At 70.3% G+C, this 57671-nt stretch carries 50 protein-coding genes and 1 pseudogene (2 of these 51 running past the window's edge); 33 read left to right on the plus strand and 18 right to left on the minus strand.

Going from position 1 to position 57671, the window contains the following annotated elements:
• From AB5J53_RS42255 to AB5J53_RS42285, 7 genes are all read left to right on the plus strand, one after another.
• Nucleotides 1-95, plus strand: partial view of a SchA/CurD-like domain-containing protein gene (locus tag AB5J53_RS42255; protein ID WP_369250874.1) — the 3' portion only. The gene continues 1030 nt to the left of window position 1, outside the view; 95 of the gene's 1125 nt are visible here — the last part of the coding sequence; its start codon lies off the left edge, out of view; it ends in the stop codon at nucleotides 93-95.
• A gap of 71 nt (nucleotides 96-166) precedes the next feature.
• Entirely contained in the window at nucleotides 167-649 is a 483-nt protein-coding gene (locus AB5J53_RS42260) for a cupin domain-containing protein (protein WP_369250875.1), read from the plus strand.
• Nucleotides 646-1914: a beta-ketoacyl synthase gene (locus AB5J53_RS42265; RefSeq protein ID WP_369250876.1), complete on the plus strand. Its 1269-nt coding sequence runs from the start codon at nucleotides 646-648 to the stop codon at nucleotides 1912-1914. Before AB5J53_RS42260 ends, AB5J53_RS42265 begins: the two co-directional genes overlap by 4 nt.
• A complete protein-coding gene (locus AB5J53_RS42270; RefSeq protein ID WP_369250877.1) occupies nucleotides 1911-3158 on the plus strand; it encodes a ketosynthase chain-length factor in 1248 nt (415 codons plus the stop codon). Before AB5J53_RS42265 ends, AB5J53_RS42270 begins: the two co-directional genes overlap by 4 nt.
• A gap of 23 nt (nucleotides 3159-3181) precedes the next feature.
• On the plus strand, nucleotides 3182-3439 hold the full coding sequence (locus tag AB5J53_RS42275; protein WP_369250878.1) for a phosphopantetheine-binding protein: 258 nt from the start codon (nucleotides 3182-3184) through the stop codon (nucleotides 3437-3439).
• 1 nt (nucleotide 3440) lies between these two features.
• Entirely contained in the window at nucleotides 3441-3920 is a 480-nt protein-coding gene (locus AB5J53_RS42280; protein WP_369250879.1) for an SRPBCC family protein, read from the plus strand.
• 24 nt (nucleotides 3921-3944) lie between these two features.
• On the plus strand, nucleotides 3945-4277 hold the full coding sequence (locus AB5J53_RS42285) for a TcmI family type II polyketide cyclase (protein WP_369250880.1): 333 nt from the start codon (nucleotides 3945-3947) through the stop codon (nucleotides 4275-4277).
• A gap of 93 nt (nucleotides 4278-4370) precedes the next feature.
• Here the strand turns inward: AB5J53_RS42285 and AB5J53_RS42290 are convergent, their stop codons facing one another.
• On the minus strand, nucleotides 4371-5399 hold the full coding sequence (locus tag AB5J53_RS42290; protein WP_369250881.1) for a methyltransferase: 1029 nt from the start codon (nucleotides 5397-5399) through the stop codon (nucleotides 4371-4373).
• A 54-nt stretch (nucleotides 5400-5453) separates the two neighbouring features.
• A complete protein-coding gene (locus AB5J53_RS42295; protein ID WP_369250882.1) occupies nucleotides 5454-6515 on the minus strand; it encodes a nitrous oxide reductase family maturation protein NosD in 1062 nt (353 codons plus the stop codon).
• 195 nt (nucleotides 6516-6710) lie between these two features.
• Here AB5J53_RS42295 and AB5J53_RS42300 point away from each other — a divergent pair, with 195 nt between their 5' ends.
• Nucleotides 6711-6914 carry a cold-shock protein gene (locus tag AB5J53_RS42300; RefSeq protein ID WP_369250883.1) on the plus strand — a complete coding sequence of 68 codons (204 nt, stop codon included), beginning with the start codon at nucleotides 6711-6713 and terminating at the stop codon, nucleotides 6912-6914.
• A 235-nt stretch (nucleotides 6915-7149) separates the two neighbouring features.
• On the opposite strand, the gene AB5J53_RS42305 is transcribed toward AB5J53_RS42300, so the two are convergent.
• Nucleotides 7150-9369 (minus strand): NADP-dependent isocitrate dehydrogenase, encoded by a 2220-nt coding sequence (locus AB5J53_RS42305; RefSeq protein ID WP_369250884.1) that lies wholly within the window; start codon nucleotides 9367-9369, stop codon nucleotides 7150-7152.
• Nucleotides 9370-9648: 279 nt separating this feature from the next.
• On the opposite strand from AB5J53_RS42305, the gene AB5J53_RS42310 reads away from it, so the two are divergent.
• Nucleotides 9649-11199 (plus strand): M1 family metallopeptidase, encoded by a 1551-nt coding sequence (locus AB5J53_RS42310; protein WP_369250885.1) that lies wholly within the window; start codon nucleotides 9649-9651, stop codon nucleotides 11197-11199.
• A 59-nt stretch (nucleotides 11200-11258) separates the two neighbouring features.
• Here AB5J53_RS42310 and AB5J53_RS42315 read toward each other — a convergent pair whose 3' ends face one another.
• A complete protein-coding gene (locus AB5J53_RS42315) occupies nucleotides 11259-12344 on the minus strand; it encodes a mechanosensitive ion channel family protein (protein WP_369250886.1) in 1086 nt (361 codons plus the stop codon).
• 266 nt (nucleotides 12345-12610) lie between these two features.
• Here AB5J53_RS42315 and AB5J53_RS42320 point away from each other — a divergent pair.
• From AB5J53_RS42320 to AB5J53_RS42330, 3 genes and pseudogenes are all read left to right on the plus strand, one after another.
• Nucleotides 12611-14049, plus strand: a pseudogene (locus AB5J53_RS42320) (FGGY family carbohydrate kinase).
• Nucleotides 14046-15434, plus strand: a complete 1389-nt coding sequence (locus AB5J53_RS42325) for an FAD-dependent oxidoreductase (RefSeq protein WP_369250887.1) — start codon at nucleotides 14046-14048, stop codon at nucleotides 15432-15434. The pseudogene AB5J53_RS42320 and the gene AB5J53_RS42325 overlap by 4 nt, the downstream one beginning before the upstream one ends.
• Nucleotides 15431-16630 carry an NAD(P)/FAD-dependent oxidoreductase gene (locus AB5J53_RS42330; protein WP_369250888.1) on the plus strand — a complete coding sequence of 400 codons (1200 nt, stop codon included), beginning with the start codon at nucleotides 15431-15433 and terminating at the stop codon, nucleotides 16628-16630. The genes AB5J53_RS42325 and AB5J53_RS42330 overlap by 4 nt, the downstream gene beginning before the upstream one ends.
• Here AB5J53_RS42330 and AB5J53_RS42335 read toward each other — a convergent pair.
• Nucleotides 16617-17381: a crotonase/enoyl-CoA hydratase family protein gene (locus AB5J53_RS42335; protein WP_369250889.1), complete on the minus strand. Its 765-nt coding sequence runs from the start codon at nucleotides 17379-17381 to the stop codon at nucleotides 16617-16619. The genes AB5J53_RS42330 and AB5J53_RS42335 overlap by 14 nt on opposite strands.
• A gap of 225 nt (nucleotides 17382-17606) precedes the next feature.
• Complete coding sequence (locus AB5J53_RS42340; RefSeq protein WP_369252817.1) at nucleotides 17607-18512, minus strand: YbhN family protein; 906 nt, start codon at nucleotides 18510-18512, stop codon at nucleotides 17607-17609.
• A gap of 246 nt (nucleotides 18513-18758) precedes the next feature.
• Here AB5J53_RS42340 and AB5J53_RS42345 point away from each other — a divergent pair, with 246 nt between their 5' ends.
• The gene (locus tag AB5J53_RS42345; RefSeq protein ID WP_369252819.1) at nucleotides 18759-20681 is read left to right on the plus strand and encodes an ABC transporter ATP-binding protein; all 1923 of its coding nucleotides are present in this window, start codon (nucleotides 18759-18761) and stop codon (nucleotides 20679-20681) included.
• Nucleotides 20682-20754: 73 nt separating this feature from the next.
• On the opposite strand, the gene AB5J53_RS42350 is transcribed toward AB5J53_RS42345, so the two are convergent.
• Nucleotides 20755-22194: a hypothetical protein gene (locus AB5J53_RS42350; RefSeq protein WP_369250890.1), complete on the minus strand. Its 1440-nt coding sequence runs from the start codon at nucleotides 22192-22194 to the stop codon at nucleotides 20755-20757.
• A 100-nt stretch (nucleotides 22195-22294) separates the two neighbouring features.
• On the minus strand, nucleotides 22295-22762 hold the full coding sequence (locus AB5J53_RS42355) for a GtrA family protein (RefSeq protein ID WP_369250891.1): 468 nt from the start codon (nucleotides 22760-22762) through the stop codon (nucleotides 22295-22297).
• Between the two features lie 100 nt (nucleotides 22763-22862).
• Here AB5J53_RS42355 and AB5J53_RS42360 point away from each other — a divergent pair, with 100 nt between their 5' ends.
• Nucleotides 22863-23855 (plus strand): glycosyltransferase family 2 protein, encoded by a 993-nt coding sequence (locus tag AB5J53_RS42360; RefSeq protein WP_369250892.1) that lies wholly within the window; start codon nucleotides 22863-22865, stop codon nucleotides 23853-23855.
• A 242-nt stretch (nucleotides 23856-24097) separates the two neighbouring features.
• Here the strand turns inward: AB5J53_RS42360 and AB5J53_RS42365 are convergent, their stop codons facing one another.
• Both AB5J53_RS42365 and AB5J53_RS42370 read right to left on the minus strand, forming a co-directional pair.
• Nucleotides 24098-24412: a hypothetical protein gene (locus tag AB5J53_RS42365; RefSeq protein WP_369250893.1), complete on the minus strand. Its 315-nt coding sequence runs from the start codon at nucleotides 24410-24412 to the stop codon at nucleotides 24098-24100.
• 484 nt (nucleotides 24413-24896) lie between these two features.
• Nucleotides 24897-25454, minus strand: coding sequence for an antibiotic biosynthesis monooxygenase (locus AB5J53_RS42370; RefSeq protein WP_369250894.1), 558 nt, complete (start codon nucleotides 25452-25454; stop codon nucleotides 24897-24899).
• Nucleotides 25455-25525: 71 nt separating this feature from the next.
• Between AB5J53_RS42370 and AB5J53_RS42375 the strand changes: the two genes are divergently transcribed.
• From AB5J53_RS42375 to AB5J53_RS42385, 3 genes are read left to right on the plus strand one after another with little or no spacing between them, the layout of a single operon-like run.
• Nucleotides 25526-26050 (plus strand): (2Fe-2S)-binding protein, encoded by a 525-nt coding sequence (locus AB5J53_RS42375; protein WP_369250895.1) that lies wholly within the window; start codon nucleotides 25526-25528, stop codon nucleotides 26048-26050.
• Nucleotides 26051-26061: 11 nt separating this feature from the next.
• Entirely contained in the window at nucleotides 26062-27063 is a 1002-nt protein-coding gene (locus tag AB5J53_RS42380) for a xanthine dehydrogenase family protein subunit M (protein WP_369250896.1), read from the plus strand.
• Nucleotides 27060-29291 carry a xanthine dehydrogenase family protein molybdopterin-binding subunit gene (locus AB5J53_RS42385; RefSeq protein ID WP_369250897.1) on the plus strand — a complete coding sequence of 744 codons (2232 nt, stop codon included), beginning with the start codon at nucleotides 27060-27062 and terminating at the stop codon, nucleotides 29289-29291. The genes AB5J53_RS42380 and AB5J53_RS42385 overlap by 4 nt, the downstream gene beginning before the upstream one ends.
• A 36-nt stretch (nucleotides 29292-29327) precedes the next feature.
• On the opposite strand, the gene AB5J53_RS42390 is transcribed toward AB5J53_RS42385, so the two are convergent.
• Together AB5J53_RS42390 and AB5J53_RS42395 are read right to left on the minus strand one after the other, a co-directional pair.
• The gene (locus AB5J53_RS42390) at nucleotides 29328-30377 is read right to left on the minus strand and encodes a PP2C family protein-serine/threonine phosphatase (RefSeq protein WP_369250898.1); all 1050 of its coding nucleotides are present in this window, start codon (nucleotides 30375-30377) and stop codon (nucleotides 29328-29330) included.
• Nucleotides 30378-30481: 104 nt separating this feature from the next.
• Nucleotides 30482-31228 (minus strand): TetR/AcrR family transcriptional regulator, encoded by a 747-nt coding sequence (locus AB5J53_RS42395; RefSeq protein ID WP_369250899.1) that lies wholly within the window; start codon nucleotides 31226-31228, stop codon nucleotides 30482-30484.
• Nucleotides 31229-31572: 344 nt separating this feature from the next.
• Here AB5J53_RS42395 and panD point away from each other — a divergent pair, with 344 nt between their 5' ends.
• From panD to AB5J53_RS42415, 4 genes are all read left to right on the plus strand, one after another.
• Nucleotides 31573-31992 (plus strand): aspartate 1-decarboxylase, encoded by a 420-nt coding sequence (panD, locus tag AB5J53_RS42400; protein ID WP_369250900.1) that lies wholly within the window; start codon nucleotides 31573-31575, stop codon nucleotides 31990-31992.
• A 45-nt stretch (nucleotides 31993-32037) separates the two neighbouring features.
• Nucleotides 32038-32382, plus strand: coding sequence for a GNAT family N-acetyltransferase (locus AB5J53_RS42405; RefSeq protein WP_369250901.1), 345 nt, complete (start codon nucleotides 32038-32040; stop codon nucleotides 32380-32382).
• A 14-nt stretch (nucleotides 32383-32396) separates the two neighbouring features.
• Nucleotides 32397-33071 (plus strand): aspartate/glutamate racemase family protein, encoded by a 675-nt coding sequence (locus AB5J53_RS42410; protein ID WP_369250902.1) that lies wholly within the window; start codon nucleotides 32397-32399, stop codon nucleotides 33069-33071.
• A 106-nt stretch (nucleotides 33072-33177) separates the two neighbouring features.
• A complete protein-coding gene (locus AB5J53_RS42415; RefSeq protein WP_369250903.1) occupies nucleotides 33178-33381 on the plus strand; it encodes a hypothetical protein in 204 nt (67 codons plus the stop codon).
• Between the two features lie 125 nt (nucleotides 33382-33506).
• On the opposite strand, the gene gndA is transcribed toward AB5J53_RS42415, so the two are convergent.
• Nucleotides 33507-34946 carry an NADP-dependent phosphogluconate dehydrogenase gene (gndA, locus tag AB5J53_RS42420; RefSeq protein ID WP_369250904.1) on the minus strand — a complete coding sequence of 480 codons (1440 nt, stop codon included), beginning with the start codon at nucleotides 34944-34946 and terminating at the stop codon, nucleotides 33507-33509.
• Between the two features lie 272 nt (nucleotides 34947-35218).
• Between gndA and AB5J53_RS42425 the strand changes: the two genes are divergently transcribed.
• Nucleotides 35219-36358 (plus strand): transglycosylase family protein, encoded by a 1140-nt coding sequence (locus AB5J53_RS42425; protein WP_369250905.1) that lies wholly within the window; start codon nucleotides 35219-35221, stop codon nucleotides 36356-36358.
• On the opposite strand, the gene AB5J53_RS42430 is transcribed toward AB5J53_RS42425, so the two are convergent.
• Entirely contained in the window at nucleotides 36348-37622 is a 1275-nt protein-coding gene (locus tag AB5J53_RS42430) for a DMT family transporter (protein WP_369250906.1), read from the minus strand. The two genes, AB5J53_RS42425 and AB5J53_RS42430, sit on opposite strands and share 11 nt — an antisense overlap.
• A gap of 210 nt (nucleotides 37623-37832) precedes the next feature.
• Between AB5J53_RS42430 and AB5J53_RS42435 the strand changes: the two genes are divergently transcribed.
• The 8 genes from AB5J53_RS42435 (at nucleotide 37833) to AB5J53_RS42470 (ending at nucleotide 49781) form a co-directional block, all read left to right on the plus strand.
• On the plus strand, nucleotides 37833-38582 hold the full coding sequence (locus AB5J53_RS42435; protein ID WP_369250907.1) for a (2Fe-2S)-binding protein: 750 nt from the start codon (nucleotides 37833-37835) through the stop codon (nucleotides 38580-38582).
• A gap of 85 nt (nucleotides 38583-38667) precedes the next feature.
• Entirely contained in the window at nucleotides 38668-39819 is a 1152-nt protein-coding gene (gene glgA, locus AB5J53_RS42440; protein WP_369252821.1) for a glycogen synthase, read from the plus strand.
• Between the two features lie 81 nt (nucleotides 39820-39900).
• Complete coding sequence (gene glgC, locus AB5J53_RS42445) at nucleotides 39901-41121, plus strand: glucose-1-phosphate adenylyltransferase (protein ID WP_369250908.1); 1221 nt, start codon at nucleotides 39901-39903, stop codon at nucleotides 41119-41121.
• A gap of 175 nt (nucleotides 41122-41296) precedes the next feature.
• A complete protein-coding gene (locus AB5J53_RS42450) occupies nucleotides 41297-43897 on the plus strand; it encodes a PA14 domain-containing protein (RefSeq protein ID WP_369250909.1) in 2601 nt (866 codons plus the stop codon).
• Nucleotides 43898-43950: 53 nt separating this feature from the next.
• Nucleotides 43951-46281 carry a GH92 family glycosyl hydrolase gene (locus AB5J53_RS42455; protein ID WP_369250910.1) on the plus strand — a complete coding sequence of 777 codons (2331 nt, stop codon included), beginning with the start codon at nucleotides 43951-43953 and terminating at the stop codon, nucleotides 46279-46281.
• 208 nt (nucleotides 46282-46489) lie between these two features.
• Nucleotides 46490-47818 carry a wax ester/triacylglycerol synthase family O-acyltransferase gene (locus AB5J53_RS42460; RefSeq protein WP_369250911.1) on the plus strand — a complete coding sequence of 443 codons (1329 nt, stop codon included), beginning with the start codon at nucleotides 46490-46492 and terminating at the stop codon, nucleotides 47816-47818.
• Between the two features lie 134 nt (nucleotides 47819-47952).
• Entirely contained in the window at nucleotides 47953-49473 is a 1521-nt protein-coding gene (locus AB5J53_RS42465; protein ID WP_369250912.1) for an SDR family NAD(P)-dependent oxidoreductase, read from the plus strand.
• 74 nt (nucleotides 49474-49547) lie between these two features.
• On the plus strand, nucleotides 49548-49781 hold the full coding sequence (locus tag AB5J53_RS42470; RefSeq protein ID WP_369250913.1) for a hypothetical protein: 234 nt from the start codon (nucleotides 49548-49550) through the stop codon (nucleotides 49779-49781).
• Between the two features lie 439 nt (nucleotides 49782-50220).
• Here AB5J53_RS42470 and AB5J53_RS42475 read toward each other — a convergent pair whose 3' ends face one another.
• The 3 genes from AB5J53_RS42475 to AB5J53_RS42485 form a co-directional block, all read right to left on the minus strand.
• Nucleotides 50221-51027, minus strand: coding sequence for an SDR family oxidoreductase (locus tag AB5J53_RS42475; protein WP_369250914.1), 807 nt, complete (start codon nucleotides 51025-51027; stop codon nucleotides 50221-50223).
• A gap of 106 nt (nucleotides 51028-51133) precedes the next feature.
• Nucleotides 51134-51688 (minus strand): inositol oxygenase family protein, encoded by a 555-nt coding sequence (locus AB5J53_RS42480; protein WP_369250915.1) that lies wholly within the window; start codon nucleotides 51686-51688, stop codon nucleotides 51134-51136.
• A 96-nt stretch (nucleotides 51689-51784) separates the two neighbouring features.
• Nucleotides 51785-52942: a permease gene (locus AB5J53_RS42485; protein WP_369252823.1), complete on the minus strand. Its 1158-nt coding sequence runs from the start codon at nucleotides 52940-52942 to the stop codon at nucleotides 51785-51787.
• 421 nt (nucleotides 52943-53363) lie between these two features.
• Here AB5J53_RS42485 and AB5J53_RS42490 point away from each other — a divergent pair, with 421 nt between their 5' ends.
• Both AB5J53_RS42490 and AB5J53_RS42495 read left to right on the plus strand, forming a co-directional pair.
• Nucleotides 53364-53540, plus strand: a complete 177-nt coding sequence (locus AB5J53_RS42490) for a hypothetical protein (RefSeq protein WP_369250916.1) — start codon at nucleotides 53364-53366, stop codon at nucleotides 53538-53540.
• 80 nt (nucleotides 53541-53620) lie between these two features.
• On the plus strand, nucleotides 53621-54103 hold the full coding sequence (locus tag AB5J53_RS42495; protein ID WP_369250917.1) for an N-acetyltransferase family protein: 483 nt from the start codon (nucleotides 53621-53623) through the stop codon (nucleotides 54101-54103).
• Between the two features lies 1 nt (nucleotide 54104).
• Here AB5J53_RS42495 and AB5J53_RS42500 read toward each other — a convergent pair whose 3' ends face one another.
• Nucleotides 54105-55445 (minus strand): amidase, encoded by a 1341-nt coding sequence (locus AB5J53_RS42500; RefSeq protein ID WP_369250918.1) that lies wholly within the window; start codon nucleotides 55443-55445, stop codon nucleotides 54105-54107.
• Between the two features lie 301 nt (nucleotides 55446-55746).
• Between AB5J53_RS42500 and AB5J53_RS42505 the strand changes: the two genes are divergently transcribed.
• Nucleotides 55747-57671, plus strand: partial view of an alpha-L-fucosidase gene (locus AB5J53_RS42505; RefSeq protein WP_369250919.1) — the 5' portion only. Its footprint extends 445 nt past the window's final position; only the first 1925 of its 2370 coding nucleotides appear in the window; the start codon lies at nucleotides 55747-55749; its stop codon lies off the right edge, out of view.

Below are 57671 nucleotides of genomic sequence, written 5' to 3' on the forward strand. Positions count from 1 at the left end.
TCGAGGGCTCGCTGGAGACGGAACGCAACATCAACCGCCTCCTGTCGCACGCCGACATGATGCCCATCACCGACCGCAGCTCGGCGGATTCCTGACGGAACGGCCGCGGGCTCCTGCCCGCGGCCGCTCCCGCCGGACGTCACTGCCACACCCGGAGGTATCAACCATGATCAAGCAGCATCCACGCATCGTGGACCTGAGCGAGACGGAACCCAACCGCAGGCGCGGCGGTGACATCCGGGCCATGCTCACGCCCGCCACCGCCGGTTCCACCAGCGGCTTCATGGGCCTGGCCATCATCCAGCCCGGCGAGCGCATCGGCGAGCACTACCACCCGTACTCCGAGGAGTTCGTGTACGTCGTCACGGGCGCGCTCGAGGTCGACCTGGACGGCGACCCGCACGCGCTCAAGCCCGATCAGGGCCTCTTGATCCCGATCAACATGCGGCACCGTTTCCGCAACGTCGGTGACACGGAAGCCCGCATGGTCTTCCACCTGGGCCCGCTCGCCCCGCGTCCGAGCCTCGGCCACGTGGACACGGAGGGCACCGACAACACCGTACCCAGCTCCGAGTTCGCCACCGCGGGGCGGGATCTGTCCGCGCCGGACCACGGACAGCCGTCCGAGCGAAGTGGGGCCATAAAGTGACCCGGCGGGTGGCCGTCACCGGTATCGGTGTGGTCGCTCCGGGCGGCACCGGGGCGACGGCGTTCTGGGACCTGCTCTCCAATGGCCGCACCGCGACCCGCGGCATCACGCTGTTCGATCCCGCGGGCCTGCGCTCGCGGATAGCCGCCGAATGCGACTTCGACCCGCTCGCGCACGGTTTGGACCCGGAGCTGCGCGACCACGCCGACCGGTACATACAGTTCGCCGTGGTCGCCGCAGGGGAAGCCGTACGCGACTCCGGCCTCGACTCCGGCCAGGAAGACCCCTGGCGTGTCGCAGTGTCGCTGGGCAGCGCGGTCGGCGGCACCACCCGCCTGGAACACGACTACGTCCAGGTCAGTGAGCGAGGCAAGCGGTGGGACGTGGACCATCGCGCGGCCGACCCGAAACTGCACCTGGCGTTCTCGCCCAGCACGCTCGCCTCGGTGGTCGCCGAGCAGTTCGGCGCTCAAGGCCCGGTGCAGACCGTCTCCACCGGCTGCACCTCCGGACTCGACGCGGTCGGCTACGCCTTCCACACCATCGAAGAGGGCCGGGCCGACGTCTGCATAGCCGGCGCGTCGGACTCGCCGATATCGCCGATCACCATGGCGTGCTTCGACGCCATCAAGGCTACGTCGCCCAACAACGACGACCCCGAGCACGCCTCCCGGCCCTTCGACGCGCACCGCAACGGCTTCGTCATGGGCGAGGGCGCCGCGGTGCTGGTCCTGGAGGAGTACGAGCACGCCCGAGCCCGCGGCGCGCACGTGTACTGCGAGATAAGCGGCTACGCCACCTACGGCAACGCCTACCACATGACCGGTCTGACCGGTGAGGGGCTGGAGATGGCCCGGGCGATCGACACCACGCTCGACCAGGCCCGCCTCGACCCCACGCTGATCGACTACGTCAACGCGCATGGCTCGGGCACCAGGCAGAACGACCGGCACGAGACCGCCGCGGTCAAGCGGTCCCTGGGCGCGCACGCCTACGACACGCCCATGAGCTCCATCAAGTCCATGGTGGGGCACTCACTGGGCGCGATCGGGGCGATCGAGGTCGTCGCCTGCGTCCTCGCCCTGAAGCATCAGGTGGTGCCGCCGACGGCGAACTACGAGACTCCCGACCCCGAGTGCGACCTGGACTACGTGCCGCGCACCGCCCGCCCGCGGAAGCTGAAGAACGTGCTCTCCGTCGGCAGCGGATTCGGCGGCTTCCAGTCCGCGGTGCTCCTGACCGGGCCGGGTGGGAGGACACCATGAGCACTCAGCGCCCACGGCGGGCGGCCATCACCGGAATCGGTGTGATCGCGCCCAACGGCTTGCGCGTCGACGCGTACTGGAAGTCCGTCAAGGAAGGCCTCGTCGTCCTGGACCGGATCACCCGCGAGGGATGCGAGCACCTGCCGCTCCGCATCGCGGGCGAGGTCCGGGCCTTCGACGCCGCGGCCCTCATCGAGGAGCGATTCCTCGTCCAGACCGACCGGTTCAGCCACTTCGCCATGGCCGCGGCCGCCCTTTCCCTCGACGACGCCGGCCTCGGCAGCGGTGAACCCGCGGAGCCCTACGACATAGGCGTGGTCACCGCCGCCGGATCCGGCGGCGGCGAGTTCGGACAGCGGGAACTGCAGAAGCTGTGGGGACAGGGATCCCGGTTCGTCGGCCCGTACCAGTCCATCGCCTGGTTCTACGCCGCCAGCACCGGCCAGATCTCCATCCGGGGCGGCTTCAAGGGGCCGTGCGGAGTGGTCGCGAGCGACGAGGCGGGCGGTCTGGACTCCATCGCGCACGCGGCCCGGGTGGTACGGCGCGGAACCGGCGCCGTGGTCGTCGGAGCCGCGGAGGCGCCCCTGGCCCCGTACTCGATGGTCTGTCAGCTCGGCTACCCCGAGCTCAGCACCGTCGAGGACCCCGAGCGCGCCTACCGGCCCTTCACCGCGAAAGCCTGCGGCTTCGCTCCGGGGGAGGGCGGCGCGATGCTCGTCGTGGAGGACGAGACCCGCGCCCGCGACCGCGGAGCGGCCGTCCGGGCCACCGTGGCAGGCCATGCCGCCACGTTCACCGGCGCCTCCCGATGGGAGCGGTCCAGAGAGGGGCTCGCCCACGCGATCCGGGGCGCCCTCGCCGAGGCCGACTGCGCCCCGCAGGAGATCGACGTCGTGTTCGCCGACGCCTTGGGCGTACCGGAGGCGGACCGCGCCGAAGCGCTGGCCATCGCCGACGCGCTGGGGGCACACGGTACCCGCGTGCCCGTCACCGCACCCAAGACCGGAATGGGGCGGAGCTACTGCGCGGCACCCGTGCTGGACACCGCGGCCGCGGTGCTCGCCATGGAACACGGCCAAGTACCCCCCACTCCGAACGTGTTCGACATCTGCCACGACCTCGACCTGGTGATGTCTCGCGCTCGCCCCGCCGAACTGCACACGGCCCTGGTCCTCAGCAGGGGACTGATGGGCTCCAACGCGGCGCTGGTCGTGCGCCGCGGCGGCGACTCCGCCCGGTAGGACCGGGCGGGAAGGAGAACAACATGATCATCGAAGTGACCGTCGACGAACTGGCCACGCTGATGAAGAAGGCGGCCGGCGTCACCGTCGACCCCAAGGACCTCGCGCACTCGTCGGATTCGCCCTTCGGCACCCTCGGCCTCGACTCGCTCGGCCTGCTCGGCATCGTCGGCGAGCTGGAGAACCGGTACAGCAAGCCGCTGCCCCCCGACGCCGAGCGCTGCAAGACCCCCCGTGAATTCCTCGACCTCGTCAACACGACCCTCAAGGCTGGAGCCTGAAGTGGTAGGACACACCGAGAACAGCATCACCATCGACGCCCCGGTCGACCTCGTCTGGGACATCACCAACGACATCGAGAACTGGCCCCAGCTCTTCAGCGAATACGCGTCCCTGGAGGTGCTCTCCCGCGACGGCGACACGACGACCTTCCGTCTGACCATGCACCCGGACGAGAACGGCAAGGTCTGGAGCTGGGTCTCGGAACGGACCATGGACCGCGCCAAGCGGACCGTCCGGGCCCGCCGCGTCGAGACCGGCCCCTTCGCCCACATGAACATCCTGTGGGAGTACAAGGAGACGCCGGAGGGCACCCACATGCGCTGGGTGCAGGACTTCGCGATGAAGCCCGAGGCCCCGGTCGACGACGCCTGGATGACGGACAACATCAACCGCAACTCGCGCGTCCAGATGGCCCTCATCCGGGACCGGATCGAGCAGGCCGCCCGCGACCGCCAGAACGCCCCCGCCATGCCCCGCTGATCGCCGTTCCAGGAAGGACACCCGATGCACCACGCCCTGATCGTCGCCCGCATGGCGCCCGATTCGGCGCCGGCGATCGCCGACGTCTTCGCCGCATCCGACCGCGGTGAACTCCCGCACCTGATCGGCGTCAACCGGCGCAGCCTCTTCCAGTTCGGCGACGTGTACATGCACCTGATCGAAGCCGACCAGGACCCCGCGCCCGCCATCGCGAAGGTGGCCGGACACCCCGAGTTCCGGAGCATCAGCGAGCAACTGTCGGCGTACGTCAGCGCGTACGACCCGCAGACGTGGCGCAGCCCCAAGGACGCCATGGCGCACTGCTTCTACCGCTGGGAGCGGGACGCCGCTTCCTGAGCGGGCGCCCTGAGAGAAAAACCCGAGGCCGCCGGCTCCGCGACAGACGCGGAACCGGCGGCCTCGGGTTTTCTCCGGGGCGGCCGGAGAGGGTCAGCTCGGGATGGTGCACTCGAAGGCGTGCAGGTACGCGTTGACCGGGCGGATCTCGCCGATGACCAGCCCCGCGTCCGTCAGCCGCTCGACCATGCTCTTCTGGGTGTGCTTCGCACCGCCGACGTTGAGGAGCAGCAGCAGGTCCATGGCCGTCGTGAACTTCATCGACGGGGTGTCGTCCACGAGGTTCTCGATGACGACGACCCGGGCACCGGGCCGCGCCGCCTTCCGGACGTTCGCCAGCGCCCTGCGGGTGCTTTCGTCGTCCCACTCCAGGATGTTCTTGATGATGTACACATCCGCCTGGACCGGGATGTCCTCGCGGCAGTCCCCGGCCACGATGCGCACCCGCTCGGCCAGCGAACCCCCGCTTCGCAGACGCGGATCGGCGTTCTCCACCACACCCGGCAGGTCGAGCAGCGTGCCGTGCAGATTGGGGTGCTTCTCCAGCAGACTGGCCACGACCTGTCCCTGACCGCCCCCGATGTCCGCGACCGAGGACACGTCGCGCAGGTCGAGCAGGTTGGCGACGTCCCGCGCCGACTGCTCGCTGGATGTCGTCATGGCCCGGTTGAAGACGTACGCCGACTCGGGGGCCTCTTCGTTGAGATACTCGAAGAACTCCCTGTCGTACACGTCCTCGAAGACGTTCCGGCCGGAGCGCACCGCCTCGTCGAGCTTGGGCCAGACGTTCCACGTCCACGGCTCGGTGCACCACAGCGCGATGTACCGCAGGCTGTGCGGATCGTCCTCGCGCAGCAGCCGGGACATCTCCGTGTGCGCGAAGGTGCCGTCGGGGTGCTCCATGAAGACCCCCTGGCAGGACAGCGCGCGCAGCAGCCGACGCAATGTCCGCGGCTGGGCCTTCACCGCTGCCGCCAGGTCCTCCACGCTCATGGGCGTGTCTTCCAGGGCGTCGGCCACACCCAGGCGGGCAGCCGCGCGTACGGCGGCGGCGCAGGCCGCCCCGAAAACGAGCTCGCGCAGCCGCATGGGCGGCGGGGGAGCCGGATCAACGGTCGTCATCTATTGCCTCGCTTCTGCTGTCGTGCTGTAAGTGGGGGGTGGGGAGCGGACCGGTCAGCACATTCCGGCGGGCTCGGAGACCGCGCATGTGTTGCCGTGGAAGGTGTTGCCGCTGCCGGTGTCCCGGTTGGCGAGATCGGCTGAGCCGTTGCGCATCACGACGTTGTCGCGGATCTCGTTGCGCTGGTTGTGGGCGCCCACGAAGCTCTTGAACAGCACGATGCCGCCCGACAGCGGGGATGTGCCCACGTTGTCCTCGACCCGGTTGTTCGTCACCTGCGTGTCCTCGGCGCCGGTGAGGACGATCCCCGAGCCCTGCAGGAAGGGCAGCCGGGCGGTCTTCGGACAGTTCTTGTTGTTGGCGTGGATGTAGTTGTGGCGCACGCTCAGATCCCCGACGGCTGGCTTGTTCTCGTCGCCCACGACGAACACCGCGGTGCAGTTGCCGGTCGCTTCGTTGTGATCGACCGTCAGGTTCCGCAGCCGCCGCACCGTGACGCCGATCCGGTTGCCGACCAGACGGTTGTGACTGACCACCGTCCCCTTGGTGTCGCGGGCGCCCTCCTCGGTGTCGACCGTGTTGGACACCATCAGGCCCGCGTCGCCGTTGTTCTGGGCGGTGTTGTGGCGGAACACGCCGCGGAGGGACCTCTCCTGGGCGATGCCCCACTGACCGTTCTTCTCGGAGGTCACGTTCCGGACCGTCAGCCGATCGGTTCCCGACGCCCACAGGCCGTGCTTGGCGAAGCCTCTGAGGGTCAGTGAGCGTACGGTGACGCGGGCGACGGGGCTGCTGTCCGTCCCGGTCACGCAGATGCCGTTGCCGGCCTTGGCGCATGTGCTGTCGGCGGATGCGGGGCCGGGCACGATGACGGTGGATTGGGCGCCCGAGCCCCGCAGCGTCAGGTCCGACACGGTGATGCTGACGCTCTCGTGGTAGGTGCCGGGGGACAGGACGATGGTGTCCCCCGGTTTGGCGGCGTTCACAGCCTTCTGGATCGATTCGCCGGCGCTGACCCAGTGCACCCTCAAGCTGTCGGACGGCGGGGCGGCACCCAGCCCCGACGCCACGACAGCTGCGGTGCAAGCGAGGTAGGCCATCTGTCGTTTGGTCATAGGCCGAAGCTATGAGCGGGAGTTCCGGCTCGCCACCGCTGATCACCCAGGTGGGCAGCCCCTGTCACAGAGCCAGAGCCAGGGCGGTGACGCGGTGAGAAAACGGGGCGCCGAGTGGTATGCATCGCGTGAGCACCCCCGGGGCGGCCACAGGCCGAGTCGTCGGCACCGCTTCGGGTGAAAAGAGAGACGAACATGGCTACAGGCACCGTGAAGTGGTTCAACGCCGAGAAGGGATTCGGATTCATCGCTCAGGACGAGGGCGGCCCTGACGTATTCGCCCACTACTCCAACATCAGCGCATCGGGCTTCAGGGAGCTTCAGGAGGGCCAGAAGGTCGAGTTCGACGTGGTCCAGGGCCAGAGGGGGCTGCAGGCCGAGAACATCCGCCCGCTCTGACGGACCTGGTCCTCGGTCTGCAACAGACCGTGCGTGACAGTCGGTTCGTACGGGCGCAGGGCGCGCGTCGGACCCAAGGCCCGCACTCCCGATGGGTGCGACTCCCGTGTCATGCGGCTCACTCGGTCGGAGACATGTGGCCGAGCGATCACCCGTCATACGCAACCGCCCCGACCGGAGGATCCGGCCGGGGCGGCACAGTTGCGGACGTGGGTCCGCGGGGTGGTGCGGTGCGTCAGGCGAGGGTCGCCAGCGCCTCGTTCCAGGTCGTCGACGGGCGCATGACCGCCGCGGCCTTGGCCGGGTCGGGCTGGTAGTAGCCGCCGATGTCGGCCGGGGAGCCCTGGACCGCGATCAGCTCGTCCACGATCGTCTGCTCCTGCGTGGAGAGCGTCTCGGCGAGCGGGCCGAACGCCTTGGCGAGGTCGGCGTCGTCGCTCTGCCCCGCCAGCTCCTGCGCCCAGTACAGGGACAGGAAGAAGTGGCTGCCGCGGTTGTCGATGCCGCCGACGCGACGGGTCGGCGACTTGTCCTCGTTGAGGAAGGTCGCCGTCGCGCGGTCGAGGGTGTCGGCGAGCACCTGGGCGCGCGCGTTGCCCGTGGTCGTCGCGAGGTGCTCGAAGCTGGACGCCAGCGCGAGGAACTCGCCCAGGCTGTCCCAGCGGAGGTAGTTCTCCTTGACCAGCTGCTGCACGTGCTTCGGCGCGGAGCCGCCGGCGCCCGTCTCGAAGAGGCCGCCGCCCGCCATCAGCGGGACGACCGAGAGCATCTTGGCGCTGGTGCCCAGCTCCAGGATCGGGAACAGGTCGGTCAGGTAGTCACGCAGCACGTTGCCGGTGACGGAGATGGTGTCCTCGCCGCGGCGGATGCGCTCCACGGAGAGCTTGGTGGCCTCGACCGGGGAGAGGATGCGGATGTCCAGGCCCTCGGTGTCGTGCTCCGGCAGGTACTGCTTGACCTTCTCGATGAGCACGGCGTCGTGCGCGCGGTCCTCGTCCAGCCAGAACACCGCCGGGTTGCCGGTCGCGCGGGCGCGGGTGACGGCCAGCTTCACCCAGTCCTTGATCGGGGCGTCCTTGGTCTGGCAGGCGCGGAAGATGTCACCGGCGGAGACGACCTGCTCCAGGACGACGTTGCCGGCCTGGTCGACGAGGCGGACGGTACCGGTGGTCGGGATCTCGAAGGTCTTGTCGTGGCTGCCGTACTCCTCGGCCTTCTGCGCCATCAGACCGACGTTCGGGACCGAGCCCATGGTCGCCGGGTCGTAGGCGCCGTTGGCGCGGCAGTCGTCGATGACGACCTGGTAGACGCCGGAGTAACTGCTGTCCGGCAGGACGGCGAGGGTGTCGTGCTCCTGGCCGTCCGCGCCCCACATGTGGCCGGAGGTGCGGATCATGGCCGGCATCGAGGCGTCGACGATGACGTCGGACGGGACGTGCAGGTTGGTGATGCCCTTGTCGGAGTCGACCATCGCCAGCTCCGGGCCCTCGGCGAGCTCGGCGTCGAAGGAGGCCTTGATCTCGGCGCCCTCGGGCAGGGCCTCCAGGCCCTTGTAGATGCCGCCGAGACCGTCGTTCGGGGTGAGACCGGCGCCGGCGAGGATCTCGCCGTACTTCGCGAACGTCTTCGGGAAGAAGGCGCGCACCACGTGACCGAAGACGATCGGGTCGGAGACCTTCATCATCGTGGCCTTGAGGTGCACCGAGAACAGCACGTCCTCGGCCTTGGCGCGGGCGATCTGCGCGGTGAGGAACTCGCGCAGCGGGGCGACGTGCATGACGGACGCGTCGACGACCTCGCCCGCGAGGACGGGTACCGACTCGCGCAGCACGGTGGTGGAGCCGTCGTCGCCCGTCAGCTCGATACGCAGCGAGCCCGGCTCGGAGATCACCGCGGACTTCTCGGTGGAGCGGAAGTCGTCGACACCCATGGTGGCGACGTTCGTCTTCGACTCGGAGGACCACTTGCCCATGCGGTGCGGGTGGGCCTTGGCGTAGTTCTTGACCGACGCGGGGGCGCGGCGGTCGGAGTTGCCCTCGCGCAGCACCGGGTTCACGGCGCTGCCCTTGACCTTGTCGTAACGGGCGCGGACGTCGCGCTCCTCGTCCGACTTCGGGTCGTCCGGGTAGTCCGGAAGGGCGTAGCCCTGCGCCTGCAGCTCGGCGATCGCGGCCTTCAGCTGAGGGATCGACGCCGAGATGTTCGGCAGCTTGATGATGTTGGCCTCGGGCGTCTTCGCCAGCTCACCGAGCTCGTGAAGGGCGTCCGCGATGCGCTGGCCCTCCGAGAGGAACTCGGGGAAGAGGGCGATGATGCGCCCGGCCAGCGAGATGTCACGGGTCTCCACAGTGACACCCGCCTGCGAGGCGTACGCCTGGACCACCGGCAGGAACGAATACGTCGCCAGGGCCGGGGCCTCATCAGTGTGCGTGTAAATGATGGTCGAGTCAGTCACCGGGTGCTCCGCTCCACGTCTGCAACATTGCTCGACATCAAGATATCTCGTGAGCGCCCCCGACTCGACAGGGGTCCGCGCCGGGCCGGGCGGGCGGCACCCCTCGGACCGCTGCTGATCAGGGCGGCCGAGGCGCCAGTGAAAACAGGAACCCATGTGAAAGCAGGAAGTGGCGCGCCTCTGGCAACCGCGTTGCTCGCTCTTGCGTACCTCAAGTAGATCACCCACCTGATCCGACGGCAGGGCCGCCGGCCCCGGCCGTCCGAACGAAAGCGAACCATGAGATATCGCACCAGAGTGACGGCCCCCGCGGCCGCCCTGATCGGTACGGCCGCGGCGCTCACCGCGGCGCCCTCGGCGTACGGGCGGACCCGGGCTTTACGGGATGAGGGCACCCCGGGCGCGGAGACCCTCGGCGACCCGGTCTTCCCTGCCCTCGGCAACGACGGCTACCGCGTGACCGCGTACCACCTCGACTTCTCCTACGACGCGACGACCCGCCTGGTCGACGCCACCGCGACCCTGACGCTGTGCGCGACCCAGGACCTCTCCCGCTTCTCGCTCGACGCACTCGGCCTGGACATCCGTGCCGTGCGCGTCGGCGGACGCCCGGCCACCTTCGAACAGGTGGATGAAAAGCTGCGTGTCACGCCCGACCGGACCCTGCCGGAGCAGGCCCGGGTCAAGGTCTGTGTCGACTACACCGCCGACCCGGGCAAGGCGCTCGCCCACACCGCATGGGTCCCCACCCCCGACGGATTCGCGGTGTGCCCGCAGCCGAACTCCGCGCACACCGTCTTCCCGTGCAACGACCACCCCACGGACAAGGCGGCCTTCAGCTTCCGCATCACCGTCCCAGGCGGCCTGCGCGGTGTCGCGAGCGGCACCCTGGTCCGCACGGAGGGCCTGGACGGCGGCCGGACCGCGTACACCTACCGCTCCCGCTTCCCGATAGCCACCGAGCTGGTGCAGATCACGGTCGGCGACTACACGGTCAAGAACCGGCAGGGTCCGAACGGACTGGGGTTGCGCGACGTCGTCCCGACCGCGCGGGCCAGCGCCCTCGAACCGGCGCTCGCCCTGACCCCAGGGCTGCTGGAGTGGCTGGAGCAGCGGCTCGGCGCCTTCCCCTTCGAGACGTACGGCCTGCTGCCGTGCAACTCCGACGATCCGAACGCCTTCGACTTCACGGGCCTGGAGACGCAGACCCTGACGCTGTACAAGCCGAACTTCCTGCTCCAGGAGGAGAAGAAGATCGGCTCACACATGATGCACGAGCTGGTCCACTCCTGGTTCGGCAACAGTGTCAGCCCCGCCACCTGGGCCGACCTGTGGCTGAACGAGGGTCACGCGGACTTCTACGGACTGTTGTACCGCTACGAGCGGGGCTGGGCCGACTCGCTCGGCCTCACCAGCATGGAAGCCCGTATGAAGGACACCTACGCCAAGGGCGACCTGTGGCGGCAGTCCTCCGGCCCTGTCGCCGCGCCGAACGCCGCCAACCTCTTCGACAGCCAGAGGTACCTGGGTGGCGTCCTGGTCCTTTACGCGCTGCGCGAGGTCGTCGGCGAGGACGTCTTCAACCGCATCGAGCGCACCTTCCTGGAGCGCCATCGCAACTCCGCGGCGACCACCGCCGACTACATCGCGGTGGCCTCCGAGATCTCCGGCCAGGACCAGTCCGGCTTCCTGAAGGACTGGCTGTACGGCACGAAGACACCGCGCATGCCCAACCACCCCGACTGGACGGTCACCCCGGTGACCCCGAGCCTGGTCGCGCCCCGCCACCGCGAGCCCGGCCACTACCCCGATTCCACCGCCACCCTCTGACGGTGTAGGGCGCGGAGCCGGGCGGATCTGCTTCGCCCGGCTCCCTGCCGTGTCGTGCTCTACGTGCGTGACGTGGCGTCGCGCTGTTGGGGGATGCCCGGTTCCAGGAGCCCCGCGCCACCCTGCTGCAGCGCCACCGTCCGCGCGGGCGACGGAATCCGGATGCTCTCCTCCCGGTAGCGCTTGTGCAGGCGCTTGATGAACTCGTGCTTGATCCGGTACTGGTCGCTGAACTCGCCCACGCCGAGGATCACGGTGAAGCCGATGCGGGAGTCGCCGAAGGTGTGGAAGCGAACGGCGGGCTCGTGGTCCGGGACGGCGCCGGTGATCTCGGTCATCACCTCGGTGACGACCTCGTTGGTCACGCGCTCGACATGCTCAAGGTCGCTGTCGTAGCCGACGCCGACCTGGACGGTGAGCGTCATCTGCTGCTCGGGCCGGGTGAAGTTGGTCATGTTGGTGCCCGAGAGCTGGGCGTTGGGAATGATGACCAGGTTGTTGGAGAGCTGACGGACCGTGGTGTTGCGCCAGTTGATGTCGACGACATAGCCCTCCTCACCGCTGCTGAGACGGATGTAGTCGCCGGGCTGGATCGTCTTCGACGCGAGGATGTGCACGCCCGCGAAGAGGTTGGCGAGGGTGTCCTGAAGAGCGAGGGCCACCGCCAGACCGCCCACACCCAAGGCCGTGAGCAGCGGGGCTATCGAGATGCCCAGCGTCTGCAGCACGACGAGGAAGCCGATCGCCATCACCACGACGCGGGTGATGTTGACGAAGATGGTGGCCGACCCGGCGACCCCCGACCGGGACTGGGTCACCGACCGGACCAGGCCGGTGATGACCCGGGCCGCGGTGATGGTCGAGACCAGGATCAGCAGGACGGTCAGCGACCGGTTGACATTGCGCCCCACCGGCGCCGTCAGCGGCAGTACCGCGGCCGCCGCCGCGATCCCGCCCGCGATCGCCGCCCAGGGCACCAGCGCGCGCAGCGCGTCCACGATGACGTCGTCGCCGCTCCACCGGGTGCGCGACGCGTGCTTGCCCAGCCAGCGCAGCAGCATGCGCAGCAGGAACGCCGCCAGCAGGCCCGCGACGACGGCGATTCCGGCGACCATCAGGTCGTCCAGGGTGAGGGAGCGTTTCATTGGTGACCTCCTTCGTGACCGGGGAGAAGGCCCGAGGGCCGGATGTGCTGTGTCGTCACTTGCCACCTGCTCGAATCCGGGAATGCACGATCACGCCCGGACGGGTGTTCGTCGTCCTGGGGCGACCGCTCATCCTGCCGCATTCGTGTGCACGTCCGTCACCAGGCCTGCGCGGACCCGCCATTGAGACCGGTCCGCGAAGGCCGCCATTGACGGCCGGGTACGCCCTGAAGCAGGCTGGCACGCGGTGATCACAGGGGAGTGCCATGACGGGTTCGGTGCTCGCGATCGACCAGGGGACGTCCGGGACCAAGGCCCTGGTGATCTGTCCCGATCGGGGTGTGATCGGTTCCGCCCACGCTCCCGTACGCCCCCGCCATCTGCCGGGCGGACTGGTCGAGGTCGATCCGGTCGAGTTGTACGAGTCCGTCCTCGCCGCCGGGCGCCGTGCGCTCGCGGAGGCGGGGGAGCCCGTCGCGGCCGTCGGAGTCGCCAACCAGGGCGAGACGGTCCTCGCCTGGGACCGGTCGACGGGCGAGCCGCTGACCGACGCGCTCGTGTGGCAGGACCGGCGGGCGGAGAGCGTGTGCGCCGAACTCGCCCCGTACGCCGAGGAGTTGCGCCACCTCACCGGCCTGCCCCTTGACCCCTACTTCGCCGCACCCAAGATGGCCTGGATACGCCGCCATCTCACCCGGGACGGAGTCGTCACGACCTCCGACGCCTGGCTCGTGCACCGACTCACCGGCGCATACGTCACCGACACCGCCACGGCGGGGCGTACCCAACTTCTCGACCTGGAACGGGTGGAGTGGTCGCCCAGAGCGCTCGACGTCTTCGGGCTCTCAGGCGAGCGATTGCCGGAGGTCGTCGACCCGGACAGCCGCATCGGCAGCACCTCCGTCTTCGGGCCGGAGCTTCCCGTCACCGGTCTGCTCGTCGACCAGCAGGCCGCGCTCCTCGCCCAGCGGGTGACCGAGCCCGGAACGGCCAAGTGCACCTACGGAACAGGGGCGTTCCTCCTCGCGCAGACCGGAGCGACACCCCGGCGCGGGGACTCGGGTCTGGTGAGCTGTGTCGCCTGGCGGCTCGGCGGGCGGACCAGTTACTGCCTCGACGGCCAGGTGTACACGGCGGCGTCCGCCGTCCGCTGGCTCACCGACCTCGGCGTCATCTCCGGCGCGCGGACCTCGACCCGGTCGGCGGCGCCGTACCGGACAGCGGCGGTGTCACCTTCGTCCCGGCCCTCGCCGGGCTCGCCGCACCCTGGTGGCGAGGAGATCTGCGGGGCTCGCTCACCGGGCTCGGCCTCGACACCACGCCCGGGCATCTGGTGCGCGCCCTGTGCGAGGGCATCGCCGCCCAGGTCGTCGCACTCGCCGACGCGGCCGCCGCCGACCTCGGCGCACCGCTCACCGCGCTGCGCGTCGACGGCGGTCTGACACGCTCGGCGCTGCTCATGCAGACCCAGGCCGACCTCCTCCAACTCCCCGTCGAAGTCTCGGCGTTACCGGACGCCACCGCCCTCGGCGTAGGTGCCGTGGCCCGGCTGGGCCTCGACCCGGCGCTGAGAGTCGACGAGGCACTCCCCGACCGGAAACCCTCCGCCGTGTACGCGCCGCGCATCAGCCGCGACGAGGCCACCGAACGCCTCGCCGCCTTCCGCTCGGCCGTCGCCGCCCTGCTCGACCGGGCACCCGCATGACGGTCACGGCGCACGGCGCGCTGCCGGACCTGACGTACGACGTCGTGATCGTCGGTGCGGGTGTCGTCGGCTGCGCCATCGCCCGCGAACTCGCCCGCCACCGGCGGCTGCGCATCGCGCTCGTCGAGGCGCAGGACGACGTCGGGCAGGGCACGTCGAAGGCCAACACGGCCATCCTGCACACGGGTTTCGACGCCGTCCCCGGCTCGCTGGAAGCCCGTCTTGTGCGAGAGGGCTCTCGCCGACTCGCCCTGTATGCGGCCGAGTCGGGGATTCCCGTCGAACCCGTGGGTGCCCTGCTCGTCGCCTGGGACCGTGAACAGCTCGCCGTACTACCGGAGTTGGCGGCCAAGGCGGAGAAGAACGACTACCGGCAGGCTCGCGTCCTCGGACCCGACGAGGTGTACGCACGCGAACCGCACCTGGGGCCCGGAGCGCTCGGCGCGCTCCACATCCCCGGCGAGAGCATCATCTGCCCGTGGACCACGACGCTCGCGTACGCCACCCAGGCGGTACGCCATGGGGTCGACCTGCACCTCGACTGCCGTGTGGAGAGGGCCGACGACGGGGTGTTGCGCACGAGTCGTGGGACTCTCCGTACGCGCCACCTCGTCAATGCCGCGGGCCTGTACTCCGACGAACTCGACCGGCGGCTCGGCCACCACGACTTCACCGTCATCCCGCGTCGGGGCCAGCTCCTCGTCTTCGACAAGTTCGCCCGCGCACTGGTCCGGCACATCCTGCTGCCCGTCCCGACGGCGCTCGGCAAGGGCGTACTGGTGGCACCCACGGTGTACGGAAACGTGCTGCTCGGACCCACGGCCGAAGAGGTGGACGACAAGACGGCCACCGGATCGACCGAGGAAGGCCTCGCCCTGCTGCGCGACAGGGGGCGCCGGATCCTGCCCGAACTGCTCGACGAGGAGGTCACCGCTGTCTACGCCGGGCTCCGCGCCGCCACCGAGTACGACGACTACCGGATCCGCGTCCACTCCGACCAGGCGTACGTCACCGTCGGCGGCATCCGCTCCACCGGCCTGACCGCGTCCATGGCCATCGCCTCGCACGTCACCGGGCTCCTCGCCGCCTGCGGCCTCGACCTCGGCGAGGCCGACGATCTGGAACCCGTCCGCTTGCCCAACCTCGGCGAGGCCTTCCCGCGCCCCTACCAGCGCCCCGAACTCATCGCCGCCGACCCGGAGTACGGCACCCTCGTCTGCCACTGCGAGCGTGTCTCGCGCGGCGAGATCCGCGACGCCCTCGCCAGTACGATCCCGCCGCACGGCCTGGAGGGACTGCGGCGCCGGACCCGTGCGCGGGGCGGGCGCTGCCAGGGTTTCTACTGCGGCGCCGCGGTACGGGAGCTCTTCGAGGGGCGGTCATGAGACAGCGACATGTGGACGTCCTGGTCGTCGGCGCCGGGCCCGCCGGTCTCGCCCTCGCCGCCCGGCTCGCGGCCGGGGGAGTGGGCCGCGTCGAGGTGCTGGAGCGCGAACAGGAAGCCGGCGGGGTGCCTCGTCACTGCCGTCGCCGCGGGTTCGACGGGCCCGGCTTCGCGCGGCGGTACGCCGAGGCCGGGGTCCGGGCCGGGGCCACCGTCCGCACCGGGGTCACCGCCCTCGGCTGGTCCGGAGCGCTGGCGGTGGACACCGTTGGCCCGGCAGGGCCGGAGACGATCGACCCCACGGCCGTCGTCCTCGCCACGGGTGCCCGCGAGCGGCCAGGCAGCGCACGGCTCGTGGCCGGGACCCGACCCGCCGGGGTGTTCACCACGGGAGAACTCCAGCAGGCCGTGCACCTCTACGGGCAGGACATCGGCGGCCGCGCGGTCGTCGTCGGCGCCGAAGCCCTCAGTTACGCCGCCGTGGACACGTTGCTGGGTGCCGGAGTCGACGTCGTCGCGATGGTGACCGACCTGGCGCGGCACCAGGGTGACCGGCTGACGGCGGTCAACTCCCGCCTGGGGCAACGGATTCCGCTCCTCACGCAAGCGACCGTCACCGAACTCCGGGGGCGCGGACGCCTGAGCGGAGTCGCCCTGCGCCACCGCGACGGCCGGACCACGACTCTTGCCTGCGACACCGTCGTGTTCACCGGTGACTTCGTTCCGGACCACGAACTCGCCCGGCGCGGCGGCCTCGACCTCGACACGGGAACACGCGGACCCGCGGTCGACGGCGCTTTCCGCACGTCACGCGAGGGCGTGTTCGCCGTCGGCAACGTGCTGCACGCCGTGGAGAGCGCCGGCGCCGTGGCCCGCGAGGGGGTACGGGCGGCGCGGCACGTACGGGATCACCTGGCCGGGGCGCCCTGGTCCCCGACGGTTCCGCTCCTCGTGGCCCCGCCCCTGCGCTGGGTCGCCCCGAACCGGCTCGCGCCCGCGATGACGTACGCCCCCTTCGTGCTGCGCACAGCGGAGTTCCTCGCCCGGCCGGTCCTGACCGTCACGCAGGACGACCGGGTTCTGCACCGACAACGCCTCCTCACCACTGCCGTACCGAATCGATCCCTGTGTCTCGACGGACGCTGGGTTGGTTCCGTCGATCCCGCCGGAGGCCCCGTCCGGCTCACAGCTCGCTGAACGAACCGTGCCGGCCGGCTCCCGAGGCGAAACGGGCGGCGCCTTCCAGGCTCTCGGCCAGCACGTCCATGCCGTAACGGAGTTCGGTGCGCATGGCCACCTTCTCGACCAGGCCCTCCTGGTCGAGGACGGAGGCACGGTCGCTGCGCAGGCAGGACTGCGGGAACTCGGCGATCTCGGCGGCCAGTCGTTCCGCCTCCGCGCGGGCGCGGCCGGTCGGGACGAGGCGGTTGGCGAGCCCCATCTCGTACGCCTCGGGGGCGGGGACCGGGCGGCCGGTGAGGATCATGTCCATCGCCCGGCTGGTACCGATGAGACGGGGGAGCCGGACCGTGCCGCCGTCGATCAGCGGCACGCCCCAGCGGCGGCAGAACACGCCGAAGACGGCGTCCTCCTCGGCGACCCGCAGATCGCACCAGAGGGCCAGTTCCAGGCCGCCGGCCACGGCGTGCCCCGCGACGGCCGCGATGACCGGCTTGGTCAGACGCAGCCGGGTGGGGCCCATCGGTCCGTCGCCGTCCTCGGTGACCTGGTTGCCGCGTTCGGTGCCGATCGCCTTGAGGTCCGCGCCCGCGCAGAACGTGCCGCCCTCGCCCCAGAGGACCGCGACCCGCGCGGCATCGTCCGCCTCGAACTCCCGGAAGGCGTCGGCGAGTTCGGCTGCCGTCGGCCCGTCCACCGCGTTGCGGGCCTCGGGGCGGGAGAGGACGACCGTGGTGACGTAACCCTGGCGTTCGATCCGGACCGGCATCGTGGTGTCCCTTCTCCGACGGTGTAGGGCGAGGTTACCCCTCGGTATCGCAACCGCCGGTGGCATGGACGGCCGATGCCGGGAACGGGTCGTCGTACACCGTCTTCGTGGACAGCTCGTCCTCGGTCAGCAGGCAGCGCGAGACGGGAGCTCTCAAGCGAGAGGTCGGTTCGGGACGCGGCGGCCAGGGTCGCCCGGGTGCGCCGCGCACACCCGGAGTGCGTCTCAGATCACCTTCCAGCGGACCAGCGCCCCGAGCGTCAGGGCCCCCGGCAGCAGCGGCACCCACACCGTGATGATCCGGTACGCCAGCACCACCGCCGTCGCCACGGCCACCGGGCCGCCCGCCGCGACCAGTGCGACGACCAGCGCGGCCTCCACCGAGCCGATTCCGCCCGGCGTCGGTACCAGCGCGACGGCGACCGTCGCCGCCAGATACGCGACCGCCATGTGCACCGGCGGTACCGGTAGCCCCAACGCCAGCCCCACCGCGGCCAGACCGGTCGCCTGGAGCAGCGGGAAGGCGAGCGATCCGCCCCACAGGGCGAGCGCGCGGGACGGACGGGAGTGCACCGAGCGCGCCTCGCCGAGCGCGGTGCGCAGGAAGGAGAGGACGGCCGTACGGAGCCGTCGTACGAGAAGAAGGGTCGCCACGACGACGCACAGCACCAGGCCGACGCCGAGCAGCAGGGGGCCGATCGCCCCGTCCGGAAGGAGGCTGCCGATCCGCAGCGCCCCCGGGAACGCGATCAGCAGCCCCAGCAGCAGGCTCAGCCGGGCGATCGACTCAGCCAGCATGTAGAGCGCGAGCGCGGCCGACGAGCGGGCGAGCGGCACGCCGCACACCGTCATGAAGCGCAGATTGACCGCGCCGGCACCCAAGCCGGTCGGCAGCAGATGGTTGGCCGCGCCCGCCGCGAACTGGGTGGCGAGCAGCCGGCGCGCCGGCAGCCGCTCGATGACCGCGCCCTGACGGGTGAAGGCCGCCGCGACCCAGGTCAGGCAGGTCGTCGCGGCCGCGGCCGCGAGCCAGGGCCACTCGGCCGACTCCAGGTGACCGAAGCCCTCCACGAGCACGGAGCGGTGGCGTACCGCGACCACCAGCACAAGGGCGAGCGGGAGCAGGCACAGGACCGGCCGGACGGCAGCCCGGAGGGGGAAGCGTCGGGGGAGTCCCTTGGGAAGTTCTTGGGGGAGTCCCTTGGGCAGGCCTGGGGGGAGTCGTACCACTGTCACATCGGGAGAGGGTTTCCACACCGCACCAACGTGGGGTTGCGGGCGCGGAGACGGCGGCTGACACGCCGGGCAAGGTGAGGGAGGTGTCGCCCGATGGTTGACCCCAACTTTGCTTGAGGTCCTAGTGTCTCTTGCATGAGCATGGAGACCACAGCCTGGACACAGCTGCACAGCGTCATGAACGCGCAGCAGGAGCGCCGACCCTTCGCCCGCGCGACGCTGCGCCGCATCGCCGCCTTCGCCCGCCCGCACCGCCGCCGCATCGGGCAGTTCGTGGTGCTCAGCGTGGTGACCGCGCTGCTGGCCGTCGCGACGCCGGTGCTCGCGGGGCGCGTCGTGGACGCGATCGTGTCCGGCGGCGACGAGAGCACCGTCATCCGCCTTGCCGTGCTCATCGCCGTCATCGCGCTCGCCGAGGCGGCGCTCGGGATTCTCGGCCGCTGGCTTTCGTCGACGCTCGGCGAGGGACTCATCCTCGATCTGCGGACGGCTGTGTTCGATCATGTGCAGCGCATGCCGGTCGCGTTCTTCACACGTACACGTACGGGCGCGCTCGTCAGTCGACTCAACAACGACGTCATCGGCGCCCAACGCGCCTTCAGCAACACATTGTCCGGCGTCGTCAGCAACGTGGTGACGCTGCTGCTCACCCTTGCCGTGATGCTCACCCTGTCCTGGCAGATCACGCTGCTCGCGCTGGTGCTGCTGCCGGTGTTCGTGATCCCCGCGCGGCGGATGGGCAGCCGGATGGCCAAGCTCCAGCGGGAGGCGGCCGACCTCAACGCCTCGATGGGCACCCGGATGACCGAGCGCTTCTCGGCGCCCGGTGCCACCTTGGTGAAGCTCTTCGGGCGGCCCGAGGACGAGTCCGACGAGTTCGCGGCGCGCGCCCGGCGGGTGCGGGACATCGGGGTCCGTACGGCGATGGCGCAGTCGGCGTTCATCACGGCCCTGACGCTGGTGTCGGCCCTGGCGCTCGCCCTCGTGTACGGGCTCGGCGGCTGGTTCGCGCTGCGCGGCACCCTGGAGCCGGGCGCCGTCGTCTCCCTGGCGCTACTGCTCACCCGCCTGTACGCGCCGCTCACCTCGCTCGCCGGGGCGCGCGTCGAGGTCATGAGCGCCCTAGTGAGCTTCGAGCGCGTCTTCGAGGTGCTGGACCTGAAGCCGCTCATCGAGGAGAAACCGGACGCGAGGAAGGTGCCGGAGGGACCGGCGGCCGTCGAGTTCGAGGACGTCCGCTTCGCCTATCCCTCCGCCGACAAGGTCTCCTTGGCCTCCCTGGAGGAGGTCGCCGCCCTGGACACCCGCGGTGGCGCGGAGGTCCTGCGCGGCGTCTCCTTCCGCGCCGAACCCGGCCAGACCGTCGCACTCGTCGGCTCCTCCGGCGCCGGCAAGTCGACCATCGCGCAGCTGCTGCCGCGGCTGTACGACACCGACGAGGGCGCCGTACGCATCGGCGGCGTCGACGTCCGCGAACTGAGCGCCGAGTCGATGCGGGAGACTCTCGGCATGGTCACCCAGGACGGGCACCTGTTCCACGACTCGGTACGGGCGAACCTGCTCCTCGCCCGCCCGTCCGCGACCGAGGACGACCTGTGGGACGTACTGCGCCGCTCCCGCCTCGAAGACCTCGTACGCTCCCTGCCCGACGGCCTGGACACCGTGGTCGGCGAGCGCGGCTACCGGCTCTCCGGCGGCGAGCGCCAGCGCATGACGATCGCCCGGCTGCTGCTCGCCCGCCAGCGCGTCGTCATCCTCGACGAGGCCACCGCCCACCTCGACAACACCTCGGAGGCGGCCGTCCAGGAGGCGCTCACCGAAGCGCTGGAGGGCCGGACGGCCGTGGTGATCGCGCACCGTCTGTCGACCGTGCGGGCCGCCGACGTGATCCTCGTCGTCGAGGCGGGGCGGATCGTGGAGCGGGGTACGCACGAGGAGCTGCTGGCGGCCGAGGGGCGGTACGCGGAGCTCTACCGGACACAGTTCAGCAAGCCCGGGACGGGCGACGCGGCGCACACCGCCGACGTGACGGACATCGCCCCGGCGGGCGAGGCGGTGGCGTGACAGCGGGGGACGTTCGTCCGTAGGCGGCTGGGGAGGGTTCCGCCGGGCGGCGGCCGCCCGGCGGCCCTCTCGTTCAGCCGGCCAGCTGCTCGTTCTTGGGGCCCACCGACTGACGCACCGCGATGCGGCCGCTCTCCGTGGCGCCGGTGTCGAGGGGAGGCGGAGTGCTGCCGCGCCCCAGCCATGCGAGGAGGAGACCGAGCGTGCAGGCGATCGCCGGCCAGTAGATATAGCGGAAGTCCGCCGTCGGCAGGGTGGGCAGATAGCCGAGCACATACGCCACCGAGCTGATCCCCAGTGCCCGGACCGGCATCGAGAACGTGCCCTTGCCCGGCCGGATCGACAGGGCGAGCGCGACGGCCAGCCAGAGCCAGCCGGCGAAGAGGGCCGGCAGATCGTTGGCCGCGCCGAGGACGTAGTTCTGCAACGTGGCCTCGAGTCGGGCGTGCGTCACCTTGAGTCCGAGGGTGTTGGCACTGATCCCGGGCTGGTACTGGTAGGTGCCCCTGAAGAGCAACTGCGAGAAGACCTGCAGGCGGTACTGGAAGTACGCGGGCAGATGGCCGGGAATCTCACTGGTCCACATGGACGTCAACTCGTCCGCGTGCGGGGCCAGCCCGGTCACGTCGGCCGTCGCGTCGCGCGGGTAGCAGCTGATGTAGGTGTCGGACAGCGTCTGGTTCCGCTCGCACTGCTTGGCCGCGAAGAGGAGGCGGACCTGGAAGTCCGGTGTCGTCGCCGCTGCCGCTGCCGCCGCCCGCACTTCGTCCACGCTCAGGACGTGCACCAGGTCGTCCATCATGATCTGCGAGCCCTGGCTCGTCTGCAGCGGCCGTGCGAAGGCGGCAATGGCGGTGCTGGGCACGACGACGGCGACAACGAGGGCCGCCGAGGACATCAGCCACAGACGGCGTCCCGGCTTGGGCCACAGCGCGAGCACGAGCATCACGAAGACCGGGATCGCGGCGAGGATCGCGTTCTTGCGCACCAGTACGGCATAGGCGATGAAGAGCACTCCGAGGCCCAGCAGGGCCCAGCGCAGGGCGGAGCGGCCGGCGGGCAGGCGTTTGCCGACGAGTGCGACAGCGCAGGCGGCGAGGAGCGCGAACGCCATGTGAACGTCCTTCCACACCACTCCGACGAACGTCAGGACCTGTGGCGCCAGTCCGACTCCGAGGACCGCGAGGGATCCCGGACGGCTGTCGGTCAGTGCCCAGACGCACCAGGCGATGACCCACAGCGTCGCCCAGCAGATGACGCACTGAGCGACCACCATCGCCGAGGGAGTACCGGTCACGGCGATGAGCCCCTGCCACACCAGGGCCAGAACCGGCGGGTGCCAGTCCGTCAACGGCGCTTTGCCCAGGGCCTGCTTGAGCTGGTTGAGGCTGTCCGGACTCATGTATCCGGGCGAGAACACGATGATGGTGACCAGGCAGCAGGCCACGGCGATGGCAGCCAGGCCGCAGACCCAGCGTCGTCGTTCGCACCGGAACAATTGGATATATCCCATGCGGCGGGATGGTAACAGTGTGTAGTGGATTGGCTGCGTATGGTGAGTTGGTGGAGGCGCACTTCCGCTGCGAGCACGCACTGAGGACGCGAACCCCCGCTCAGGCCGCCATGAAGACCACGCGCCGGTAGGCGAAGAAGCGGAACAGCGTGGCCACGGCCCAGCCGAAGAGACGGGCGACATTGTCGCTGAGGGCGCAGTCGCATCCCGTCAACTGCCGTGACAGGGCGACCGTGCCCGCGGTGATCACGAGACCGACGATGTTCACGAAGACGAACAGTGCCAGTTCGTGGGTCACCTTCTCGCGACGGCGATGCCGGTACGTCCAGTAACGGTTGCCTGCCCAACTGACAATCATCGCAACACCCGTCGCGACCGCCGAGGCCTGGACGGGCGCCGACCGCATCGGGCCGCCGGTCACGCCGGGGAGACCGAAGACCAGCAGGTTGTAGGCGCCGGTGTCCACGAGGAAGGCGAGGGCGCCGACGAGTCCGAACGCGGCGGCCTCGCGCCAGATTCCACCGATGACATCGCGCATGCGCAGCGTCAAAGACGCGAGGTCCGACACGCAACAGAGGGTAACGGCACGGTGCGCCCTCACCGGTCAGGCGCTCCAGCGGAGCAATATGTCCGAGTATGGCCAGGATTCATCCAGGTGAGGAGAGCCCGTGAGCCCGACGATCGCCTGCGTCGTGCCGTGCCACAACGAGGAAGCAGCCATCGGCAAGGTGGTGCGCGATCTGCGGGCGGCGCTCCCCGAGTCCGATATCTATGTGTACGACAACGCCTCGACCGACCGCACGGTGGAGGTCGCCCGCGAGGCAGGCGCGATCATCCGGCGTGAACATCGCAAGGGCAAAGGCAACGTCATTCGGCGCGCTTTCGCCGATGTCGAGGCCGACGCACTGCTCATCATCGACGGTGACGACACCTACGACGCCTCACGGGCGCGGGACATGGTGGACCTGCTGTTCGAGGGCCCCTACGACCAAGTCATCGGCACCCGGCGCGAGACGGTCGACGGCGCCTACCGCGCGGGGCACGCGGTGGGCAACAAACTGCTCACGGGTGCGGTGCGCTCGCTCTTCGGCAATGACGTCACCGACATGCTGAGCGGTTACCGGGTCTTCTCCCAGCGCTTCGTCAAGTCCTTCCCGGCGCTGTCCCGCGAGTTCGAGACCGAGACCGAGATGACGGTCCACGCACTCAACCTGCGGCTGCCCACGGCGGAGCTCGCCGTCGGGTTCAAGGACCGGCCGGCCGGCAGCGTGAGCAAACTGCGCACCTACCGGGACGGCTGGCGCATTCTCCGGCTCATCCTCAATCTGGCGCGTCGTGAGCGGCCCTCGCTCGTCCACACCGTCGTCGCGGGTCTGCTCGCCCTCGTCGCACTCGTGCTCGGTACGCCCGTCGTCATCGACTTCATCCGCACGAGCGCCGTGCCGCGTTTCCCCACGGCGATCCTCGCGGCCGCGATCATGACCATCGCGACACTCGTACTGCTCGTCGGCTACATCCTCGAGTCGTTCATGTACATGCGTCAGGAGCAGTCCCGCCTCGTGCATCTCGCCTATCCGGCGCCGGAGCGCGCGCCGCGCCGCCCCGACCGCGACGGGGGCGGCCTCTCCGTGCCGACGCAGGAAGTCCTCAGCAGATCCTGACGCCCGCCGAGGCGGGGCGGAACGGCCGGGGCCGGCAACACGCCTTCAACAAGCCGACACCGGAGGGCCTGCGCGCGCAGAGGCTGCGCATTGAGCACCCGGGCACCAACAGGCCATCCTGCGCGGCGAGTTCGCAGTCTCCTGGCCGACTGGCGACTTGTCAGAGCTCAAGGGTTGAAGTGGGGTTTCCGACGGGGTGTGAGAAGGGGGCCGATTGATGGCCGGCCCCCTTCTCGGTGGGGCTACCGCCCGCCGTGGCCGCCGTGGCCCCCGCCGTTACCGTGGCCACCGCCGTGGTCACCGTGGTTCCCGCGTCCGTCGCCGTAGTTCCCGTGTCCGTGGTCGCCGTGTCCGTGGTCGTCGTAGTGCCGGTACCTGTAGTCGGTGTCGTCTCCGCGCCCGTGGTCGCCGTGGCGTCCGAAGTCGCCGTGGTCGTGGGCATCGTAGTGAACTGCCCGTACCGGCGAGGCCGGCGCGGCGACGGCCGACGTGGCGGCACCGCCCATGGCGAGTACGAAGCCCGACACGGCGACGATTGGCCATTTGGCAAAACGCATAACTCGTCTCCTGGAAAGGATGGATTGTGAGCGTCGATCAGGCATGACCCTGCGGAGGGAGCGTCAGGCAGTCGGCCTTCCGCGTTCCTTGCGCTCGTGGCGCCCCGTGGGCCAGAACGCCAGAGTCGCGAATGTCCGATTAATCCCTTTCTCATGCGTTCAACGCTGCGCTCGCGAGCGGGTGGGGTCAAGGACGAAGGGTGGTAGTCGCTCTACCAGCCTGAGCGGAATATGCTCCAGGCATTGCGGCCATAGGTGACCGCGGGCCGCCCTGTCTCAAGTCGCCCCGGCCGACGGTGCTTTGCTCGCGCGGCCGGGCAGTCTGTGGGGACTTCTCGGTCTCGCCCGCAGGCCGTGGGCCCTCGGTCCGACGACGGGGCGCTGCCCCCGGGTCGCTGTCCGCCCCGCGGTCGGCGACCTGGCGTCGATCCTCAGTAGTGCGGGCACGGGTGCCGGGCATGGGAGACGTCCCGGCCGGGGGGGGCTACGCCTCCGGGTAAAGCCATCGCCGCAGCACCCTGCTGAGCCAGGGCATGACCGCGTAGGTGAGCAGAGGCGCGAGGAAGATCGGGAAGACGGCCGTGCGCCAGGGCAGCGGCCAGCTGCGGAAGTGTTCGGCGACCAGCCCGTCGTACAGCAGGGCGAACGGGTAGACCGCGAGGATCGTCATCAGCGACATCTTCCAGCGAACCGGAGGCTTGGTGGGGGTGCCGGGGACGTTGAACCAGGTCTCCAGGCCGGTCGTGGTCAGCTTCGGCGGCGTCGACCGGCCGAAAGGCTTGACGCGGTGCTGCCAGTCAGCCCTTTGTGGTGAGGCCATCCAGCGGTCCAGGGTGGCGGTGTCCGCGAACCGGACGATCGCGTAGTAATGCCTGCCCTCCCCCTCAGGCCGCAACCAGGTCACTCCCTCATGGCCGGTGAAGGCGGCCGCCTCCGTCTCGATCCCGTGGGCCCACCGCTCGAACTCGGCTTCCTTGCCGGGCTTCACCTCCCAGGTGAAGACCACGGTCACCGCCTCACGGGATTCCAGCGCGTCGGTCATGCCGAAATCCTACGGTTGCAGCACATATCTGCCCGTATGACGATGAAGAGGTCTCTACCTGGAGGTGGCCCATGTCTGTACACGGTCCGGCCCTCACCGAACGGGGGCAAACCCTTGAGGAGCGAGGTCCCGGTCCGGTCCGGGTCAGTCTGTCGGTCAACGGTGTCCAGCACTCCGTGGAGATAGAGCCACGCGTCAGCCTGCTCGACGCGCTGCGCGAACACCTGCATCTGACCGGTGCGAAGAAGGGCTGCGACCAGGGCACGTGCGGCGCCTGCACGGTGTGGGTGGACGGCAATCGCGTGCTGTCCTGCCTCACGCTCGCCATGACCTGCGAGGGACGCGAGGTGACCACCGTCGAGGGACTGGCGGAGGACGGTGAACTGCACGCCATGCAACAGGCATTCATCGCCGAGGACGCCTTCCAGTGCGGCTACTGCACTCCGGGCCAGATCATGTCGGCCGTGGCGCTGCTCAAGGAGGGCCACGCGGGCGACGACGCCGAGATCAAGGAGTGGATGAGCGGCAACATCTGCCGCTGCGCCGCCTACCCCCACATACGGGCCGCGATCCGCGCTGTCCGCGACGGAGCCTAGGGAGCCTTGCCGTGCGGCCGATCACCTATGTGCGAGCCACCGACACCGCGACGGCGGTCGCCGCGGTCAGCGCCGATCCCACCAGCGACTTCCTGGCCGGCGGCACCACCGAGATCGATCTGCTCCGCCAGAACGTCCTCCATCCACGACGGCTCGTCGACATCAACGACCTTCCCCTGACGCGCGTCGAAGCCACCCCGGAGGGGGGCCTGCGCATCGGCTCCCTGGCCCGGATGAGCGAGGTCGCCGCCGCGCCCACGGTGCGCGAGCGCTTCCCCGTGATCTGCCAGGCGCTGGAGCTCGGCGCCTCCGCGCAGTTGCGGAACATGGCGTCCATGGGCGGAAACCTCCTGCAACGGGTGCGGTGCTCCTACTACCGCGACGCGGAGTCGCCCTGCAACAAACGCGATCCCGGCACCGGATGCTCGGCCATCGAGGGGTTCAACCGCGGTCACGCGATCCTTGGCACCAGCGAGCACTGCATCGCCACCCACCCCTCGGACGTGGCCGTGGCGCTGATGTCCCTCGACGCACAGGTGCACACGCTGGGCCCCGGCGGCGAACGCACCTATGCGATCGACGACTTCTTCCTCCTGCCCGGCGACTCCCCGCACCGCGAGCACCCGATGGAACACGGCGAGCTGATCACCGCCGTCGAGGTGCCCGCGACACCCGTGGCGCGCCACTCGCTCTACCTGAAGGTCCGGGACCGCGAAAGTTACGAGTTCGCGCTCGCCTCGGTGGCCGCCGCGGTGTCCGTCGTGGACGGCACCATCGCGGACGTGCGGGTGGCACTGGGGGGTGTGGCCACCAAGCCGTGGCGGGCCCGCCGGGTCGAGGACTTCCTGATCGGGGCTGCCGCGGTGCGGGACAACTTCGCGCAGGCGGCCCGGGTCGAACTGATCGACGCCCGGACGACCTCCATGAACGCCTTCAAGGTCGAACTCGCGCAGCGCGCGATCGTACGTGCCCTCGAAACCCTCACCGCCGACGGAAGCGGGAGCCCGGCATGACCACCGCACCGGCAATCGGACAGCCCCTCGACCGCGTCGACGGCCGCCCCAAGGTCACCGGCAGTGCCCGCTACTCCGCCGAGATCCCGATCCCCGAGATGGCCTACGCCTGTGTGGTCGGATCCCGTATTGCCGGCGGGCGCGTCACCGACATCGACGCGAGCACCGCCCAGGCGGAGGAGGGCGTGCTCGCCGTCCTGACCCACCAGAACCTGCCGAGGATCGCGGAGCAGCCGCCGCTGATTCCTTCCCTGGCAGGCACCGCTGCCCCCGGGCAGACCTTTTTCCCGATGCAGGACGACGTCGTCCACTACGCGGGTCAGCACATCGCGGTCGTCGTCGCCGACACCTGGGAGCGGGCCCAGCACGCGGCGAGCGTGCTGCGCGTGTCCTACGAGGAAACGCCCCCGGTCGTCACCCTGGAGCAGGGCCGCGACGAGGCATACATACCCGAGCGCATCTTCGGCGGCTGGCTGCCGGGCCGCATCGAGCGCGGAGACATCGATGCGGGCCTCGCCCAGGCGGATGTGCGGGTGGAGGCCACGTTCACGTACGCGGCGAACAACCACAACCCGATCGAGCCGTCAGGCACCACGGCCGAGTGGGACGGCGACGAGCTGGTGCTGCACGACACCACCCAGGGCGTCAACGCCACTCAGATGACCGTCGCCCGCCTGCTCGGTATGCCCCTGTCCAAGATCAGGGTCATCGGACACTATGTCGGGGGCAGTTTCGGCTCCAAGGCCATGATCCACCATCACGCGGCACTGGCCGCGATGGCCGCCAGGCAGGTCGGCAGGCCGGTCAAGCTCGTGCTGACCCGCGAGCAGATGTTCACCTCGGTCGGGCACCGCGAGGAGCAGGAGCAGCACATCGTCCTCGGCGCGACGCGCGACGGCCGGCTGACCGGGATCCGGCATCACAAGTTCTCCCCCACCTCGCACTTCGACGACTGGGCCGAGCCCTCGATCGGCGTGTCGTCGGAGATCTATGCGTGCCCGAATTTCGATGGCCTCTACCGGATCTTCCGGGCCAACACGATGACCCCCACGTTCATGCGGGCGCCCGGAGAAGCGAGCGGCATGCTCGCGCTCGAGGTCGCGATGGACGAACTGGCTCATGAACTCGGCCTGGATCCGATCGAGCTGCGGCTGCGCAACTATGCGGAGGTGAGCCCCTCCTCGGGCTCACCGTGGTCCAGCAGTGGCCTGAGGGAGTGCTACCAGCGCGGTGCCGCGCGCTTCGGCTGGGAAGGCCGCGATCCACGGCCTGGGGTGCGGCGCGAGGGGAACTGGCTGATCGGGACGGGCATGGCCACCGCGGGCTATCCGGTGGCGCCGCCTGCCAACCCGCAGCGCGCCCGCGCCCGCCTCTACGCCGACGGCACCGCCGTCGTCCAGGCCGCCACCCCCGATTTCGGCACCGGTGTCGCCACGGTCATGACGCAGGTCGCCGCCGACGCGCTCGGCATGCCGGTGGACCGTTGCCGGTTCGAGAACGGCGACACCGACCTGCCCAACATCGCTGCCGCGGTGGGCTCCGCCGGCGCGGGCATGATCAGTGCCGCCGTGCACAGCGCCGCGACCGCCCTGCGCAACCAGCTCATCGCCCGCGCCGTCGGGGACACCCGTTCCCCGCTGCACGGCGCGAACCCGGTCGACGTGGTCGTGGGGGACGGGGCGATGACGGCCGGAACCGCCTCCGACTCCTACGCCGACGTGCTGCAGCGCAACTTCCTGCCGGATGCCGAGGCGTCCGGTGCGTGGAGTCCGCCTGCCGGAGATCCCGAGTACGCGATGATGACCTTCGGCGCCCAGTTCGCCGAGGTGGCCGTGGACGCGGAGCTCGGACTGGTCCGGGTGCGGCGGATGACCGGTGCCTTCGCTCCCGGCCGGGTGCTCAACTCCAAATTGGCCCGCAGCCAGCTCATGGGCGGCATGCTCTGGGGCCTGGGCCAGGCGCTGCTGGAGGCCAACCACATGCACCCGCGCACCGGCCGTTGGGCCAACGCGAGCCTTGGGGAGTACCTCGTCGCCGTCAATGCGGACGCGCCCGACGTCGACGTCGAACTGGTCGAGGTCGAGGACGACGTCGTGAACCCGCTGGGCGTCAAAGGCGTGGGCGAGATCGGGCAGGTCGGGGCCGCGGCCGCGATCGCGAACGCCGTCCACCACGCGACCGGGCGGCGCATCCGGAAGATACCGATCACGATCGAGGACCTGCTCTGACCGCGGACCACCGGTGTCCGGCGCCGCCGGCCCCTCTCAGGCGGTCGCCGGTACCCGGCCCCTCTGCGCGACGATCATGGCCATGTCGTCGTCCACCCGACCACCGGCATATTGCTCCAGGTCGGCGGTGATGGCTTCGACCAGCGGGCCGGGCGCCCGATCCGCCCAGATCGCGACACGTTCGGCGAGGGGATAGAACTCGCCGCTTCCGTCGCGGGCCTCGGTGACCCCGTCGGTGTAGAGGATCAGGCGGTCGCCCTCATGGAAGGGGAAGATGGCGGGGACGTACATGCCGTCGTACATCCCGCCGAAGGCCAGGCCGAGCGGCGGCGCGGGCTCGGGCACCTGGAGCGTCGTCACGACGGCCCCTGCCCGGCGCAGCAGCAGGGGCGGCGGATGCCCGCAGCTGACCACGTGCACCACCGGCTCGTCGTCGGGGATGTCCACCATCACGGCGGTCACGAAGCGCTCGGCGAGGTCCGCCTCGGACGCCGAGAACTCGGCAAGGCCCCAGCGGACCGCGTCCTCCACGTAAGCGACCAGTTCCGGCAGCGGGATGTCGCGGTGGGCGGCGGCGCGGAAGGCGCCCAGCACGATCGCCGTGTCGCTGATCGAGGCGAGGCCCTTGCCGCGGACGTCTCCGATGATCAGCCGGGTGGAGTGCGAGGTGCGGGCCGAGGCGTACAGGTCGCCGCCGACATAGGCGTCGGCCTCCGAGCTGTGATACTCCGAGGCGAGCCAGACCGGCCCCGCCCGCTCCGGGAGCGGCCGCAGTACGACCCGCTGTGCCGTGTCGGAGACCGAACGCGCCCGGACCAGTGCCTGCTCATGCCGGTCCCGCAGGTGTGTGAACACGACCAGAAGGGCGGAGACCGCGGCGAGGGCGCCCAGTTCGACCAGAACGCTCTCGGTCAACAGGGTGTGCCGCTCCACCCCGGCGGCGACCAGCGCGAGCAGCGCGACGGAGCCGACCAGCGTCGTGGCGCGCGTGCCGGCGCCGACGGCGGTGACCGCCGTGGCGACGGCGAGCAGGTGGGCGACGTGGATGTCCGGAGGCAGGAAGGCGTCGGCCACCGGAATGGCCACGACCACCAGTAGGGGACCGACCAGCCACAGTGGATGCGGTGCCGGCCGGCGAAAGGCCCGCATGATCCCGGCAACGAACGTCCGCGTCCTCGTGGTCGCCGCGCTCACTTCGGTGCTCCGACGGGCGCGACGGTGTGGCGCGGGGGACACGGCGTGGTGCCGTCCTGGGTGAGTCGGGTGAGCCATTCGGCCAGTAGTCCTTGTTCTGCCGGGGTGAACGACCGCGGGGAAGCGGAGCGCAGCAGAGCACTGAGCGTGGTGGCGGCCTGGGCCGTCGTCATCGGTGCGGACGGCGTTCCGGCGGCGGGCTCGGGAGTGAGGACGCCTGCGAGCACGATGTCCCTCACCCGGGCCGACAGATCGGTGCCGGGGTGGACGTCGGGCCGAGTGAGCAGAGCGAGCGCGACACCGCTGTTTGCGGAGATCACGATCTCTGCCGCCTTGTCGGGCTCGATCGCGAGACGCCCGGCCTGGGCGACCCGCTCGAGCGTGGTGCGCAGGCGCGTGTGCATCTCGCCGATGGCCGCCGGTACACACGCCGGCCCGGGGGCGGCGATCAAGCGATAGAGATGGGGATGCTCCACAGCGAACTGGGTGTGCTGGTCCCAGCCGCGCCGCAGGTCGGCGACGGGGTCGTCGGTCGGCTCGGCGGCCCGCTTGGCAGCGATGTACGTGGCCAGGCCGTGATCGACCACCGCGGCCAGGAGGTGGTCCTTGTCGCCGAAGAGCCGGTAGATGACTGGTTGCTGCACACCGGCCTTCTCGGCGACGCTCCGGGTCGCCACGTCCCCGTTGGGGGAGGCTTCCAGCAGTTCGGTCGCCGCCTCGAGAATCAGCGATCGCTTGTCCACGTTATCGACGATACTCTCCCCGCAATCCGTGGAAAAGGGTCATATTTCCTGACCGCATGAGCGCATGTCGGCGGTGGGGAGGATCACGGGAGTGGGCAGGAGATCCCGGCTGGGCGCACGGAGACGGTTGCGTAGGCTGACGTCGTCGTCAGAGCATCGGACGCCGGGGACCCAACAGGGCCTCGACAAGTGCCTGACGAGCGTCAGGAAAGTCAGCAATGGGTCAGCACGAGTCCTGGAGAACCTGGGAGGTGCCGACCGGACATGCGGCTCGTTGTTGGGTAAGGAAACCGCCCTTGACCTGCAAAAACGCAGGCAGGGAGCTTAGATCCGGGAGTACCTCGATGATGCGTACTATGTTCAAGTCCAAGATCCACCGTGCCATGGTCACCCAGGCCGACCTGCACTACGTCGGGTCCGTCACCATCGACGCCGACCTGCTCGACGCCGCCGATCTGCTGCCCGGCGAACTCGTTCACATCGTCGACATCGCCAACGGGGCCCGTCTGGAGACGTACGTCATCGAGGGCGAGCGCGGCTCCGGAGTCATCGGTATCAACGGAGCGGCGGCCCATCTCGTCCATCCCGGAGATCTGGTGATCATCATCAGTTACGCTCAGGTCTCCGACGCCGAGGCGCGGGCGCTGCGGCCGCGGGTCGTGCACGTGGACCGCGACAACCGGATCGTGGCCCTCGGAGCCGATCCGTCCGAGCCGGTGCCGGGCTCGGACCAGGAGCGCAGCCCGCAGGCCGTCACCGTCTGAACCTCGGTGGAGGCATCGGTGGACCCGAGGACCCGAGGAGTGCCCATGAGCGATATCGAGATCCGTGACGACCGGGCGGGCGGCCGCCTGGAGGCGTTCGCCGGGGACGAAGTGGTCGGCCACATCGAGTACTTCGTGCTCGAAGCGCCCGCGCGGGCCCTCGTCCCCGTGCACACCATCGTGGAACCCGAACACGAGGGCCGGGGCATCGCGGGCTCCCTCGCCCGTGAGCTGTACGCCATCGCAGCACGTGAGGGCATCGTGGTCGCGCCGCTGTGCCCGTACGTCGTGAAGTGGGCGGCGCGTCACCCCGAGGAGGCTCCGGCGGCCGATCCGCAGCTTCTGGAAGCGGCGGTGGAGTGGCTCAAGGCGCATCCCGGGCGCTTCTGAGGACGGAGCCCTTCATGATCCGGTCCGGCCCGCTCGCCCTGCTGCACACCTCGCCCGTGCACGTCCCCGTCTTCGACGCACTGCGCGACGAGGCCCACCAGGGGCTGGAACTGCGGCACTTGGTGGCCGAGGAGCTGCTGGTCCGGGCCCGGAGCGAGGGCCCTCACGCGGTGGCGGACGAGGTGCGGACGCTGCTCGACCAGGCTGTCGTTCAGGGCGCGCGGGCCGTGCTCTGCACCTGCTCGACCATCGGCGCCGTCGCCGAGCGGGCCGGCCCCAGGGTGCCCGTGCTCCGCGTGGACCGTCCGATGGCCGCCGCCGCGGTGGCAGCGGGCCCGCGCGTCGTCGTCCTCGCGGCGCTGGAGAGCACCCTGGGGCCGACGGTCGCCCTCGTCGAGGAGGAGGCCCGCCGCGCCGGGCGCCCTGTCGACGTCCGCACTGTGCTGGTGGAGGGGGCGTGGGCCCTCTTCGAAGCGGGCGACACGGATGGGTACGTCCGCAGGGTGGCGGCAGCCGCCGACGCGGTCACCGGCGCCGACGCGATCGTCCTCGCCCAGGCGTCCATGGCGCCGGCCCAGCGCCTGACCGCGACCTCGACCCCGGTGCTGTCCAGCCCCCGCCCGGGGCTCGCCGCCGGAGCGCAGGCGGCGCGGGACGGGCAGCCGGGCAGGGCGATACACGCCGAGTAGGACCACCTGGTCTCCATCCCTCGCACGACGGGGTGAGTGGGTGCGCGGCGGTCGGGTACGCGTGGGACAAGTCCAGGGCCGACGTACCGACTGGCTGGAGGACACCATGACGCATCCGTTCCCCGACCCGGTGAAGCCGGGCCCCACCCCGGGCCCGGGCCCCGACCGCCCGGAGCCCTTCCCGAACCCGACCCCGGACCCGGGCCCCCACCCCTCCCCGGAGCCCGTCCCGTCTCCGTCCCCGATCCCGAAGCCACCGGGCCCCGACCCGGTACCGGAGCCGGAGCCCCAGCCGGGGCCGATCTCCTGAGCGGGCATTCGAACAGACATTCAACGACAATGAGGCCGGCGCGTCCGACGCGCCGGCCGCCCCCACTACGACGAAGCCGTCACGCCCTGGCTCCAGGGACGTGACGGCTTCGGCAGTGCTGGCGCCTACGCCTCGACCTCCGACCGGTCGCCGCCCCACAGCGTGTGGAACGACCCCTCCCGGTCCGTACGGCGATACGTGTGGGCCCCGAAGAAGTCCCGCTGCCCCTGTGTGAGGGCGGCGGGCAGACGCTCGGCGCGCAGGGCGTCGTAGTAGGCGAGGGCCGCGGAGAAGCCGGGCGTGGGCACGCCCTGGCGGGTGGCGGCGACGAGCACCTCGCGCCAGTCGTCCTGGGCCGCCGCGATCTCCTGCGCGAACGTCTCGTCCGACAGCAGGCTCGGCAGGTCCGGCCGGGCGTCGTAGGCGGCGCGGATGCGGTCGAGGAAGGCCGCGCGGATGATGCAGCCGCCGCGCCAGATGGACGCGACGGAACCGAGGTCGATGTTCCAGTCGTACTCGTCGCTGCCCGCGGTGATCTCGTGGAAGCCCTGCGTGTACGAGACGATCTTCGACGCGTACAGCGCCTGCTCCACCCGGTCCGCGAAGGCCGCCGCCTCGGCCTCCCCGAGCTGTGTGGCCTTCGGACCGGCGAGCCCGCGCGAGGCGGCCCGCAGGTCTGCGTGCCCGGACAGCGAGCGCGCGAAAACCGCCTCGGCGATACCGGACACCGGAACACCGAGGTCGAGCGCGATCTGGACCGTCCAGCGGCCTGTGCCCTTCTGCTCGGCCCGGTCCTCGACGATGTCCACGAAGGGCTTGCCCGTCGCCGCGTCCACGTGCGACAGCACCTCGGCGGTGATCTCGATCAGATACGAGTCGAGCCGGCCCGTGTTCCAGGTGCGGAAGATGTCCGCGATCTGTGCGGGGGAGTAGCCCGCGACATCGCGCAACAGCTGGTACGCCTCGCCGATCAGCTGCATGTCGGCGTACTCGATGCCGTTGTGGACCATCTTCACGAAGTGGCCCGCGCCGTCGGGACCGACATGCGTCACGCACGGAGCGCCGTCGTCCGCCTTCGCGGAGATCTTCTCCAGCATCGGACCGAGGGACTCGTACGACTCCTTCGAGCCGCCCGGCATGATGCTGGGCCCGTGCAGCGCGCCCTCCTCGCCGCCGGAGACACCCGTGCCGACGAAGTGGATGCCCTGCTCGCGCAGTGCGCGCTCGCGGCGCCGGGTGTCCGCGAAGTGCGCGTTGCCACCGTCGATGATCATGTCGCCGGGCTCCAGGAGCGGAGCGAACTCCTGGATCACCGTGTCGGTCGGCTCACCGGCCTTCACCATGATCATCAGGCGCCGCGGCCGCTCCAGCGCCGCCACGAACTCCTTGGCCGTCTCGGCCGCGACGAACTCGCCTTCGTGACCGAACTCCTCCATCAGCGCGTTCGTCCGGGCCACCGTGCGGTTGTGCACGGCGACCGTATAGCCGTTGCGCGCGAAATTGCGGGCGAGATTGCGCCCCATGACCGCGAGACCCGTGACGCCGATCTGGGCTGAAGTGCTCATACGGTTGGCTCCCAAAGCTCCTGGAATCGGTAATGCCGGTCTGCCCGCCAGTATTACGCCACCGCGACCCCGACTCACCGATTCGCCGTCCACGTATCCCGACGTGCCGACGTTGTGTACGCAGAAGGTGCCCCACCTGCCTCAGCGACCCGAGGAACGCGTGGTGATTCCCGGTCACTTGGGGTGCGGGGACGGCCGATTGCCCTCTTGTCATGGCCTGTTCGCAGCGCTTACTTTTGCCGCTCCTGACGCATGTCGAGGGGGGCTCGCTCATGGCCGTACGCGGCCGGCACCGCCGGTACCAGCCCAACAGGATCAACCGCGCCTCACTCACTGTCACGGCCGGCGGCGCGGGTATCGCGCTCCCGCTCGTCGGAACCAGTGTTGCCCACGCGGCCGATGTGGGCACCTGGAACAAGGTGGCCGCCTGCGAGTCCAGCGGCAACTGGAGCATCAACACGGGCAACGGCTACTACGGCGGTCTGCAGTTCACCCAGTCCACCTGGGAGGCGTACGGCGGCAAGGTGTACGCGCAGCGCGCGGATCAGGCCACCAGGGACCAGCAGATCGCCATCGCCGAGAAGGTGCTCGAAGGCCAGGGGCCCGGCGCCTGGCCGGTGTGCTCGGTCCGCGCCGGGCTGACCAGAGGCGGCGACACCCCCGACATCAGCCCCTCCGGCACCTCGCCGCAGACCACGAAGCGCTCCGTACGGGACGTGCAGCCGCAGACCACGCCCCAGTCGCGGGCCGGCACCGCCGAGATGTACACCGTCGTGCACGGCGACACGCTCTCCGGCATCGCCGATTCCCGTCATGTCCAGGGCGGCTGGCAGCGGCTGTACGCCGCGAACCGCAAGACCGTGGGCTCCGACCCGGACCTGATCCTGCCGGGCCAGCGGCTGAACCTGCGCGGCAAGGCCCAGGCGCCCGCGCACACGCAGAGCGCGCCGGCGCCGACGAAGAAGCCCGCCGCAGACAAGACCACCTCGGACAAGGCCAAGAAGGCGCCCGACTTCGTCGCCCCCGTGAACGCGGCGACCGGCACGCCCTACCGTGCCGCCGGTTCCTCCTGGTCGAAGGGGTACCACACGGGTGTCGACTTCCCCGTGCCCACCGGGACCTCCGTGAAGGCGGTCGCGGCCGGTCAGGTCGTCAGCGCCGGCTGGGGCGGCTCCTTCGGCTATCAGGTGGTGATCCGGCACGCCGACGGCCGCTACACCCAGTACGGCCACCTGTCCGCGATCTCCGTGAAGGCGGGGCAGAGCGTGGTGAGCGGCCAGCGCATCGGCCGCTCGGGGTCCACGGGCAACAGCACGGGCCCGCATCTGCACTTCGAGGTGCGGACGGGGCCCGGCTTCGGAACCGACATCGACCCGGTGGCCTACCTGAGGGCGGGCGGGGTCAGGATTTGACCCTCGCGCGGTGGTGGTTGACGCAGGGCATCGGAACGTACGGCCCGCCGCACAGGACGGTGTAGTAGGGCAGTTCGTCCACCGGTGCGCTGTCCTGCGAGGTCTTCTCCACCGCCGGCACCGGCATGGGCCCGGGTACGAAGACCTCCTCGTCCGGCGCGAAGACGTCCCCGGCCGGGACGATGACGTCCTCGCCCGGCACGAAGATGTCCTCGGCTGATCCGATGACCTCCTGGCCGACCCCGGCGACCGGCTGGTCGGGAAGTCCCGCGAGCAGCCCTTCCACATCCGATTCGGCAGCCGTGAGAGCGGCGAGGTCCGACCCGGCCCGGACGGGGACCGGGACCGACTCGATCGCGACAGGAACCGTGTCGGGCGTGCCGGCGGCGAACGCCGACGCGACCGCGGGCTCGGCCGGTACGGTCGTCGGCCGCGCGCCGCCGATCCGCTCCGTCGTGAGCAGGATCAGACCGCCGGCGGCGACGACTCCGCAGCCGAGCGCGAGGGCGGTGCCCGTCGAGCCGTAGCGGAAGGTTTCGCCGAACATCGTGATGCCGACGGCGGCCGCCACGACGGGGTTCACGACCGTCAGCGTGGCCAGCGGCGCCGCCAGGCCGCCGCCCCGGTAGGAGGCCTGCGACAGCAGCATGCCGGCCGTCGCGAAGACACCGATCACGGCGAGGCTGGACAGGTCGGACAGCGAGACCTGCTGCGACCAGTCCACGGCGACCGTCTTGGTGAACACCGAGGACATGCTGAAGGCGATGCCCGCGGCTACCGCGAGCAGCACACTGCGCACCGCCGGGTGCCGGTGCGCGGCGCGGCCCGCCACCATCAGGGCCGCCACCGAACCGCCCGCCACCACGGCCAGCGCCACGCGCTGGGTGCCGCCGAGCGACTGTGCGTCGGACGCGCCGACCAGCGACAGGAGACCCGCGAGACCCACCGTGGCCATGATCGCGCCGCGCCAGGCGGTCGCCCCGGCCTTGCGGCCCACGAAGAGGGCCGCCATGGGAAGGGCGAAGACTATGGTCAGCGCGCCGAGCGGCTGTACGAGGCTCAGCGGGCCGTAGGCGAGGGCCACCACGTGCAGCAATCCGCCGAGTCCGTTCAACGCCACGGCGGCCCACCAGGTCGGCCTGCGCAGCGGTGCGTACGTGTGGCCGGGGGAGGTCAGGGCGACCTGCTCCTGGACAATCGCGCCGCCTGCGTACGCGACGGCGGAGACGAACGAGAGCAGCACGGACAAAGCGAGGGCGCTCATGAGTCCCTCCTCTGCGTACGGCGGGCGCGGTCTGCCCGGTGCGACGAACGGTCGGCTTCCATGGCAACAACGATGCCTTGAGAATTAGTTCACGTCGTCGTACTTGAGCAGGCATTGAGTCCTACTGCCGATGGAGTACGAATCGCCCACTGTCCTCCCCAAGGTGGGTTACACGGACGGCCGACCCGCTGGTGGAATCCCCTAGGGGGCTTGGTACTACTGCTCTTCGTGGACCTCGACCCGGAACTCGCGGAGCTCGGCCCGCTCGGCGGCTTCTTCGTACTACGCACCGGCGTACCGCCGCGCGACCCGCTGCCCACCCTCGCCCAGGCGTACGCAACGCCACGGCCAGAGACCGAAGATGATGTTTATGCGAATCCGATAACTTTTCGTGTCCGAAAGGTCACGGAGAGTCTCCATGTGCCAGAGGTGCGGATCGCGGTCTCGATCGCCCAGCAGGCCCTCGCGGCCCGGCTGTGGTCGATCGCGCTCGGCGCCGCCGCGCTGTACGGGCAGGTGCCCGACCTCGATCCGCGGCTGCTGCGCTGGGATCCGGACGGCAGCGCACCGGACGACCTGTGGCTGTCCGAGGTGCGCGCCCTGCCCGCCACGGCCGTCGACGAGGTCGTACGAGCCGGTCACCTCGCCCCGCTGGCGGCTGTTCTGCACTCCCGGTATCGCATCTCACCAGGCCTGTTGTGGGGCAACGCCGGCTCGGCCCTGGCCGGTGCGGTGCGCCTGCTCGACCGCTGGGCGCGCGCCAACGGTCGTACGGACGTGATCGATCGGGCCCACGCACTCGCCTCCCGCCTGTTCGCGCACCCCGACCTCTCCGGCACCCTCGACCCCCACACGCTCCGCCGCCGCAGCTGCTGCCTCTACTACCGCCTGCCCGGTGGCGGACTGTGCGGAGACTGCTGCTTCGACCGCCCACCGGGGCCGGGGGCCGCCCGTTCCTGACGGCCGTGGTCTTCGCGTGGTCTTCCCCAACTGCCCCATCTGAGTGACCATGAGGGGCACCAGCCGCTATGACGGGGGGTTCTGTGTGCGCGTGGGACTGCTGACCCGGGAGTACCCGCCGGACGTGTACGGCGGTGCGGGCGTCCATGTCGAGTTCCTCGCACGGGAGTTGCGCAGCCTCACGGAGCTGGACGTGCACTGCTGGGGCGAGGGCGGCGCGGGCGGCGTCGTACGCCACCGGCCCTGGGCCACGCTCGACGGAGCCAACGACGCGCTGCGCACCTTCTCCGTGGACCTCTCCATCGCCGCAGCCCTCGAAGGCCGCGAGCTCGTCCATTCGCACACCTGGTACGCCAACCTCGCGGGCCACTTCGGCAAGCTCTTGTACGGCATCCCGCACGTGATGACCGCCCATTCGCTGGAACCGCTGCGCCCCTGGAAGGCCGAACAGCTCGGCGGCGGCTACGCCCTCTCCAGCTGGGCGGAACGCACCGCCATCGAGGCCGCGGACGCGGTGATCGCCGTCTCCGGCGCGATGCGCGAGGACATCCTCAGCTGCTATCCGGCCCTGGACCCGGCCAAGGTGCGCGTCGTGCACAACGGCATCGACACCTCCCTCTACCGGCCCGACCGCGGCACGGACGTCCTCGACCGCATCGGCCTTGACGCCGGCCGGCCGTACGTCCTGTTCGTCGGGCGCATCACCCGCCAGAAGGGCGTGCCCCAACTCCTGCGCGCGGTACGCGACATCGACCCGGCCGCCCAGGTGGTGCTGTGCGCGGGAGCCCCCGACACCCCCGAGATCGACCGGGAGTTCCGTGACCTCTTCCGCGAGCTGAGCGGTGTACGCGAGGGAGTGCACTGGATCCCGCAGATGCTGCCGCGCCCGGACGTCATCCAACTCCTCACGCACGCCGCGGTGTTCGTCTGCCCCTCGGTGTACGAGCCGCTCGGCATCGTCAACCTGGAGGCGATGGCCTGCGGCACGGCCGTGGTGGCCTCGCGCGTCGGCGGTATTCCCGAGGTCGTCGACGACGGACGTACCGGGCTCCTCGTACCGGTCGAGGACGACTTCGAGGCGCGGCTCGCGCGCGCCCTCGACTCACTGATCGCCGACCCCGAGGCCGCCCGGCGCATGGGCGAGGCCGGACGGGAGCGCGCGGTGGGGGAGTTCGGCTGGGACGCGGTGGCCCGGCGCACCGTCCAGCTGTACGAGGAAGTCCTCAAACCGGGGTAGCCATCGGACAGGCGTAGTTCAGAAACAGGGGCCAGGCTCAGGAGCAGGGCTTGGCTCGACCGGGCGTAGAGGGGCGGCGGCATGCGCAGCGGTGGACCTTCGGTGCTGGGAATCGTACTTGCGGGTGGAGAGGGCAAGCGTCTGATGCCCCTCACCGCGGACCGCGCGAAACCCGCGGTCACCTTCGGCGGTACATACCGCCTCGTCGACTTCGTACTCTCCAACCTCGTCAACGCCGACATCCTGCGCGTCTGCGTCCTGACGCAGTACAAGTCGCACTCCTTGGACCGGCATGTGACCACGACCTGGCGGATGTCGAGCCTGCTCGGCAACTACGTCACTCCCGTCCCGGCCCAGCAGCGGCTCGGCCCGCGCTGGTACCTGGGCAGTGCCGACGCGATCCTGCAGTCGCTGAACCTCGTGTACGACGAACGGCCCGAGTACATCGCGGTGTTCGGCGCCGACCACGTCTACCGGATGGACCCGCGGCAGATGCTCGCCCAGCACATCGAGGGCGGCGCGGGCGTCACGGTGGCCGGGATACGCGTGCCGCGCGCCGAGTCCTCCTCCTTCGGGGTCATCAGCCCCGGCTCGGACGGCCAGACCGTGCAGGGCTTCCTGGAGAAGCCCGCCGACCCGCCCGGTCTGCCGGACGACCCCGAGTGCGTCTTCGCCTCGATGGGCAACTACATCTTCACCACCAAGGCCCTGGTGGAGGCGCTCCAGCGGGACGCCGAGGACGAGCGCTCCGTGCACGACATGGGCGGTTCGATCCTGCCCATGCTCACCGACCGGGGCGAGGCGCAGCTCTACGACTTCAGCGACAACCACGTACCCGGCGAGACCACCCGCGACCAGGGCTACTGGCGCGACGTCGGAACCCTCGACGCGTACTACGACGCCCACATGGACCTGATCGCCGAGCGCCCGGCCTTCAACCTCTACAACCGCAGCTGGCCCATCTACACCCACTCCGGGCAGCTGTCGCCGGCGAGATTCAACGCCGGTGGCATCGCCAGCGAGTCCATCATCAGCGCGGGCTGCCTGATCCGCGGGCAGGTCACAAGGTCCGTGCTCTCACCGGGCGTTGTCGTCGACCCGGGAGCCGTCGTCCAGGGCTCGGTCCTGCACGACAACGTCCACATAGGGCGGGGCGCGGTCGTGCGCGGCGCGGTCCTGGACAAGAACGTCGAGGTGCCGCCGGGCGCGACGATCGGCGTCAACCCCTCGCGGGACGCGGAGCTTTACACGGTGTCCAAGGGCGGGGTGATCGCCCTGGGCAAGGGGCAGCTCGTTTCGTAGACCGGTGGCGACGGCCTCGGTGGGCGCTTCGGCCACCGGGGCCGTCGCCATGCCCCTGGTTTGTCATGTGCCTGGACAGAAGGTGGAACCCGTGTTGTCATGCCAACTGCCGTTGATGACAACGTTGTACCGCCTGAGCAAGAGCCGCCACACCCGTCCTCGACGAGGAGGATCCGTGCGCATCAGACGACTCAGAGACCGACTCGCGTTACTGTTCGCCGCAGCACTCGGCATCGGGGGCCTCACCGCGGCGCCCGCCGTCGCCGACGACCCCGTGGAGATCCACGGTCTGAAGGGTGAGTACTACACCCAGTCCGCCCCCGGTGCCTTCGACTTCCACGAGCTGAAAGCCACCGGCTTCGACCCGAACCTCGACTTCGACAACCTGGAACCCCGACTGAGCTTCGCCACAGGCCAGGACAACGATGTCAGCGTCCGCTGGACCGGGAAGATCGTGCCCGAGAAGACCGGTCCCACCACCTTCTCGATCATCGGTGACAACGGCTTCCGCCTCTGGATCGACGGCAGGATCGTCATCGACCACTGGGTCGACGACTGGGACCGGGAACAGACCGCCGAGCCCGTCGATCTGACGGCAGGTCACGCCTACGACTTCAAGCTCGAGTACTTCGAGCACTACGGCGGCTCCAACCTCCATCTGCGCTGGACCGAGCCGGGCGGCAGCAAAGTGGCCGTCCCGCAGTCCGCGTTCCGCCTGCCCGACGGTTACGACTACGACGGCGCCCTCGCGACCACGGTCCGCGCCGACGGCCGTACCCTCCAACTCGACTTCGCCCGCCCGCTCTCCGCACCGCCCGCCAAGCTCACCGATCACATCCAGGCGGTCATCGGCGGCGCCAAGTGGCCCCTGGGAGAGGCCAGGGTGGACCCCGCCGACCCCAAGTCCCTGCTGATCGGCCTCAAGGAGCCGGTCGTCGGCAACAAGACGGGCACGGCCCGCGGCATGGCCGACCTGCGCTACGACGGCGCCGGCGGCCTGAGCGACGGGTCGCGCACGATCGGCGCGTTCTGGAGCAGCGGGCCCAACCGGTCGACATATGAACTCCGCACCAAGTGGGCCGACGAGGTCTCTCCCGACAACGCCCACCCCGAGTACCCGAGGCCCCAACTGACCCGCGACGCCTGGCGGAACCTCAACGGGCGCTGGCAGTTCGCGGCGGCGACCGCCGGTGAGCAACCCCCCGTCGGGAGGACGCTCGGCGAGCGCATCCTCGTCCCGTACCCCGTGGAGTCCCAACTCTCCGGCATCGAACGGCACGAGGACCGCATGTGGTACCGCCGCACCTTCACCGTCCCGGCCGACTGGCGGATCGGCTCGGGCAAGCGGCTCCAGCTCAACTTCGGCGCCGTCGACTGGCAGGCCGAGGTGTACGTCAACGGGACCAGGGTCGCCGAACACCAGGGCGGCTACGACAAGTTCAGCGCCGACATCACCGACGCGCTGAAGCCCGGCCGCACCCAGGAACTGATCGTCGGTGTGTACGACCCCACCGACGCGGCGAGCGGGGAGAACCCGCCCGTCGGCAAACAGCGCCTCGACCCGAGCGGCATCTGGTACACCCCCTCCTCCGGCATCTGGCAGACGGTGTGGATGGAGCCAGTCGCCACCGACCACGTGGACTCGCTCAAGCTCACGCCGGACGTCGAGGCAGGCCAACTGCGCATAGAAACCAGGGGCGTCCGCGACGGAATGCCGGTCACGGCGTCGGCGTACGACGGGGGACGGAAGGTCGCCACCGCGACCGGTCGCACCGGACAGCCGCTGACTCTGAAGCTCGCCGAGCCGCGCCTGTGGTCTCCGGACGACCCCTTCCTCTACGACCTCAGGGTGACGGTCGGCGCCGACCGTGTCGGCAGCTACTTCGGGATGCGCTCGATCGCCGTCGAGAAGGTCGATGGCACCCCGCGCACGGTCCTCAACGGCAAGCCGGTCTTCATGATGGCCACGCTCGACCAGGGCTTCTGGCCCGACGGCCTCCACACGGCGCCGACCGACGAGGCCCTCGCGTACGACCTGCGGATGCACAAGGAGATGGGCTTCAACGCGGTGCGCAAGCACATCAAGGTGGAGCCCGACCGCTGGTTCTACTGGGCGGACCGGCTCGGGCTGCTGGTCTGGCAGGACATGCCCGCGATGACCGCCGGGGTGGACCCGAGCGCCGCCTCCCGCGCCGAGTACGAGCGCGAGATGAAGCAGATGATCGACGAGCACATCAGCAGCCCGTCGGTGGTCATGTGGGTGACGTTCAACGAGGGCTGGGGCCAGTACGACGAGGCCCGGATCGCCGAGCAGGCCAAGGCGTGGGACCCGACCCGGCTCGTCAACGGCATGTCGGGCCTCAACCTCGGGGTGGACGGCGGCACCGGCGACATCATGGACGAGCACGGCTATCCGAGCCCGGCGCTGCCGCCTCACCCCGACGGGAGACGCGCGCTCGTCAGCGGCGAGTACGGCGGCCTCGGGCTCGCCGTGCCCGGGCACGCCTGGTCGGTGCAGCAGTCGTACGTGGATGTCGACCCGGCGACGTACACCGACGACTATCTGGCCCGCCTCGCCGAGGTGCGCGCCCTCGTCTGCCGGGGGAGCAACGGCGCCGTCTACACCCAGATCTCGGACGTGGAGGGCGAGCTCAACGGGCTCCTGACCTATGACCGCAAGGTCGTGAAGCCGGATGTGCGGCGGCTCAAGGCCGCGCACGACGCGCTGATCCACGACGCCTCCCAGGCGATCCCGGCAGGCTGCCAGGGAACCTGACGCCCCGCCCCGACCATGAGGACAACGATGTCGAATTCCCGGAGGTCTCCCGCATGAGATGGACCCGGCGCCTGCGCCTGTGCACGGCCGGGCTGGTGACAGCGTCCGCGCTGTTCGCCCTGCCCTCCGCACAGGCCGCCGAGCCGCGCGACGGTCGACTCACCGATCTGGTCAACCCGTTCATCGGAGCGGAGAACGAAGGCAACACCTATCCCGGCGCCGCCGTGCCCTTCGGCATGGTGCAGTTCTCCCCGGACACCGGCCACAACACCGGCTACGACTACTCCCAGAACCACATCCGCGGCTTCTCCCTCGTCCATCTGTCGGGCGTCGGCTGCGGCCTGGGCGGCGACCTGCCCGTGCTGCCGACGGTCGGTGACATCACCCGGACGGACTACGCCCAGTACGAGGCCGAGTTCGGCCACGACTCCGAGAAGGCGAGCCCCGGCTACTACAAGGTCGGCCTGAAGACCGGCATCGACGCCGAGCTGACGGCCACCGAGCGCACCGGCGTGCAGCGCTACACCTTCCCCGCCACGGACAAGGCCAATGTCCTGCTGAACGCCGGCCAGTCGCTGCACAAGACCCTCTCCACCAAGGTCGAGATCCTCGACAGCCGGACCGTGCGCACGGCGATCACCGGCAGCGGCTTCTGCCAGGCCACGAAGCCGTACACGGTGTACACGATCACGCGCTTCGACCGTCCGTTCACGACCTCGGGCACCTGGAACGGCGACACCGTCACCGAGGGCTCCAAGGAGTCGGTGAGCACAGGACGCAATGGCGCCTTCGTCCGCTTCGACACCACCAAGGACCGTACGGTCGAGGCGACCACCGCCCTGTCGTACGTGGATGCCGGCGGCGCGGCCGTCAACCTCCGCTCCGAGGGCGGCCGTTCGTTCGACTCCGTCCGCGGCGCGGCCCGCAGCGCGTGGGAGGACCGGCTCGACGACGTACGGGCACAGGGCGGCAGCGACACCCTGCGCCGCACGTTCTACTCGTCGCTCTACCGGTCCTTCCTGGCCCCCAACATCGGCAGTGACGCCGACGGCCGCTACACCGGCTGGGACCAGAAGATCCATCGCGCCCAGGGCTTCACGTACTACCAGAACTGGTCGCTGTGGGACACCTACCGCACCCAGTCGCAGCTCCTGGCCCTGCTCGCGCCGCGCGAGGCGCGGGACATGGCGATCTCCGTGATCAAGATCGACGAGGAGAGCGGCTGGCTGCCCAAGTGGGGCTACGGCACGGTCGAGACGAACATCATGACCGGCGACCCGGTCACCCCGTTCCTCACCAACGCCTATCAGCAGGGTCTGCTCAAGGGGTACGAGGAGAGGGCCTACCGCGCCCTGAAGAAGAACGCCGACGGGGTGCCGCCCGCCGACTCGCCCGCCGTGGGCCGCGAGGCCAACAAGGAGTACATCGCGAACGGCTTCGCGCCCTACATCAAGGGCCGCCCGCACGCGAAGCCCGGCGATTCGGACTACGACCACGGCGCGTCCGCGACGCTGGAGTACGCCCTGTCGGACGCGATGCTCGGCGCGATGGCGCGGGACCTGGGCCATGACGCGGACGCCGCGCGCTATGCCGCACGGGCCCGGAACTACCGTAAGATCTACGACAGTTCGACCGGGTTCTTCCGTGCGCGGGACGCCGCCGGCGCCTTCACCGGACCGGCGGATCCGGCCCGGAGCGAGGGCTTCCACGAGGGCACGTCCTGGCAGTACCAGTGGCTCGTGCCGCAGGACCTGCCGGGCATGGTCGACCTGATCGGCGGCAAACAGACGGCCAACGACCGGCTCGACTCGTTCTTCGCGTACGAGCAGCTCGTCAAGGACCCGGCGAAGACCGCCCGTGAGGTGTGGGTCAACGGCCCGTACGACTACTACAACGCGGACAAGTACAACCCGCAGAACGAGCCCGACCTGATCGCCCCGTACACCTACCTCTCGACCGGTCAGCCGTGGAAGACGACCGATGTGGTGCATGCCGCGTTGACGCTGTTCACGGACGCGCCGACCGGAATGACCGGTAACGACGACCTGGGCACGATGTCGGCCTGGAACGTGCTCTCGTCCATCGGGATCTTCCCGGTCCAGCCCGGTTACGACACGTGGGGCCTGTCGACGCCGGTCTTCGAGCGGGTCGACCTGACGCTCGACCGTCGCTACTACCCGCGCGGCGCTCTGACGGTGACGGCGCCGGGCACCTCGGACAGCGACCGGTACATCCAGTCCGCCCGGGTGGACGGAACTTCGTACGGCCGTACGTATCTGACGACCGAAGCGCTGCGAGGTCTGCGCTCGCTCTCCTTCACGGTCGGCGCCGAGCCGTCCGAATGGGGGACTTCCGCAGCGGCCGCGCCGCCCGTCCTGAACTGACCGCGGACAGCTGCGGTCATACTCTGACGCACCTCGGACGCACATCAGCCGCGCCTCAGGCACCTCTTGAGGCACACGAGCCCCGCCCCTCCCACGAGGGGCGGGACTTAATCTGCTGTTAACTGTGCGTAGCTTGATCGTACTTGACCGTAATCGCTTCTCGGAGGTTGACTGCTTGCCCACCCACCGTCGACGCGAGAGCAAGCCTTTGACTTCTGACCTCCTCGCACCACTCGACCTGGCGTTCTGGAACATCGAGTCCGCCCAGCACCCCATGCACCTGGGCGCCCTCGGCGTCTTCGTGGCCCACTCGCCCACGGCGGGCGCGCACGCCGCCGATCTGCTCGCGGCCCGCGCGGCCGCGGTGCCGGGGCTGCGCATGCGGATCCGTGACGTGTGGGAGCCACTGGCCCCGCTCGCCTTCGGGAGTGCGACCCGCGAGCCCGCACCCGATTTCGAGCCGCTCGACCATGTCCGGCTGCACGCGCCGACCGCGGACTTCCACGCGGTGGCGGGCCGGCTGATGGAACGCCCTCTGGAGCGCGGCCGGCCGCCCTGGGAGGCGCATGTCCTGCCCGGCGAGGACGGCGTGTCCTTCGCCGTGCTCTTCAAGTTCCACCACGCGCTGGCCGACGGGCTGCGGGCGCTGATGCTCGCCGCCGCCATCATGGACCCGATGGACATGCCGGAGCCCCGCCCGCGCCCGGCGGAGCCGCCCCGGGGGCTCTTCCCGGATGTGCGCAAGCTGCCGGGCCTGGTCCGCGGCACCCTCTCCGACGTGGGCCGCGCCCTCGACATCGGCACCTCCGTCGCCCGCGCGACCCTGGGCGTACGGTCCTCGCCCGCCCTCACCTCGCAGCCCACCGGCACCCGGCGCACCGCGGGCGTGATCCTGGACCTCGATGAGGTGCACCGCGTCCGCAAGTCCGTGGGCGGCACCGTCAACGACGTCCTGATCGCCGTCGTCGCGGGCGCCCTGCGCCGCTGGCTCGACGAACGCGGCGACGGCAGCGAGGGGGTCGCGCCGCGCGCCCTGATCCCCGTCTCCAAGCGCCGCCCGCGCACCGCGCACCCACAGGGCAACCGGCTCTCCGGGTACCTGATACGGCTTCCCGTCGACGACCCGGACCCGCTCGGACGGCTGCGCACGGTGCGTACGGCGATGGACCGCAACAAGGACGCGGGGCCCAACAGGGGAGCGGGCGCCGTGGCGCTGCTCGCCGACCATGTGCCGCCGCTCGGGCACCGGTTCGGCGGGCCCGTCGTCGGCCAGGCGGCCCGGCTGCTGTTCGACATCCTCGTCACCAGCGTGCCGCTGCCCAGCCTCGGCCTGAAGCTCGGCGGCTGCCCGCTCGCCGAGGTCTATCCGTTCGCCCCGCTGGCCCGTGGGCAGGCGCTGGCGGTGGCCGTCTCGACGTACCGCGGGCGCGTCCACTACGGCCTCGTCGCCGATGCCGAGGCCGTGCCGGACCTCCATCGGCTGGCCCGTGCGCTGTCCGAGGAGGTGGAGACACTGATCGCCGCCTGCGGTTCCTGAGGTCACCGCCTGCGGTTCCTCAGGGCCGTTGATCATCTCGGGTTTGGTGCCGCGCACCATTGCTCCGTAAAATTCCGCCTTCGAAAGCGAGCGCGGTTCGAACGCGGCGCACAACCCGAGGAACGGCGACGACGATGACGGTGACAGAGGACGGCCAGGCGGCTCTCGCCGTGGACACGGCAGAGGACGACCGGGCGACTTCCTCCGTCGACACGGCAGAGGTCTATGGGCCCGGTATCGACCCCGAGCGGCTGGCCGTCTGCCTCAGCGTGCTCGACGAACTCGAGAAGATCGAGGTCGACCACCCCGACGCCATCGCGGTGCGCCGCGCCACCGCGGGCGTCTACCGCACGGTCAAGCAGCGCCGCCGCCAGGAGCGCCGGGCCGCCAAGACCGCCCACGACAAGGCGGTCACGGAGGCCACGGCGACCGGCTCCGCGCAGCGCATCGACGACGAGACGGAGGGCATCCTGCCCTCGTCCGTGACCGAGGCCGGCGAGATCGCGGGGATACTCCAGCGCCCGCGCTCCTGCTACATCTGCAAGGCGCGGTACGTCGAGGTCGACTACTTCTACCACCAGCTCTGCCAGAACTGCGCCGCCGAGAACCGTGCCCGCCGCGACGCCCGCGCCGACCTCACCGGCAAGCGCGCGCTGCTCACCGGCGGCCGGGCCAAGATCGGTATGTACATCGCGCTTCGGCTGCTGCGCGACGGCGCGCACACGACGATCACCACGCGCTTCCCGAACGACGCGATCCGCCGTTTCAAGGCCATGCCCGACAGCGACGAGTGGATCGGCCGGCTGAAGATCGTCGGCATCGACCTGCGTGACCCCGCGCAGGTCGTCGCGCTCGCCGACTCGGTCGCCGCCGAGGGCCCGCTCGACATCCTGATCAACAACGCGGCCCAGACCGTCCGCCGCTCCCCGGGCGCCTACAGTGAGCTGCTCGCCGCCGAGGCCGGCCCGCTGCCCGCGGGTGAGCTGCCGCCCGCCGAGGTGATCGGCACCTTCGGCTCCGGCGCCGTCGCCGCGCTCCCGGTCGCCGGGGGCGGCGCGCTCACCGCGCAGGACGTCACCGACCTCGCCCTGGTGTCCGGCTCAGCATCCCTGGAGCGGATCGCGGCCGGTACGGCCATCGACGCGGGCGGGCTCGTCCCCGACCTGCACGACACCAACAGCTGGATCCAGTCGGTGGATGAGGTCACGCCGGTCGAGCTCCTGGAGGTCCAGCTCTGCAACTCGACGGCGCCCTTCATCCTCATCAGCCGCCTGCGCGCGGCCATGGCGGCCGCCGACGCCAAGCGCACGTACATCGTGAACGTCTCCGCGATGGAGGGCGTCTTCAACCGCGGCTACAAGGGCGCGGGCCACCCCCACACCAACATGGCCAAGGCCGCCCTGAACATGCTCACGCGCACCAGCGCGCAGGAGATGTTCGAGAAGGACCGCATCCTGATGACCGCCGTCGACACCGGCTGGATCACCGACGAGCGCCCGCACCCCGACAAGATGCGCCTCGCCGACGCGGGCTTCCACGCCCCGCTCGACCTTATCGACGGCGCGGCCCGGGTATACGATCCGATTGTGCGAGGCGAGCAGGGTGAGGACCTCTACGGCGTCTTCCTCAAGGACTACGCGCCCGGCAAGTGGTGATCCGCCGGCCGTGACGCGCGGCCCGGCGCCCGTAGGGAGCCCGGACCCTGGTGAGTACCGCGCCGGGAGTTCCCATGGCCAGTTCACACGACATCGATCCGCGGGCCTTCGAGGATCCGCGCAACCGCTACCCGACCGACGAAGAGTTCTACGCGAGCGGCCGCCCGGCCCACCCCGTGCTGCCTGAGGACCGGCCCCGCGGAGGCGGGGGCACGGTTCCCGTGAAGCACCGGGGGACCTGGGCCACGGTCGCACTCGTCGCCGGCATCTGCCTGCTGATCCTGGTAGGGATCGCTCTGTTCCCGTGAGGGATACCGGGCCACCGTCATGAGTGAGGTGGTGCGTATGACCGCAGACGGTCGTGGACGGCGTACCGCCCGAGTACGCCGTCCGACCTGTGTCCCGCCGTCCACCAGCAGATCGCCGCTGATCCACTCCCATGTCGCGTGCCCGGTCCGGGTGAACCGAGGCGGTGGGCGCCCAGCCGTGGCGGATCCCGAGGCTGCGCGGTCCGTGGAGCGCCGGGAGGTCACCGCGACCGCCGTCAGCGCCGTTCTGCTGGTCGCTCACTGTGATGTCTCGCCTGCCGCCGAACACCCATGGTGACCATTCAACCCGCGGGCTCAGTCTTTGTCCTGCGGAGTCGGGGCTCCTGGATGTCGTCCCGCGGGGCCGGCGGTGTCTGTGGACGTGGCTCCCCGGGGGCGGCGAGGTCTCAGGCGTCGTCCAGCGGAGCCGGCGGGGCCTCTAGGCGTCCGGAGCCCGTGCCCGTAGGCGTTCGTGTACGGAGTGGCCGCGGGAGGCGGTGTGCGCGGCTCTGACGCGTGTACCCCCGTCGACCAGAAGATCGGCGCCGGTGATCCACTCGGCCGCGTCCGAGGCCAGCCATGTCACGGCCCGGGCGATGTCCTCGGGCCGCCCGATGCGGCCCAGGGGCAGTCCGGCGCCCAGCTCGTCCTCGGAGTGCTCCCACACGAAGCGGGCCATCTCGGTGCGGACGAGACCGGGGGAGACGGAGTTGACCCGCACCTTCGGGGCCAGCTCGCCCGCGAGCTGCTGGGTCAGGTGCAGCAGGGCGGCTTTGCTGGTGCCGTAGGCGCCCACCTGCGGCCCGACGTGCCCGGCACCCTCGGTGCAGACGTTCACCACCGCGCCGCCGTGTTCGCTCATCCACGCCCGCCACGCGCACTGCACCAGCCGCAGCGGTGCCTCGACGTTGACCGTGAACGCCTCGCGCCAGCGGTCCGGGTCCGCGTCCATCAGCGGACCGTACGGCTGGTTGGTCGCCGCGTTGTTCACCACGACGTCGATGCGTCCGAACTCCCGCAGCGCCAGCTCGGTCAGCTCCCACAGATGCGCGGGCTCGGCGACCGACCCCGCGAGCCCGATGCCGCCGAGCCGCTCGGCGGCCCGGGCCACCTCGTCGGGGTCCCGAGCGGTCACGCACACGCGCGCTCCGGCCTCGGTGAGCGCGGCGGCGACGGCGAGGCCGATCCCGCGCGAGGCCCCGGTGACGATGGCGGCCCTGCCTTCGAGCCCGTACGGCGACGTCATCCGCGTACGGTCTCATGACGGGCCGTCAGCCGACAGCCCTCACCCGTGAATGCCGACAGCCCTCGGCCGTGAATGCCGACGTCCCCGGCGCCGTGAAAGCCTTCGGTCAAGCCCCCAGCCGCGAGTGCTGCGCCGCCACCAGCTCAAGCACCGTGCGCCAGTCCTCCATGACCCCGGCGTCGAGGCCGACGACCTTGCCCGCGTCATCGGCCTGCCGCAGGGTCACCGCGTCCTCGGCGAGCGGATCGTGCTCGAACGCGGCCGCCTCCCGAGGTGTCATGGCGCCGCCCTGCACGGTCAGGGTCAGGGTGCTCTGCGGGGACAGTCCGCGGCCCGGCGACGTGGTCGCCAGATAGCGCTTCGCCGCCACGTGCAGCCGTACGAGGCGGGAGACCCGTTCGCCGAGCAGAGGACGTACCGCGTCGGCCGCGTGGTCGGCGTGTCCCGCGTCGTCGCCCGGCCTGAGCAGATGTCCTATGTCGTGCACCAGGCCCGCCACCTGGAGTTCCTTGTCGCTGGGATGACCGCGGCGCAGCAGCGCGGCGGTCTGCAGTGCGTGATCGTGCAGATCGACCGGGTCGCCCGAGCGGTCCGGGGTGTCCCATGCGCCCCGGCAGGCGTGCAGCAGATCCATCAGCTCCTCGACGCTGCGCAGCTCCATGCGTCAGTCCTCCCGCGAGAAAAGCCGTTGCCAGGCGTCAGCAGATCATGGCCGCCTTGCGAATCGGCCAACGGGACCTGAACTGCACACCGGTGTTCAGTGCCGGGCGTGCCGGCCCGCCGCTTCCGGCGCCCCGCCCATCATCCGCAGCATGGCGAGCCCTCCCGTACGCAGGAATCGCCACACCAGAGCGGCCGCCACCAGCAGGAAGGCGATGTTCAGCCAGGTCGTGTAATTCCAGGCGACGCCCTCCATGGGGATCTTCGCGTCGGCCTGGTCGGGGACGAGCCCGAGGCCGCCGAAGACGAACTCCACGAGGTATCCGGCGAGCACGATGGCCGTGTAGAAGGTGACCAGCAGGAAGGCGGTCATGCGCGGCCCGTAGTACTTCCGGTAGATGTTCAGGATCGGCAGGATCAGCAGGTCGGCGAAGATGAACGCGACCACGCCGCCGAAGCTGATGCCGCCCTTCCAGAGGACCACGGCCAGCGGCACGTTCCCGATGGAGCAGACGAACGAGGCGATCGCCACCAGCGGTCCGACGAGGGGGCCGATCAGCTTCGCGGCGAGCGGATGCCCGTCCAGGAAGAGCGAGCTCCAGAACGCGTCGGGCACCCAGGCCGCGATCGCGCCCGCGATCAGCAGACCGATCACCAGGTCCCGCAGGATCGCCGCCCACTCCATGACGAAGACGTGCGAGACCGAGGTGAAGCCGTCGCCGGACAGCAGCCGCCGCAGGAACGACCCTTCCCCTTGGATCGACATGTCCATGGCCGCATGCCCTTCCATGGACCCGGCGATCCCACGCTCCGCCTGCTCCCGGGCCTGCCGCAGCAGCCGCTCGCGCAGGAAGAGCCGGAAGAGCACGGCCAGCAGCACGATCATGACCGGTCCGCCGACGAATTCCGCGAGCGTGAACTGCCAGCCCATCAACAGGGCGAGGATCACGCCGAGTTCGACCACCAGGTTGGTCGAGGCGATCTCGAACGCCATAGCCGCAGTGAAGTCCGCGCCCTTGCGGAACAGTGAGCGCGCGAGCGCGACGGCCGCGTACGAGCAGGACGAGGACGCCGCCCCGAGCCCGGCGGCAAGCGCGAGCGTCCGGGGGCGGTCGTCGCCGAGCAGCCGTACCACCGTCGCCCGCCGCACCACCGCCCGGACGACGGCGGACAGGCCGAAGCCGAGGATCAGTGCCCAGGTGATCTCCCAGGTCATCGATCCCGTCAGGGACAGTGCGTGCAGGATCGCGTCCATCGGTTCGACTTTCTCCCGGTCGGTGGGATCAGGCATGACCCGTCGGCAGTTCAGTGACCCTGGCCACAGTCGCTATTGAGCCGAATGGGTGGCATCGAAGAGGGCATCGTGTTTCAAATCGCCGCAGATCGGGGCCTGATGGGCGCTGAGTGACGCGCGACAGTAACCTTTTGTTTTCAGCCCCATCGAGCGGGCACCCGCTCATTTGGTTACCCTGTACCAGACGGACAGCTTTTCTGGGTTCCACCCACACCCACGGTCCGTCCCGGGACAAGCCGGTCACCACGGCCTGCTCTCATACGAGTTACCGGCGCCACCGCGTCCCTAACTGCCTTCGACTCACACCCGAGCGGGCGTCAGGAGACTGGAGCAGACCGGCCCTGTATGTCCCGAGGGTGACCCGACACATAAGGAGTGCGCGGTGACACCGGAGAAGACGAATCGCGATCAACGCCCCAAGGAACGCACGGAGCGTGCGGGCCATGGGCCCGAGAAGGAGCTCGGCAGCCTGGACGTGTGGGCCAGGTCCGCCCCGATCCGTCTCGCGGGCTACGAGGACGACCTCGCCGAGCCCCACATCCTGCCCAGCGTCGACTGACCGAGTAGGAATCATCGCGATCGACCCCCGGTAGGACCCATCGCGATCGCTGACAGCATGGGCGTGTCAGACTCACGTCCATGCTGATCAGAGAAGCCGCGGCCGACGACTGGCCGCGGATCTGGCCTTTCTGGCACCGGATCGTCGCCGCCCGCGAGACCTACGCCTGGGACCCGGACACCTCCGAGGAAGCCGCCCGCGCCCTGTGGATGGGCCCGGGCAAGCGGGTGTACGTCGTAGAGGACGACGGTGGAGCGGTCGTCGGCTCCGCCTACGTCACCCCGAACTACGGCGGTCCCGCCGCCCGGATCGCCAACGCCGGATTCATGGTCGACCCGGACCGGTCCGGACAGGGCATCGGCCGTGCGCTGGCCGAACACATCCTCGCCACGGCGAAGGCCGACGGCTACCGGGGCATGGTGTTCAACGCCGTCGTGGAGACGAACCCGGCCGTGACGCTGTGGACGTCGCTCGGCTTCACGATCCTGGGCACCGTGCCGGACGCGTACGAGCACGCACGGCACGGGCTGGTGGGGCTGCACATCATGTACCGGGCGCTGTAGCTCACTCCAGCGGAGCCGTACGCCGCCACGGTCGCAGCTCCTCCAGCTGTCCCGCCACTTCCAGGAGAACCGACTCGGAGCCCGGGCGGCCGACGAGCTGTACGGCGCACGGGGCGCCGCTCGGCAGCGTCCCGAACGGCACCGACATCGCGGGCCAGCCGGTCAGGTTCCACGGCGGGGTCAGAGGCGAGTAGTTCGTGTTGGCCACCAGGTTGCGCAGCCAGCCCCGCTCGTGCCACGCCGCGGCGGCGGGCCCGCGCCGGGCGAGCGCCGGGGTGAGCAGCACGTCGTGCTCCGCGAAGAACGGCTCCAGGCGCCCCCGCAGCTGCTCGCGGCGCTCGCCCTTGCGGACGCCGGCCACGAAGCGGCGACCGACGGCGGCGTGCACACGGGTGCGCCGGGTGAGCCGGCGCGGGTCGAGGTCCTCGGCGTCCACCGCGGTGCCCGCCGTCCAGTACGCGAGTGAGGTGGTGCTCAGCCAGAGCGGGTACGGCGGCTCGGCGGGCCGCACCCGATGGCCCGCCCCGGCCAGCAGCCCGGCCGCCTCCCGGGCGGCGGTCGTATACGAACGGCTGACGCTCACGCCGGCCAGCGGGCTGCGCACGGAGAGGGCGACCTTACGGGTGACGGTCTCCGAGGGGCCTGTCACCTCGGTGTCCGCGAGGACCGAGAACATCAGCCGCGCATCCTCGACCGTGGTCGCCAGCGGACCGTTCTCCGACATGCCGAACCAGTCGCCGTGACCGATCCCGGCGGGCACCACGCCGTGGCCCGGCTTCAGGGTGACGAGACCGCAGTTGGCGGCCGGGATGCGCAGCGAGCCCATCCCGTCGTTGCCGAGCGCGATCGGCACCATCCCGGCGGCGACCGCGGCCGCGCTGCCTCCCGACGAACCGCCCGCCGTGCGGGTCAGGTCCCACGGGTTGCGGGCGATGCCGTGCACGCCGTCCGTGGTGCCGAAGACGCAGAGCTCGGGCACGTTGGTGAGGCCCACGACCACGGCGCCCGCCGCGCGCAGCCGGGCCACGGTCACGTGGTCGTGATCGGCGGGCGTGTCAGGGGTCGCGGCGGAGCCGTTGCGGTTCGACTCGCCGCGCACCGGCAGGTTGTCCTTGACCGCCACGGGCACGCCCGCGAGGGAGAGTTCGCCCAGATCCTTCGCGGCCAGCTCGTCGGCCTCCGCGAGGGCCGCCTCCGCCCGCAGGGTGCGGAAGGCACCGACGCGGCCGTCGAGCCGCTCGATCCGCGCGAGGTGTTCGGCCACCACTTCGCGGGGCGTGACCCTCTTCTCGCGTACGGCTGCGGCGATCTCGGCGGCGGTCCGGCCGACCCAGGTGGTCACGGGCGCTCCTTGTCGTAACTCGGTGGTACTCGTGGTCGTACTCGGGCGTACTTGTGGCCGTACGCGGTCGTACTCGTGAGTAGTACGGGGAGCACTCTGCCCGGGCGTGGGGTGCCGCGTCGAGAGCCGGCCGCCTTGGACATTCGGTGCGATCCTCTTGGACTTTCGTGCGGGGGGTGCCCGGTATCTCCCCAGAGCGGGAGATCATCCGATCACTGGCTCAACTTCTGTGGCTGCAGGCCCCATTGACAGCGTTTCACGGCCGCTCAATCATCAGACCTCCGATGAATGGGAGCCGCTCATGAGTATGCATCCAAGACGTCAGGTACTGGGAGCCGCGGCCGGAGCCGCCGTCGCGGCCACTCTTCCCCTCGCCGCCCCGGCCGAAGCGCGGGCCGGGGCCACAGCCGGAGCGGAGGCCGGCGCCGCCGGAGAGCAGCAGGGCCCGTGGGTGCCCGTCCCCGACCCGATACCCGTGCCCCTCGATGCCTACGTCGACAACGACGGCATCGACACCGCCGCGGCGCGCGGCGGGAACTTCGACGGCTCGGGTTACACGTTCCCGGGCGAGGAACTCCCCGCCGGACGAGTGGAGGTCGACGGGATTTCCTTCCTCTTCCCCTCGTCCGCCGCGGGCGCCAAGAACAACCTGGTGGCCATGGGGCAGCGCATCGACCTGCCCAAGGGCCGTTACCTTTCGGCCCTGTTCCTCACGGCGGGCAGTTACGGCAACGCCTCCGGCAAGGCCACCGTCCACTACGCCGACGGCTCGACGACCAGTGCCGGGCTGGGCGGCGCGGACTGGTACTCGGCGGGCGGCTCGCTCTCGGCCCCGTACCGCTACAAGCCGGACGGCACCAAGGACGAGCACAGCGTCGGCATCGGCACGGCGGAGGTCTGGATCGACCCGCAGCGTGACGCGGTCGCCCTGACCCTGCCGGTCACCAATCCGGCCGAGGAGAACAAGACGTCTCTGCACGTCTTCGCCTTGTCCCTCCAACCGGCCGCCCAGGGACGGGCACTGGCCCTGCGCGACGCCCACTCGACCTTCTCGCTGCTGGAGTCGAGCGGCGCCCAGAGCGTCGAGGCCACCGTCGTCAACGCGGGCACGGTCGCCGTCGTCGCCGGTGACCGTGTGTCGGTCGGCGTCGACGTGCCGGGCGCCCGCACCGTCGAGCCCGCGCCGGTGACCCGCCTCGACCCGGGCGAGCAGGCCCGCGTCCGTATCGGCATCCGCAACCGCGGCGGCACGGCACCCGGCACCGCACAGGACGGCAAGGTGGTCGTCAGCGGGCGCGGAGGGCAGGTCACGTCCAGCAGTCGCAAGTTGACCCTGGGAATCCCCGACTACCTGCCGACCGAGGAGTCCCTCTCCGGGCATCAAGCCCCGTACTGGTTCCACCGCGCCAAGTTCGGCATCTTCATCCACTGGGGCGTCTACTCCGTGCCCGCCTGGTCACCGGTCGGCAAGCAATACGCCGAGTGGTACTGGAACCACATGCAGAGCCCGGACAACGCGGTGTACGCCTACCACCGGGAGAAGTACGGGGAGAACTTCGCCTACGACGACTTCATCCCGATGTTCACGGCGAAGAACTTCGACCCACGGGCGTGGGTGGAGCTGTTCCGGGACGCGGGAGCCCAGTACCACGTGCTGACCTCGAAACACCACGAGGGTTTCGCCCTCTGGGACACCAAGGTCGCCGATCGCAACGCCGTGAAGATGGGCCCGAAGCGGGACCTGATCCGTGAACTCTTCGACGCCTCCAAGCAGTTCACCCCCGAGCTGCACCGCGGGCTGTACTTCTCCATGCCGGAGTGGTTCAACCCCGACAACCCGTGGATGGGCCACGCGCCGCGCAATCCGTACACCCTGGAGCCCGTCCCGTACATCGGATACACCGCGGGCAAGGACTATGTGAAGGACTATCAGGCTCCGCAGATGCTGGAGCTGATCCACGGCTACGACCCGTCCGTCCTGTGGTGCGACATCGGCGGGGTGAACGACAGCGTCCATGTGCTCGCCGAGTACTTCAACCACGGCAAGAACCGGCCGCAGCCGTACGAGGTGACCGTCAACAACCGGTCCGGCATCGGCTTCCACGACTTCACGACGCCCGAGTACACGACGTACGAGAACACCGTCGTCGCGAAGTGGGAGTCCAGCCGGGGCCTCGACCCGTTCAGCTACGGCTACAACCAGGCGACGCCCGACGCCGAGTACAT

The sequence above is a fragment of the Streptomyces sp. R41 genome (genome assembly GCF_041053055.1).
Lineage (GTDB): Bacteria > Actinomycetota > Actinomycetes > Streptomycetales > Streptomycetaceae > Streptomyces.

Excerpts from the sequence above, each read along its gene's own strand:
- AB5J53_RS42260 (WP_369250875.1), top strand. The coding sequence starts at position 167 with ATGATCAAGCAGCATCCACGCATCGTGGACCTGAGCGAGACGGAACCC.
- AB5J53_RS42270 (WP_369250877.1), top strand. The coding sequence starts at position 1,911 with ATGAGCACTCAGCGCCCACGGCGGGCGGCCATCACCGGAATCGGTGTG.
- AB5J53_RS42275 (WP_369250878.1), top strand. The coding sequence starts at position 3,182 with ATGATCATCGAAGTGACCGTCGACGAACTGGCCACGCTGATGAAGAAG.
- AB5J53_RS42285 (WP_369250880.1), top strand. The coding sequence starts at position 3,945 with ATGCACCACGCCCTGATCGTCGCCCGCATGGCGCCCGATTCGGCGCCG.
- AB5J53_RS42290 (WP_369250881.1), bottom strand. The coding sequence starts at position 5,399 with ATGACGACCGTTGATCCGGCTCCCCCGCCGCCCATGCGGCTGCGCGAG.
- AB5J53_RS42295 (WP_369250882.1), bottom strand. The coding sequence starts at position 6,515 with ATGACCAAACGACAGATGGCCTACCTCGCTTGCACCGCAGCTGTCGTG.
- AB5J53_RS42300 (WP_369250883.1), top strand. The coding sequence starts at position 6,711 with ATGGCTACAGGCACCGTGAAGTGGTTCAACGCCGAGAAGGGATTCGGA.
- AB5J53_RS42310 (WP_369250885.1), top strand. The coding sequence starts at position 9,649 with ATGAGATATCGCACCAGAGTGACGGCCCCCGCGGCCGCCCTGATCGGT.
- AB5J53_RS42315 (WP_369250886.1), bottom strand. The coding sequence starts at position 12,344 with ATGAAACGCTCCCTCACCCTGGACGACCTGATGGTCGCCGGAATCGCC.
- AB5J53_RS42325 (WP_369250887.1), top strand. The coding sequence starts at position 14,046 with ATGACGGTCACGGCGCACGGCGCGCTGCCGGACCTGACGTACGACGTC.
- AB5J53_RS42330 (WP_369250888.1), top strand. The coding sequence starts at position 15,431 with ATGAGACAGCGACATGTGGACGTCCTGGTCGTCGGCGCCGGGCCCGCC.
- AB5J53_RS42335 (WP_369250889.1), bottom strand. The coding sequence starts at position 17,381 with ATGCCGGTCCGGATCGAACGCCAGGGTTACGTCACCACGGTCGTCCTC.
- AB5J53_RS42345 (WP_369252819.1), top strand. The coding sequence starts at position 18,759 with ATGGAGACCACAGCCTGGACACAGCTGCACAGCGTCATGAACGCGCAG.
- AB5J53_RS42350 (WP_369250890.1), bottom strand. The coding sequence starts at position 22,194 with ATGGGATATATCCAATTGTTCCGGTGCGAACGACGACGCTGGGTCTGC.
- AB5J53_RS42365 (WP_369250893.1), bottom strand. The coding sequence starts at position 24,412 with ATGCGTTTTGCCAAATGGCCAATCGTCGCCGTGTCGGGCTTCGTACTC.
- AB5J53_RS42370 (WP_369250894.1), bottom strand. The coding sequence starts at position 25,454 with ATGACCGACGCGCTGGAATCCCGTGAGGCGGTGACCGTGGTCTTCACC.
- AB5J53_RS42375 (WP_369250895.1), top strand. The coding sequence starts at position 25,526 with ATGTCTGTACACGGTCCGGCCCTCACCGAACGGGGGCAAACCCTTGAG.
- AB5J53_RS42385 (WP_369250897.1), top strand. The coding sequence starts at position 27,060 with ATGACCACCGCACCGGCAATCGGACAGCCCCTCGACCGCGTCGACGGC.
- panD (WP_369250900.1), top strand. The coding sequence starts at position 31,573 with ATGATGCGTACTATGTTCAAGTCCAAGATCCACCGTGCCATGGTCACC.
- AB5J53_RS42405 (WP_369250901.1), top strand. The coding sequence starts at position 32,038 with ATGAGCGATATCGAGATCCGTGACGACCGGGCGGGCGGCCGCCTGGAG.
- AB5J53_RS42410 (WP_369250902.1), top strand. The coding sequence starts at position 32,397 with ATGATCCGGTCCGGCCCGCTCGCCCTGCTGCACACCTCGCCCGTGCAC.
- AB5J53_RS42415 (WP_369250903.1), top strand. The coding sequence starts at position 33,178 with ATGACGCATCCGTTCCCCGACCCGGTGAAGCCGGGCCCCACCCCGGGC.
- gndA (WP_369250904.1), bottom strand. The coding sequence starts at position 34,946 with ATGAGCACTTCAGCCCAGATCGGCGTCACGGGTCTCGCGGTCATGGGG.
- AB5J53_RS42425 (WP_369250905.1), top strand. The coding sequence starts at position 35,219 with ATGGCCGTACGCGGCCGGCACCGCCGGTACCAGCCCAACAGGATCAAC.
- AB5J53_RS42430 (WP_369250906.1), bottom strand. The coding sequence starts at position 37,622 with ATGAGCGCCCTCGCTTTGTCCGTGCTGCTCTCGTTCGTCTCCGCCGTC.
- glgC (WP_369250908.1), top strand. The coding sequence starts at position 39,901 with ATGCGCAGCGGTGGACCTTCGGTGCTGGGAATCGTACTTGCGGGTGGA.
- AB5J53_RS42455 (WP_369250910.1), top strand. The coding sequence starts at position 43,951 with ATGAGATGGACCCGGCGCCTGCGCCTGTGCACGGCCGGGCTGGTGACA.
- AB5J53_RS42465 (WP_369250912.1), top strand. The coding sequence starts at position 47,953 with ATGACGGTGACAGAGGACGGCCAGGCGGCTCTCGCCGTGGACACGGCA.
- AB5J53_RS42470 (WP_369250913.1), top strand. The coding sequence starts at position 49,548 with ATGGCCAGTTCACACGACATCGATCCGCGGGCCTTCGAGGATCCGCGC.
- AB5J53_RS42475 (WP_369250914.1), bottom strand. The coding sequence starts at position 51,027 with ATGACGTCGCCGTACGGGCTCGAAGGCAGGGCCGCCATCGTCACCGGG.
- AB5J53_RS42480 (WP_369250915.1), bottom strand. The coding sequence starts at position 51,688 with ATGGAGCTGCGCAGCGTCGAGGAGCTGATGGATCTGCTGCACGCCTGC.
- AB5J53_RS42485 (WP_369252823.1), bottom strand. The coding sequence starts at position 52,942 with ATGGACGCGATCCTGCACGCACTGTCCCTGACGGGATCGATGACCTGG.
- AB5J53_RS42495 (WP_369250917.1), top strand. The coding sequence starts at position 53,621 with ATGCTGATCAGAGAAGCCGCGGCCGACGACTGGCCGCGGATCTGGCCT.